General features: G+C 43.3%; 52 protein-coding genes, 1 pseudogene and 2 riboswitches (1 of these 55 running past the window's edge). Of the genes and pseudogenes, 7 read left to right on the top strand and 46 right to left on the bottom strand.

Annotation, left to right across the window (positions count from 1 at the left end; genetic code table 11):
- Both RTR76_RS16895 and RTR76_RS16890 read right to left on the bottom strand, forming a co-directional pair.
- A protein-coding gene (locus tag RTR76_RS16895) for an MFS transporter (protein ID WP_312522917.1) crosses the window boundary here: on the bottom strand, positions 1-983 show its 5' portion. It extends 220 nt beyond the left edge of the window; only the first 983 of its 1,203 coding nucleotides appear in the window; the start codon lies at positions 981-983; its stop codon lies off the left edge, out of view.
- 90 nt (positions 984-1,073) lie between these two features.
- Entirely contained in the window at positions 1,074-1,400 is a 327-nt protein-coding gene (locus RTR76_RS16890; RefSeq protein ID WP_312522915.1) for an antibiotic biosynthesis monooxygenase, read from the bottom strand.
- Between the two features lie 209 nt (positions 1,401-1,609).
- Here RTR76_RS16890 and RTR76_RS16885 point away from each other — a divergent pair, with 209 nt between their 5' ends.
- Complete coding sequence (locus RTR76_RS16885) at positions 1,610-2,674, top strand: HD-GYP domain-containing protein (RefSeq protein WP_312522913.1); 1,065 nt, start codon at positions 1,610-1,612, stop codon at positions 2,672-2,674.
- 126 nt (positions 2,675-2,800) lie between these two features.
- Here the strand turns inward: RTR76_RS16885 and RTR76_RS16880 are convergent, their stop codons facing one another.
- The 6 genes from RTR76_RS16880 to RTR76_RS16855 form a co-directional block, all read right to left on the bottom strand.
- Positions 2,801-3,658: a YitT family protein gene (locus RTR76_RS16880; RefSeq protein ID WP_312522908.1), complete on the bottom strand. Its 858-nt coding sequence runs from the start codon at positions 3,656-3,658 to the stop codon at positions 2,801-2,803.
- 226 nt (positions 3,659-3,884) lie between these two features.
- The gene (locus tag RTR76_RS16875; RefSeq protein WP_312522904.1) at positions 3,885-5,162 is read right to left on the bottom strand and encodes an ATP-binding protein; all 1,278 of its coding nucleotides are present in this window, start codon (positions 5,160-5,162) and stop codon (positions 3,885-3,887) included.
- A 317-nt stretch (positions 5,163-5,479) separates the two neighbouring features.
- Positions 5,480-6,646: an iron-containing alcohol dehydrogenase gene (locus RTR76_RS16870; RefSeq protein WP_312522895.1), complete on the bottom strand. Its 1,167-nt coding sequence runs from the start codon at positions 6,644-6,646 to the stop codon at positions 5,480-5,482.
- A 51-nt stretch (positions 6,647-6,697) separates the two neighbouring features.
- The gene (locus tag RTR76_RS16865) at positions 6,698-9,637 is read right to left on the bottom strand and encodes an ABC transporter substrate binding protein (RefSeq protein ID WP_312522894.1); all 2,940 of its coding nucleotides are present in this window, start codon (positions 9,635-9,637) and stop codon (positions 6,698-6,700) included.
- A gap of 164 nt (positions 9,638-9,801) precedes the next feature.
- Positions 9,802-10,272, bottom strand: a complete 471-nt coding sequence (locus RTR76_RS16860) for an HD domain-containing protein (RefSeq protein WP_312522892.1) — start codon at positions 10,270-10,272, stop codon at positions 9,802-9,804.
- A gap of 20 nt (positions 10,273-10,292) precedes the next feature.
- A complete protein-coding gene (locus tag RTR76_RS16855) occupies positions 10,293-11,195 on the bottom strand; it encodes an EamA family transporter (RefSeq protein WP_312522890.1) in 903 nt (300 codons plus the stop codon).
- 210 nt (positions 11,196-11,405) lie between these two features.
- Here RTR76_RS16855 and RTR76_RS16850 point away from each other — a divergent pair, with 210 nt between their 5' ends.
- Positions 11,406-11,903 carry an N-acetyltransferase family protein gene (locus RTR76_RS16850; protein WP_312522888.1) on the top strand — a complete coding sequence of 166 codons (498 nt, stop codon included), beginning with the start codon at positions 11,406-11,408 and terminating at the stop codon, positions 11,901-11,903.
- Positions 11,904-11,987: 84 nt separating this feature from the next.
- Here RTR76_RS16850 and RTR76_RS16845 read toward each other — a convergent pair whose 3' ends face one another.
- From RTR76_RS16845 to RTR76_RS16790, 12 genes are all read right to left on the bottom strand, one after another.
- On the bottom strand, positions 11,988-12,467 hold the full coding sequence (locus RTR76_RS16845) for an acyl-CoA thioesterase (protein ID WP_312522887.1): 480 nt from the start codon (positions 12,465-12,467) through the stop codon (positions 11,988-11,990).
- 42 nt (positions 12,468-12,509) lie between these two features.
- Positions 12,510-13,835, bottom strand: a complete 1,326-nt coding sequence (locus RTR76_RS16840; RefSeq protein WP_312522885.1) for a hemolysin family protein — start codon at positions 13,833-13,835, stop codon at positions 12,510-12,512.
- 212 nt (positions 13,836-14,047) lie between these two features.
- Positions 14,048-14,848, bottom strand: a complete 801-nt coding sequence (locus RTR76_RS16835) for a D-alanyl-D-alanine carboxypeptidase family protein (protein WP_312522883.1) — start codon at positions 14,846-14,848, stop codon at positions 14,048-14,050.
- A 33-nt stretch (positions 14,849-14,881) separates the two neighbouring features.
- Positions 14,882-15,340, bottom strand: a complete 459-nt coding sequence (locus RTR76_RS16830) for a DUF441 domain-containing protein (RefSeq protein ID WP_312522881.1) — start codon at positions 15,338-15,340, stop codon at positions 14,882-14,884.
- A gap of 207 nt (positions 15,341-15,547) precedes the next feature.
- Positions 15,548-17,176, bottom strand: a complete 1,629-nt coding sequence (pruA, locus tag RTR76_RS16825) for an L-glutamate gamma-semialdehyde dehydrogenase (RefSeq protein WP_312522880.1) — start codon at positions 17,174-17,176, stop codon at positions 15,548-15,550.
- Between the two features lie 40 nt (positions 17,177-17,216).
- On the bottom strand, positions 17,217-18,365 hold the full coding sequence (locus RTR76_RS16820) for an FAD-binding oxidoreductase (protein ID WP_312522876.1): 1,149 nt from the start codon (positions 18,363-18,365) through the stop codon (positions 17,217-17,219).
- Entirely contained in the window at positions 18,358-18,633 is a 276-nt protein-coding gene (locus RTR76_RS16815; protein ID WP_312522870.1) for a (2Fe-2S)-binding protein, read from the bottom strand. The genes RTR76_RS16820 and RTR76_RS16815 overlap by 8 nt, the downstream gene beginning before the upstream one ends.
- Before the next feature lie 2 nt (positions 18,634-18,635).
- The gene (locus RTR76_RS16810) at positions 18,636-19,082 is read right to left on the bottom strand and encodes a 4Fe-4S binding protein (RefSeq protein ID WP_312522868.1); all 447 of its coding nucleotides are present in this window, start codon (positions 19,080-19,082) and stop codon (positions 18,636-18,638) included.
- Positions 19,083-20,165 carry an FAD-dependent oxidoreductase gene (locus RTR76_RS16805; protein ID WP_312522866.1) on the bottom strand — a complete coding sequence of 361 codons (1,083 nt, stop codon included), beginning with the start codon at positions 20,163-20,165 and terminating at the stop codon, positions 19,083-19,085.
- Positions 20,162-20,476 carry a (2Fe-2S)-binding protein gene (locus RTR76_RS16800; protein WP_312522865.1) on the bottom strand — a complete coding sequence of 105 codons (315 nt, stop codon included), beginning with the start codon at positions 20,474-20,476 and terminating at the stop codon, positions 20,162-20,164. The genes RTR76_RS16805 and RTR76_RS16800 overlap by 4 nt, the downstream gene beginning before the upstream one ends.
- A gap of 193 nt (positions 20,477-20,669) precedes the next feature.
- Positions 20,670-22,142, bottom strand: a complete 1,473-nt coding sequence (locus RTR76_RS16795; protein WP_312522864.1) for a sigma 54-interacting transcriptional regulator — start codon at positions 22,140-22,142, stop codon at positions 20,670-20,672.
- Between the two features lie 190 nt (positions 22,143-22,332).
- Positions 22,333-22,587 (bottom strand): hypothetical protein, encoded by a 255-nt coding sequence (locus tag RTR76_RS16790; protein WP_312522861.1) that lies wholly within the window; start codon positions 22,585-22,587, stop codon positions 22,333-22,335.
- A gap of 195 nt (positions 22,588-22,782) precedes the next feature.
- On the opposite strand from RTR76_RS16790, the gene RTR76_RS16785 reads away from it, so the two are divergent.
- A complete protein-coding gene (locus RTR76_RS16785; RefSeq protein ID WP_312522860.1) occupies positions 22,783-24,363 on the top strand; it encodes an oleate hydratase in 1,581 nt (526 codons plus the stop codon).
- A 90-nt stretch (positions 24,364-24,453) separates the two neighbouring features.
- On the opposite strand, the gene RTR76_RS16780 is transcribed toward RTR76_RS16785, so the two are convergent.
- Together RTR76_RS16780 and RTR76_RS16775 are read right to left on the bottom strand one after the other, a co-directional pair.
- A complete protein-coding gene (locus tag RTR76_RS16780) occupies positions 24,454-25,620 on the bottom strand; it encodes an ABC transporter substrate-binding protein (protein ID WP_312522859.1) in 1,167 nt (388 codons plus the stop codon).
- A gap of 161 nt (positions 25,621-25,781) precedes the next feature.
- Positions 25,782-25,884, bottom strand: a riboswitch (glycine riboswitch).
- A 154-nt stretch (positions 25,885-26,038) separates the two neighbouring features.
- Positions 26,039-26,671, bottom strand: a complete 633-nt coding sequence (locus RTR76_RS16775) for a trimeric intracellular cation channel family protein (RefSeq protein WP_312522855.1) — start codon at positions 26,669-26,671, stop codon at positions 26,039-26,041.
- A 147-nt stretch (positions 26,672-26,818) separates the two neighbouring features.
- Here RTR76_RS16775 and RTR76_RS16770 point away from each other — a divergent pair, with 147 nt between their 5' ends.
- Positions 26,819-27,214, top strand: a complete 396-nt coding sequence (locus RTR76_RS16770; protein WP_312522853.1) for a hypothetical protein — start codon at positions 26,819-26,821, stop codon at positions 27,212-27,214.
- Positions 27,215-27,223: 9 nt separating this feature from the next.
- On the opposite strand, the gene RTR76_RS16765 is transcribed toward RTR76_RS16770, so the two are convergent.
- From RTR76_RS16765 to RTR76_RS16685, 17 genes are all read right to left on the bottom strand, one after another.
- Positions 27,224-27,967: an AIR synthase related protein gene (locus tag RTR76_RS16765; RefSeq protein WP_312522851.1), complete on the bottom strand. Its 744-nt coding sequence runs from the start codon at positions 27,965-27,967 to the stop codon at positions 27,224-27,226.
- Positions 27,968-28,134: 167 nt separating this feature from the next.
- Positions 28,135-28,740: an indolepyruvate oxidoreductase subunit beta gene (locus RTR76_RS16760; protein WP_312522848.1), complete on the bottom strand. Its 606-nt coding sequence runs from the start codon at positions 28,738-28,740 to the stop codon at positions 28,135-28,137.
- Positions 28,737-30,554 carry a thiamine pyrophosphate-dependent enzyme gene (locus RTR76_RS16755; protein WP_312522843.1) on the bottom strand — a complete coding sequence of 606 codons (1,818 nt, stop codon included), beginning with the start codon at positions 30,552-30,554 and terminating at the stop codon, positions 28,737-28,739. Before RTR76_RS16755 ends, RTR76_RS16760 begins: the two co-directional genes overlap by 4 nt.
- A gap of 14 nt (positions 30,555-30,568) precedes the next feature.
- Entirely contained in the window at positions 30,569-32,293 is a 1,725-nt protein-coding gene (ilvD, locus tag RTR76_RS16750; protein WP_312522841.1) for a dihydroxy-acid dehydratase, read from the bottom strand.
- 26 nt (positions 32,294-32,319) lie between these two features.
- On the bottom strand, positions 32,320-33,591 hold the full coding sequence (locus RTR76_RS16745; protein ID WP_312522839.1) for a lactate racemase domain-containing protein: 1,272 nt from the start codon (positions 33,589-33,591) through the stop codon (positions 32,320-32,322).
- Positions 33,592-33,621: 30 nt separating this feature from the next.
- On the bottom strand, positions 33,622-34,377 hold the full coding sequence (locus RTR76_RS16740; protein WP_312522837.1) for an aldolase/citrate lyase family protein: 756 nt from the start codon (positions 34,375-34,377) through the stop codon (positions 33,622-33,624).
- Between the two features lie 40 nt (positions 34,378-34,417).
- Complete coding sequence (locus RTR76_RS16735) at positions 34,418-35,572, bottom strand: UxaA family hydrolase (protein ID WP_312522928.1); 1,155 nt, start codon at positions 35,570-35,572, stop codon at positions 34,418-34,420.
- Between the two features lie 39 nt (positions 35,573-35,611).
- Entirely contained in the window at positions 35,612-35,908 is a 297-nt protein-coding gene (locus RTR76_RS16730) for a UxaA family hydrolase (protein ID WP_312522835.1), read from the bottom strand.
- Positions 35,871-36,848, bottom strand: coding sequence for a dihydrodipicolinate synthase family protein (locus tag RTR76_RS16725; RefSeq protein WP_312522833.1), 978 nt, complete (start codon positions 36,846-36,848; stop codon positions 35,871-35,873). Before RTR76_RS16725 ends, RTR76_RS16730 begins: the two co-directional genes overlap by 38 nt.
- 175 nt (positions 36,849-37,023) lie before the next feature.
- Positions 37,024-38,367, bottom strand: coding sequence for an MFS transporter (locus RTR76_RS16720; RefSeq protein WP_312522830.1), 1,344 nt, complete (start codon positions 38,365-38,367; stop codon positions 37,024-37,026).
- 192 nt (positions 38,368-38,559) lie between these two features.
- On the bottom strand, positions 38,560-39,327 hold the full coding sequence (locus RTR76_RS16715) for an IclR family transcriptional regulator (protein WP_312522828.1): 768 nt from the start codon (positions 39,325-39,327) through the stop codon (positions 38,560-38,562).
- A 168-nt stretch (positions 39,328-39,495) separates the two neighbouring features.
- Complete coding sequence (locus RTR76_RS16710; RefSeq protein WP_312522826.1) at positions 39,496-40,959, bottom strand: Nramp family divalent metal transporter; 1,464 nt, start codon at positions 40,957-40,959, stop codon at positions 39,496-39,498.
- A gap of 28 nt (positions 40,960-40,987) precedes the next feature.
- Positions 40,988-41,464, bottom strand: a complete 477-nt coding sequence (locus RTR76_RS16705; protein WP_312522824.1) for a hypothetical protein — start codon at positions 41,462-41,464, stop codon at positions 40,988-40,990.
- Positions 41,465-41,478: 14 nt separating this feature from the next.
- Positions 41,479-42,882 (bottom strand): FAD-binding oxidoreductase, encoded by a 1,404-nt coding sequence (locus RTR76_RS16700; RefSeq protein ID WP_312522823.1) that lies wholly within the window; start codon positions 42,880-42,882, stop codon positions 41,479-41,481.
- A 236-nt stretch (positions 42,883-43,118) separates the two neighbouring features.
- Positions 43,119-43,658 carry a rubrerythrin gene (rbr, locus tag RTR76_RS16695; protein ID WP_312522819.1) on the bottom strand — a complete coding sequence of 180 codons (540 nt, stop codon included), beginning with the start codon at positions 43,656-43,658 and terminating at the stop codon, positions 43,119-43,121.
- A gap of 148 nt (positions 43,659-43,806) precedes the next feature.
- Positions 43,807-44,685 carry a 4-hydroxy-tetrahydrodipicolinate synthase gene (gene dapA / locus RTR76_RS16690; RefSeq protein WP_312522811.1) on the bottom strand — a complete coding sequence of 293 codons (879 nt, stop codon included), beginning with the start codon at positions 44,683-44,685 and terminating at the stop codon, positions 43,807-43,809.
- Between the two features lie 109 nt (positions 44,686-44,794).
- On the bottom strand, positions 44,795-46,498 hold the full coding sequence (locus tag RTR76_RS16685) for a methyl-accepting chemotaxis protein (RefSeq protein ID WP_312522809.1): 1,704 nt from the start codon (positions 46,496-46,498) through the stop codon (positions 44,795-44,797).
- 299 nt (positions 46,499-46,797) lie between these two features.
- Between RTR76_RS16685 and RTR76_RS16680 the strand changes: the two genes are divergently transcribed.
- A complete protein-coding gene (locus RTR76_RS16680) occupies positions 46,798-47,055 on the top strand; it encodes a TfoX/Sxy family protein (protein WP_312522807.1) in 258 nt (85 codons plus the stop codon).
- A gap of 83 nt (positions 47,056-47,138) precedes the next feature.
- Positions 47,139-47,807, top strand: a complete 669-nt coding sequence (locus tag RTR76_RS16675) for a DUF1836 domain-containing protein (RefSeq protein ID WP_312522805.1) — start codon at positions 47,139-47,141, stop codon at positions 47,805-47,807.
- A 5-nt stretch (positions 47,808-47,812) separates the two neighbouring features.
- On the opposite strand, the gene RTR76_RS16670 is transcribed toward RTR76_RS16675, so the two are convergent.
- The 7 genes from RTR76_RS16670 to hcp form a co-directional block, all read right to left on the bottom strand.
- Positions 47,813-48,940, bottom strand: a complete 1,128-nt coding sequence (locus RTR76_RS16670) for a sodium ion-translocating decarboxylase subunit beta (RefSeq protein ID WP_312522803.1) — start codon at positions 48,938-48,940, stop codon at positions 47,813-47,815.
- A 30-nt stretch (positions 48,941-48,970) separates the two neighbouring features.
- The gene (locus RTR76_RS16665; RefSeq protein ID WP_312522801.1) at positions 48,971-49,132 is read right to left on the bottom strand and encodes a hypothetical protein; all 162 of its coding nucleotides are present in this window, start codon (positions 49,130-49,132) and stop codon (positions 48,971-48,973) included.
- A gap of 497 nt (positions 49,133-49,629) precedes the next feature.
- Complete coding sequence (locus RTR76_RS16660; protein ID WP_312522799.1) at positions 49,630-51,318, bottom strand: methyl-accepting chemotaxis protein; 1,689 nt, start codon at positions 51,316-51,318, stop codon at positions 49,630-49,632.
- 99 nt (positions 51,319-51,417) lie between these two features.
- Positions 51,418-51,503: riboswitch (cyclic di-GMP riboswitch) on the bottom strand.
- Positions 51,504-51,590: 87 nt separating this feature from the next.
- Entirely contained in the window at positions 51,591-52,814 is a 1,224-nt protein-coding gene (locus RTR76_RS16655; RefSeq protein ID WP_312522796.1) for a hypothetical protein, read from the bottom strand.
- Positions 52,815-52,965: 151 nt separating this feature from the next.
- Positions 52,966-54,417 (bottom strand): catalase, encoded by a 1,452-nt coding sequence (locus RTR76_RS16650; RefSeq protein ID WP_312522794.1) that lies wholly within the window; start codon positions 54,415-54,417, stop codon positions 52,966-52,968.
- A gap of 157 nt (positions 54,418-54,574) precedes the next feature.
- On the bottom strand, positions 54,575-55,156 hold the full coding sequence (locus RTR76_RS16645; protein ID WP_312522791.1) for a hypothetical protein: 582 nt from the start codon (positions 55,154-55,156) through the stop codon (positions 54,575-54,577).
- 166 nt (positions 55,157-55,322) lie between these two features.
- Positions 55,323-56,975, bottom strand: a complete 1,653-nt coding sequence (gene hcp / locus RTR76_RS16640) for a hydroxylamine reductase (RefSeq protein ID WP_312522785.1) — start codon at positions 56,973-56,975, stop codon at positions 55,323-55,325.
- 169 nt (positions 56,976-57,144) lie between these two features.
- On the opposite strand from hcp, the pseudogene RTR76_RS16635 reads away from it, so the two are divergent.
- Positions 57,145-57,671 (top strand): annotated as a pseudogene (locus RTR76_RS16635) (hypothetical protein); the annotation flags it as partial.

Here is a 57,671-nt window from a genome sequence, read left to right as displayed (position 1 = left end):
AATGTATTGAGCACCGGGCCAAAAACAAAAGCTCCTGCCCCCAGCAAAGGCGCCAATACAACCAAATATTGCACATCCTGATTTCTACCGAACAGCCACAGTAATACAGCAAAAAAAGCTAAAATTATCATGCCAGTCTGACGGCGGCGCTGCCGGAAGCGATCAGACAGCCAGCCAACTACAGGCTGACCAATTAAGGCTCCTAGACCAAAAAGCGCCATGGTCTGACCAGACTGCTGTAATGACAGTCCCAAACCATGATGCATATAAGCGTTAGCCCAGGTCAAAGTTCCCCAGGTACCCCACATGGCAAAAAAACCCGCTGCTGCTGTCAGCATTAGATCTCGATTAGTTAACATATCTTTTAATTCAAACTTTAACCCCTTTTTTCCTGCAGCAGATACAATTCTAAGCTCAGATCGACGTGGTAATATCATCCATGCTAAGGCAAAAGCAGCTAATGTAATACTTCCAGCTAATAAAAAAGACGAGCGCCAGCCATATTGTGACGCAATTAGTGGTGATAGTATATTAGCCAGGAGCAGCCCTAAGGGAGCCGATGTCATAAACAATCCCATCGCCATTGCCCGGTGCTCGGCGCTGACATGATCGTAAACTCCTTTTACTGCAGCAGCCAACACAGCACCGGAGCCAAAACCGGCTAGAAAGCGTAAAGTAATCCCCTGCAAAAAGCCGGTCGTCAGCGCAAGTCCGATTGTAAATATCCCCATCAGAAAGAGAGAGTACAGCAGCACTTTACGGCTGCCCCACCGGTCTGCCAGCATCCCGCCCGGAAGCTGCGTAAGTAAATATCCTAAGAAGAAAGCACTCATAAACCCACCGGCCTCAGCAGCTGTCAAGCCCAATTCACCAGCAGCCATTGGGATGATCGGCGGCCAGGAAAGACGGTCAATAAAAGAACAAAGAAAAGCCAGCCAACCGCAGGAAATTACGCGTAAGGCAGTCATCCATTTTTGTTTCATCCACTACACTCCAATAATCAGTATTCACTAGCGATCTACATAAATGACCTACAAGCAAAATGTGCCTGTAGGTCATTTATTTTAAACGAGCTAACCTATAAAAAAGGTGTCTCGTTCAACTTTGCAGACCCTCAATCCAAACTCACTATACCAACAGGTCTTCCCCTCACGTTGGGCTTCAACATGGAGCGATTGGTTCTTAAACTGCTCGACAGCCTCGATCGAACACCAATAGGAAACCGTAATCCCCATGCCGCCAGCATCTCTAACACTTTCAGCACCAATAAATCCCTCTTGCCGGGCTGCAAGCTTCATCATCTTTTCCGCCATGTTACCATACCCCTGATCTCCTTCAGACCGCTGAGAGGTAAAAATAACAGCATAATAAGGAGGCTGCGGTGTTGTAGTTATACACATACTTCTTCTCCTGTATTTATTTTCATTTTATCATAAAAATCAATTTACTCCAGTTATCTTTTGACAAACCACATTGATAAATTGGGGATGGTCCTGCTAAATTAGGTCAAAAGCAGGACATTCATCCGATTGTTTCTTAATCCGGTTTACAGTACCATATAGAGTAATTGATATAAGAGACAGTATTGCGGGAAGGAGCTGTTAACATAATGACATCAGTAACACAGCTTTATAACGTTAACCAACTTACACCTGGAATGGAACTTGGTCAACCGGTTTTAAACCAGAAAGGTACCGTACTGTTGGCTGAGGGAACCGTCTTAAATAAAGCACTTTTAGACCATCTTTCCAGGCTTGGTGTCGAATCGGTAGGCATCAAGGAAACAATACTCCAACAAAGCACCGAAATTACCTTAGATTCAAAAAGCCTGGAGCTGCTAAATCAAGCCGTTGAACAAATCAAGTCCAGCTTTCACACCATTGAAAAATACGGCAAAGTTCCTATGCAGATTTTTGAGAATATAGCAGCCAATCATCTTAGCCCTTTAGTTAATACCCATTCTGCTGCCAACTTCTTGAATATTGACCGCCCCAAAAGTGATTATCTATATAACCATTCCATTAATGTGGGGCTATTAAGTGGTCTTATTGGAAAATGGATGGGCAGTAGTGAGGAAGAAATTTCTGCGTTAATATTAACCGGCTTGCTCCATGACATTGGTAAAACACAGATTCCTCAAGACGTTATTAATAAAACAGGCAAATTAACTCCCAAAGAAATGGAACTTGTTAAATTACACGCCACTTACAGTTATCGTTTGCTGAACGATCTTCCTAATATCCCTCCGACCGTAAAATTTGGTATTCTTCAACATCATGAGCGCTTAGACGGAAGCGGTTATCCTGGCCGCTTCAGAGATGACAAAGTCCATCGGTTTGCCCGGATTGTAGCTATCGCTGATATTTATTGCGCGATGACCGCAGATCGGGAGCACTCAGAAAAGTTCAATCCTTTTGCAGCTGCAGAAGAACTGGCAAAAGATATGTATTCTAAGCTAGATACCGAAATATGCACCACATTTCTTACTAACTTCTGCACCTTCATAATAGGAAATAAACTGCAATTAGAAGATGGCCGGGAAGTTGAAATTGTCTATACTGGTCATTTCTTAAACCTCAATCCGCTCGTGCGAACAGCCGAGGGAGAAATATTAACGATTACTAACTGGCGTTCTATTCGAAAAATGACACCCTTTAGTGCAAAACTTACCTAGTTGCTTCATTACCATCGGCTGCCTGTTAGGCAGCTTTTCTTTTATAGCTGAAAAGCCTGCATACCGGTTTAATTCGGCATGCAGGCTTTTATATTCACTGATGAAATAGCACTCTACACTATGAAGCTAATGGATTGCTTTCTTTTTAAACTTGCCACCCATGACTTCGTGTACATCATTAATTGTCAAAAATGCATTTTCGTCTATCTCATCCACAATAGATTTCAATTTAGCCATTTCAAGTCGAGTAATTACTGCATAGAGCACATTTTTTCGCTCTTTTGTATAACCGCCCTCGCCATGAAGAATCGTTACGCCCCGTCCTAATCGAGCTAACAAGGCATCAGCAATTTCATCCGGTTTGTCTGATACAATCATAGCTGCTTTTGATTCATCAAGACCCTCTATGACAATATCCATTACCTTAAAGATAATAAAATAAGCAACAAGGGAATACATTGCTTTATCTAAGGTAAATACAAGGCCGGCACTTGATAAAATAAAGAGATTAAGGAACATTACAATTTCACCGACAGAAAAACTCGTCCATCTGTCAAAGATAATTGCTACAATTTCAGTACCATCGAGTGAACCACCAAAGCGGATAATCATTCCAACTCCCAGGCCAACAATGATTCCGCCAAAAACGGCTGCTAAAAATAAATCGTTTGTTACTCCAGGAATAGGATGAAAAACATGGGTCCAGTACGACAGTGACGCAATCGAAAACAAGGTTGACAGGGCAAAAGTTTTGCCAATCTGCTTATATCCCAAATAAATAAACGGTATATTTAATACAACTAAAAATAAACTTAAAGGCATGCCAGTAAGATAGCTTGCCATAATAGAAATACCAACAATACCGCCGTCAATGATGTTGTTAGGCACCAAGAAAATTTCCAGCCCAACTGCGGTAATAATTGAGCCAATAAAAAGCATTACGTATCTTTTGATTTCCTGTATTGTTCGATTTTTTTTCGCCATTAGCAACCTCCCAATATTGGTTATGCAATAACATACATACCAACATCTTCAATTATTTTTTTCTGGTTCGTGTGCTGCAATCGCTGAAGCAGTGACTCCCGCAGCTTTACGAAACTATCCTCCTCCACTAGAACTTACTGCTATTGATTATTTTCTCCATAATAACGCTTAATTCCTGTATTTTATTACATTATTACAATATAGCTGTTGTTAGCTCTATTTTGATCTAACTTACTGTTCTTTCTAGTACTTCTTTGATTGAAAACTTAACCTGAAAAGTTGTTCCCGCTTCATTTGTCTTAATATCAATGGCAGCATTATGCCGAAAGGCAATCCCGTAGCAGACCGGCAATCCAAGGCCTGTCCCACTCTCTTTTGTAGTAAAAAAGGGAGTCCCCAGTTGATTCAACACATGTTTCGGGATACCAACGCCGTTATCGGCAACTTCCAATATAACAGACTGGTTGCAAAAATAAGTTCGGATTTTAACGACACCCTTTTTAGGCATCGCTTCCATTGCATTTTTTACTAAATTTAAAAACAGCTGCCGAATTTCACTTTCATCTAACAGCAATAACGGTATGTTGCACAATTCATAGAAAATAAGCTGATCATTTTTAATTGCTTCTGCATTCAGCAAAGGATACATCGCTTCCAGTATCCCGTTTAATGACTTAACCATTCGCTTTTCGGGTTTGTCTTTAGCTAAAGATAAAAATTCGCTAATGATGCAATTGGCTCTATCCAACTCATCTATCATAATATGAAAAAATTCCTTATTGGAGGCGGTCGCTTCCTTTGCTAGCAGCACTTGCAGGAAGCCACGTACGGTAGTCATGGGATTACGGACCTCATGTCCTACTGATGCTGCCATTTGTCCAATCAAGTCCAGCCGAGCCAGCCTCTCAAATTCTTTGGAGTTTGGAGAAATAGCCTGACATCGTAAAGACAGCAATGCATGTCCAAGATTATCAGCAAGGCTGACTAACATATTTCCTGCCTCCTGATCAAAAGCCTCCGGCTGAGCTGCATACACGACAAGAATGGCAGACGGCACCTCTTCAATACATATCGGTAAAGCAATCGCCGATTGAAATCCTCGCTTAATTGCCCCGCTGCGCCATGGTTCATAGGAACACTCCTGCTTTATGTTCCGTACAATTACAGCCTGACGCCTGCGCAGAGCAACGCCAATCGGTCCATATCCGTTAGGAGTATCATCCGCCCACGTCACCATCATTGAAGCTAAGTAGCCCTCTTCTTCCCCCCAGGAAGCAATGGGGCAGACGGTTTTCTTTCTATCGGTCTCGACATTTCCCACCCAGGCTAATTTGTAGCCGCCTGTCTCAACTATAATGCGGCAGATCTCTTGAAGCAGCGCCGCCTTATCTCTTTTTTGCACCGAAGCCTGCAACGCCTGTACTAACATTTTTAAATCACAGTTTGACCGTTTAACCGCATCTTCAATAGGAGTTCTTTTGTTTAGCATCATCACGTTATTCATTATAACCCCTCACTACCTAGTAATAAGTTGAATATAATACTATATAATCATTTATATAATTTGTATACTTTCTACCTTACAGTTAATCTATTTGTTAATAATCCATTCGCTATTTTCCATAATTCTCCTTTTTACTTTACATAGCAAGTTTTATCAAGTATTGTAACTTACTGTCAATATCGCTCATTCAAATGATAATACATCGATTTCAACTGATTATGTCTCCTTCAAGAGCATGGATATTTATACGTTAAAAAATAAAGACCGCTTATCATCTCGCTCTGTTGTACGTTCAGATGATAAGCGGTCTTTATTTTTTAATGGTTCCCAAATGCATTTGCAACAATGATTCGTAAATCGTCTATTGCCAACTGGCGAGGGCTATTTGCCAAAAGTCTGTATGTTGCAGCATCAGCACAAATGCATTCTAAGGCATCCGCAGGAATTTGCACATCTGCAAGTGTAGCTGGTATAGCAAGATCTTTTTTCAGCGTATTAACTGCTACTATAGCACGCCTTTGCGCTTCTTTATCGGGCAGCTGATAAATATCTTCTCCTAGTGCCACCGCAATATCCCGAAGCTTTTCATTGCCTGCCTGCCAATAATAATCCAAAACATATGGTAACATAATCCCATTAGCTACACCATGAGATATACCGAATTGGGCACCTATGGGATGTGCGATGCCATGAACGGCTCCCAAACCAGCATTCGTAAAAGCTGCTCCAGCCATTAGACTCGCTAAGGCCATATTACTGCGTGCTTCTAAATCATCTCCATGTGAATAAGCAGTTAGTAAATTACTGCCGATAAGCTTCACCGCCTGTATGGCAAGACCATCGGTTATGGGATTCGCTCTTACGGCAACATAGGCCTCTACCGCATGAGTCAGGGCATCAATACCAGTTGCTGCCGTCACACCAGAGGGCATACTAGTATGTATCACCGGATCAACAATTGCTAAAAGCGGCATCATTAATTCATGTGATACACCGATCTTTTGCTGTTTTTGCTTATCTGTAGTAACAGCTGCAGCCGTCACCTCGCTGCCGGTACCGGCTGTAGTAGGTATACAGATTAAAGGAATTCCACTTTTTGTAATTGTCCGTCTGCCGTAGAGGTAGTCCCGAATTGAGCCGCCATTGGCATTGACCATATTGATTGACTTAGCAGCATCCATTGGACTCCCCCCGCCAAAGGCTATCATTGCATCAGCCTGAAACTCCTGCAGTATACAAACTCCTTGTTCTACAGTTTCTACACTGGGATCAGCCTCAACTTCTGAAAATAACTGAACCTGAATTCCTGTCTGCTCCAATTGCTCCAGCAGCGCCTGCAAATGAGGTGAATTTTTGGTAGATGTCCGCCCTGTTATCACGAGAATTTTTGTAAAGCCCTTGTCTTTACAGATTGGAGCAAGATTTTTTACAACATCACGGCCAAAAACTACTTTAGTAGAAATTCCAAAACTAAAAGCGTTCAAAACAACTCCCCCTTAGCATATATTCGCAAATCTTCTACATCCTGTGACACCCTATTGCAATTCCCTGAGCAGTTTCTCATTAGTATGTAATAAATCACGAACTTCACGTTCAGGTACAGGCTTGCTGAATAAGTAGCCCTGTACGACATCACAGTGATACTGAGTGAGCTGTTCCAATTGCGCCTGGGTTTCTACGCCCTCAGCCACTGTTTTGATGCCGAGCTGGTGCGCTAGCCGTATAATGACTTCTGTCAATTGTTTTTCGCTCTCTTTGCTTATCAGATCATCAATAAAAGACTTATCAATTTTCACAACATCTATTGGCAATTTTTTCAGGTAGTTCAGGGAAGAATATCCTGTTCCGAAATCATCGAGATAAATACCCATTCCTATGTCTTTAATTAATCTAAGCTTATCGATATTCGCCTCAATTGATTCCATCAGAATACCTTCGGTTATCTCCAGACCTATCCACTCGGGAGCAGCACCCGTTTCCTCCATAATGTTGCGGACTGACTGAACAAAATCACTTTGCATTAATTGCACAATTGAAAGGTTTACCGTCACTTTAAGGTTCTCATACCCTTCCTGCCGTAAAGCAACAATAAAACGGCAGGCATTGCGCAGTATATGTTGTCCGATCGGTATAATTAAACCGGTTTCCTCCGCTAGGTCAATAAATTGTGTCGGCATAACAAGGCCCTTTTCCGGGTTATACCATCTGATCAGAGCCTCAAAGCCAATAATTTTTCCTGTAGATACTTCAACAAAAGGCTGATACCATAGCCGCAGCTCATCATTGACAATAGCCTCCCGCAAGCTCCGTTCCAGCAGCACTTTCTCCAATACAGCCTTCTCCATCATTCTATCAAAGAATATACATTTATTTTTTCCCTGAACTTTGGCTTGGTACATTGCCAAATCAGCATTCTTCAACAATTCTTCTTTTGAAGACCCATCTTGTGGAAAGATTGTTACCCCAATACTTAACGTAACATCAAAATTCTTTTCATTAATCTGGAGCGGAACGCTAAGCACATCCTGTATTGTTTGAGCAAGGCGCGCAGGACACTGTTGATCTTCCACGGACTTTAGTAAAAGAACGAACTCATCGCCGCCCATTCGGAAAACAGAACCTACTCCCTTACTGCTGTCAGCAAGCAGGTTTCCCATTACAACAAGCATTTTATCACCGTATGAATGACCAAATGTATCATTGATGACCTTAAAGTTATCGATATCAATAAAGAGCAATGCCCCTGACTGGCTTGCAGGGTAGTGATCCAGTAAATCTTCTAATTCTTTCTCTAAGGCCGCCCTGTTGGCTAAGCCGGTAAGAGAATCATGATAGGCCAAATAATTTATTTTTGCCTCATGTGACTTCCTGTCCGTAATATCGGTGAGCGACCCAGCCATTCTGAGAGGCCGACCACTGGAGTCAATCAGTGCCTTTCCCCTCAGCAACAGCCATGTATGACCGTGGGCAGTATTCATTTTCTCCTCTAATACAAAATATGCCGATTCTCCTGAAAGATGTTCATCCAGCTGCGCTAGTACCAGAGACAATTCTCCTTGCGGGATTTTCTCCTGTAAGAATTGTCTGAATCCCTGGAGCTGGTTGGAACTAATCGCCAAAAGTTCACAGCAGCGATCAGAAAAATATACTTCATCCCTGATGATATCCCAGTCCCATAGACCATCATTAGCTCCCTCAACGGATAATTTGTATCGTTCTTCGCTCTTACCCAAAGCATCACGGACATTAGCAGTCTGTTGGTATTGGTGCTGCAGTTCATCCTGAGAGGCCAGCACTTCTTCGTAAAGCGCTGTTATTTCCTCATTATTTCGTTTCAAATTTACTTCTGCCGTTTTTCGTCGCTTAATGTTGCCAATAAGCACAACAATATAGAAGATTAATACCCAAAATGCACATATTACTGACCAGATTATTTCTTTATTTGTTTCATAGAACGTCAGGGGATTATTAATGATGACACTGTTAGGCGGTATTTTGCTGACCGGCAGTTTCAGCCTCTCAAGCTGCTGATAATCCACTGTCACGACGCCATTAGCCGGACTAACCGGCGCAATATCAGACGGCTGCTCACCCTGGAAAATTCGCATACCAAGCTCAGCAGCATGTTTTCCTTGCTGAAGGCCGCTCACGACACTTCCGCCAACAGTGCCTACACCTACATTAAAATCATATAATATATATATGGGAATGCGGCTATTTTGGCTGAACATCTGTGCATAACGGGTTAAATCCATATTTGTTCCTGCAGCGTCCCGACTGTAGGTTGCGATAAGAACCGCGCTATTGTCAGGAGCACTTAATAGCTGCCTGTTAATCTCCTGATAGCTGAAATCATTCATATGTACTACCGACAAGGGGAGTTTTTGCTTATGAACCGCCGATTCAAGCAATTCTCGCGCGGCCAACCCACTTTCCGTATTATCATAAATCAAATAAAGCTGCTCTAAATCCGGAGTTAAACCATTCATAAGCTTGAGCGTGCCTTCAACGTCCATAATTTCATATACACCGGTAACATTGCTCCGCCCTGCAGCCATTTTCTCTGCTGATGCAGGATAAACTCCACAAAAAACAATTGGCGCATTATGAAAAAGCTCAGTCTGGTAGTTCAAAGCAAATTCCAGCGCCTTATCATCTGTAGTCATAACAATATCAATTGGCCGCTGTGCATATTTACTTTTAAAAATCTGATAGAAAAGCGATATATTATCCGGATTGGGACTATTCTTCCAATCGAGATATTCAATATAAAATGCAGGTTCAATACCAGCCTGATTATACGTATTGATTATTCCTATAGTCTCATTGTCAGTCCATGGCATATTACGATCATACGAATTAATTATAAGAATGTTCGGATTTTTATTGATTGCAAAAACAGTACAGGGAAACGTCGACACCATAAGCTGGATAATGGTTACGCATACTGTCACAATCCATCCTTTTTGCCACATTTGCCATCCCACACTTTGTTGTCCCTATAACGGGTATTTTAATTTGCAACAACACCTATTTAATTTTTATAAATACTTATTATTTTTTAGCTATTTTCGCTAATTTTCTTGCGATTTCCTGCTGTATTTTGTAAAAAAATAGCATATTAGGCAATGTTTTTCACTTACCCAACCAGTTCTTTAACAATAAAACTTAACCGCTTGCGCTGCTCTTCCCGTTCTAAGGGCAGGCCATACTGATAGCAATCAAGCACATCTGCATCTTTAACAATTTCCTCCAGCCATGTACCAACTTTTTCTTTGCTGCTATGATTTCTTACTGCTTGAGACAGCATTTCTGTTTCTTCTTCATTGAAATAGCCGGTCTCTGCAAGAAATTCTTTTGCTGGTCCGTAGCCCTCTTCAGCATGATTATTTTGTTTTCCACTTAAAATACGGCCATAATCATGAATTGAACAAGCGATCGCTGCAAGCTCCGCATTTTCGCCCCTTTTCAGAGCAAGCAATTCACCGACCTTTGCACAGCTGACCAGGTGAATTCGTTCCCAATCTAAAGAGTGATCTCTGGAACTGTTATCTTCGCATGTATTGATTTTATTTAATAGTTTCACTTGAATTTCAAAAAGCCGATTCACAAGTAAGACCTCCCTTTTCTTCATGGATTATTCGTTTTCTGCGGCCTGCGGCCGAGCCAGCGGTCACCGATAACATGGATCAATAAACCGACCATAATTAATACAGCACCTGCAGTCTGCCAAAGAGAGATCTGTTCTCCCAATACTAACGAGGAACTACTCATACCAACAATGGGTACAAGCAGCGCTAAAGGCGCTACTACGGCAGCAGGATAACGGGAAAGCAATTTCGCCCACAAACCATAGCCAATGAGTGTGGCAAAAAAAGCTAAGTAAATAACGGCTCCGAAACTCTTCCATGAAGGAGCACGCAAGACGGCCGCCCACACAGCCTGACCCTCTATAAACCAGGACAGCAATGCCAGCGGTATAATAGCAACGGCTCCTGCCCATACAACTAAAGACAACATGGAAAATGGCGGAACGCCAATTGTGGCCCGGCGCATAATTACATTGCCGGTCCCCCAGCAGGCCGCAGCGGCCAGCGTCAGGCCAAAGCCAATGACGGTCATATTGCCCCCCTGTTCAGAACCAATGATCGCCATACCACAGACTGATAAAATTAGTCCGATAACATGATTGAACTGCCACTTTTCACCAAGCCAGACAACTGCCACAAGCAATGTAAAAAAAGCCTGTGACTGCATGACTAACGAGGCCAGGCCAGCAGGCATGCCTGCTTGCATTCCCCAAAACAGAAAAGAAAACTGCCCCACATTGATTGTTAAGCCTAGAATAATTAGCCAGGACCAGGCAACCGGCGGGCGAGGCAGAAAAAACAAAGCAGGAAATGTAGCAAATAAAAAACGCATCGTCCCTAGCATGAGGGGAGGCATATCTTGCAAACCCACTTTAATGGCAATAAAATTGAGACCCCATACAATAATCACGATTAGGCTGATGACCAGATCCTGTCGTTGCATCGTAACTTACTCCTATTTATTATCTTTATATATTTTTTAACCTACAGTTAAAATCCTGCCAGATACCGTCACAGCCGATTCGGGCAAAGCAGAGAAGTTACACAACTCCCTGCTTAATAAGCATATTCGATTATAACATTACACTAATAAGCGTACAAGGAGTTTACACGGTTTTGTCGAAAACACGATTTGTTAGGAGGAATGATCGTCATGAACAACTACTACTTTACTGAAATGACGGAAGATTATCTTGAGGATGTACTGCAAATTTATACACACTACGTACTGTATACAACTGCTACTTTTCATACGCAGCCATTGACCCGTAGCGAAATGAAAGAAATGGTCTGCTCACCTGATCCCAAGTATAAGACCTTTGTGTTATTAGATAAAAACAGGGTTAGCGGCTATGTGCTGCTAACCCGGCACAAGCCCAGAGAAGCTTACGATGAGACGGCCGAAGTAACCATTTATTTGGATCCTTCCTGCAAGACAAAAGGACTTGGCAGCTTAGCACTTTCTCATATTGAGGAATATGCAAGAACCCAGCCGCTGCATACGCTTGTAGCGACTATATGTGGGCAAAACGAGGCCAGTATCCGCTTATTTGAAAAGAACGGGTACACAAAATGTGCTCATTACAAAGAAGTGGGAAAAAAGTTTGGTCAGCGTTTGGATATTCTCGGCTACCAAAAAATCATTCCTTGATCTTCACAGAATAAGAAGGCCTGAATATTTACGAAAGTAAACATTCAGGCCTTTGTTTATAAACAGATGTTAATGCAGCAATTATCAACTTTTGCTCTTTTGCGCTTTTTTTGCTTTATATAATTCATATCTCTTTTTGCCCTCTTCGAAGGCCAGTTTCTCTTCAGGCGTATCAAGCAGAAGCTCCGGCACCATATTGGGGCGGCCTTTTTTATCTAGCGAAACCATTGTAAAGAAGGCTGACAGTGCCTTTTTACGACCTTCGTATTCTAAATCCTCTACTTCAACAGTAACAGCTACTTCCATAGAAGATTTGCCAGCATACACAACCTGCGCTGAGCAGATAACCAAATCACCAATAAAAATGGGAAGATGAAATTCCAGTTCATCAACTCTTGCTGTGACAACGTTAGAGCGGGCATATCTGCGGGCAGCGGCATACGCCGTCGAATCCATCAGCTTAATAATTTCTCCGCCGTGTATGTTCCCTGCCACATTAGCCTGACTAGGCATCATAACTTCACTAATTACTAGTTTAGACTCTGTTGAAGATCTTTGCATCATTCTTACCCCCATCTAACGTTTTCCTCAGGAAATGGTACCGCCCTATTCAAGCTGATACGCCTCTTCATCATTTTCTATTTTACGTATCAAAATACGGTTAATCCGCATATGATTAATTTCTTCAATTACAAATTGATAATCTTCGTAAAAGATCTTCTGCCCAACGTGTGGTTCAATTCCTACTCTGGAATAAACCCAACCTCCAATTGTGTCGAAATCCTCAGAATCAAGTTTAAGGCCTACTATATCACTTACTTCTGCAATCAGCATTTTGCCGTCCACAGAATAGGCATTGCCTTCACGTATTTCCACTAATGGCCGTTCTTCATCAAACTCGTCTTGAATTTCACCAACAATTTCTTCTAAAATATCTTCAATTGTGACTAGTCCGGCTGTTCCACCGTACTCGTCAACCACAAGGGCCACCTGAGAACGTTCCTTTTGCAGGATCTTCAGCAAATCACTAATTTGCATAGATTCAGGAATAGCAATTACGTCTCTTACCATATTGCGAATATCAGGGTTTTTCTCCTGCACTACGGCTTTTAAAAGATCTTTTATATGTATGAAACCAATAATGTTATCTTTATCGGGGTCACATACAGGATAGCGGGTCAATTCTTCTTCAATTGCTTTATTTAAATTGTCAGCAAAAGTGTCTTCTGCATATAAGCAGACCATGTCAGTCCGTGGTATCATTACTTCCCGCGCATTGCGCTCAGCGAATTCAAAAATATTGTCAACAAAAGTGAGCTCTGTTTTATTGATAAACCCTTGCTTGTGGCTTTCTTCCATGAGAATGCGAATTTCCTGCTCCGTATGTGCGGCCTCGTGCTCATTGGCCGTTTGTATACCAGCTAAACGGAGAATCCAATTGGCAATCGTATTTAGCAACCATATCGCCGGATACATAAGTTTATAAAAAGCAATTAAGGGAACTGATGTCCATAGTGTAACACTGTCTGCTTTTTGTATTGCCAATGATTTAGGTGCTAATTCACCCAAAATAATATGCAAGGCCGTAATCACTGAAAAGGCAATTGCAAATGAAACGGTATGCACTACCTGAGCGGAAAAACCTAAGTCCGTCATAATTGGTTCAATCAAATCAGCAATCGCCGGTTCACCAATCCAGCCCAACCCTAATGATGCAAGGGTTATGCCTAACTGGCATGCTGACAAATACGCATCTAGATGATCTACGAGCTTTTTTGCATATTTCGCTCTGGTATTTCCCTCGCTCACCAAGGTATCAATACGGGTACCTCTGACCTTAACCATCGCAAATTCAGCTGCCACAAAGAAACCATTCAATAACACCAGCACAATTACAAACAATAAATTAAACAAGGTAGACGCAGGATCCAATAAATTCCTATCTCCCTTTAAGCAGAGAGAATAGGGTTCACCTCCTCAAATTATAACTATTGCTTTATCGGTAATCCGACAAAGTATTGATATCCATTATAGTAATAGATTGGTAATATCACAATGGGCAGGTTGATTCATATTAAACCGGACTAGGGCTTATCTATAGCAAAAACCGGCTCTAGGTTCTTCACTGGCAGTCGGACTGCGCCTTACAAGCCTAGCTGTTGAAATCCGTAGTTTAAAAGTCTTGCAGCATCATCCCAGCGTTCATCACTGTTCAGCACAACAGCAATCAGTTCCACCCCTTTACGATTGGCTGCCGCAACTAAGCAATCGCCCGCCGCTTCCGTATAGCCAGTTTTCACACCATTGGCACCGGTAAATGTGGCCAGAAGTTTATTGGTATTCCTGACATGCGTGCTAGACCGGTTCAAAAAATGCACATCATAATCACGAGTGGAAACAATACGGGAAAATGTTGGATTTTGCATGCCATAGGCCGTAATGAGTGCAAGATCATACGCAGTTGTGTAGTGATTAAAAGGGTCCGGTAAGCCATGGGGATTGCTGAAGTTCGTGCGGAATGCTCCAATTTTCTCTGCTCTTTCATTCATCATTTTCACAAATTCCGGTATCGAACCTGCTACATTTTCAGCGACAGCCTCTGCGGCGTCATTACCGGAAACAAGCATCATGCCATATAAGGCTTCCTGCAGCGTCAGCCTATCTCCACCTCTTAGCTCCAGGCTTGATCCATCGCAGGCGGCTGCCTGTGAACTGACAACGACAGTACTGCCTAAATCACCTTTTTCCAATGCTGTTATTAACGTTGTAATTTTAGTTGTACTAGCCGGATACATGATAGCATCAGCCTGTTTCGCAAACAATACCTGTCTGCCGGCAACTGCCATAACGACGGCTGCTTCAGCTTCTATTTGCGGAGCGGCTGCGAAAGCACTGCTCATCGATACGATACTAATGCATATTCCCACTAAAATTCGTTTAAACATGGTTTTCTCCTATGTAGTAAGGCTGCTTGCATGTCAAGAGCCGATTTTATTATAAAGTCCCAGCACTAGCGACAGCATCCCCGCCGCTATTAAGGGCCCTACAGCAATTCCCTGAAAAAAAGATACTCCTACGATTGTTCCGATAATCAGAGAAGTAATTGCATCCGGTGACAGTTGAAAAAAGCTTACTCCTCTCCCTCCCAGCCAGGCTGCAAAAATTCCGATAGCCACAGCTAGTACACCCGCCGGTGTCACTAAAGAATCCGTCATATTCTTGAGACTAATGCGGCCTGATGCTATTGGTGCCAAAATGGCCAGGGTAAGGATGATTATCCCAATATTTATCCCTTTATTCTCCAGTACAGGAAACCAATTATCAAACCCAAGTAATTTAATGATCAGCAATATTGACGCCGCAATGGAAACAGACTGGTTCTGCCCGATTACAGATAAGACCAGGATAATCAGGATCGGCAAATTCTCCAAAGACATATACTCACTCCTAACATCGCAGTACACTATTCAGTTACAACATAACCATTTATCCTATAGTGTAATACTATTTATACAAATTTGCCATATCCATGTGGAGTATACACATAGGTATAGTGTACCCCAACAATAAACCGATTAGCCTAGCGCAACCTTGTCGCATTAGGCTAATCGGTCTGTCATTCAGGTATTATCGATTACGTAGCATTACTTGATCATGTACGGATAATTGACAACCGTACGCGGAACAAGTGTCTCTTTAATTGCGCGCTGGCTCATCCAGCGATATAAGTTAATCGCACTGCCGGCTTTATCGTTGGTTCCTGATCCGCGGCTGCCGCCAAACGGCTGCTGCCCGACTACTGCACCTGTCGGTTTATCGTTAATATAAAAGTTGCCTGCCGCATGATCCAATGCCTTTGCCAGCTTGATAATCGCAGCTCTATCCTGCGCGAATACCGCCCCTGTCAATCCATAACTTGTAGCTGTATCGCACTGAATCAGCGCTTCCTCCAGTTTGTCGTCAGGGTATACGTATACAGTTAGTACCGGTCCAAATATTTCTTCAACCATTGTCTTATATGTCGGTGTTTTTGCCAGTATGACGGTAGGCTCTACAAAATAACCTACACTGTCATCACATTTGCCACCTATGATGATTTGCGCGTCATTGGAGCTATTGGTATAGTCCAGATAGCCTTTGATGTTAGTAAAGGATGCTTGATCAATAACCGCATTCATTAGATTGGTAAAGTCACGGGCATCACCCATTTTTACATTCCCAATTTCTTTTTCAAGGCCGGATCTTACTTTGCCCCAAAGGCTTTCCGGAATATAAGCACGGGATGCTGCCGAACATTTTTGTCCCTGATATTCAAAAGCACCCAAGACCATAGCACATACAAGAGCGTCAACATCTGCCGATTCATGAGCAAAAATGAAGTCTTTGCCGCCAGTTTCACCTACAAGGCGAGGATAGGACGCATATTGACTCATATTGTCTGCAACCTGTTTCCAAATATCGTTAAATACTGCAGTAGAGCCGGTAAAATGTACACCAGCCATATTAGGATGGCCTATGACAAGCTTGCCAAAGTCAACGCCTCTAGAAGGAACAAAATTAATAACGCCCGCCGGTAATCCGGCTTCCAGCAGGATTTGCATGAAATAATAGTTAGATAATACCGCTGTGGAAGAAGGCTTCCACAAGACAGTGTTGCCGACCATTGCAGGCGCAGTGCAAAGATTACCCCCAATGGAAGTAAAGTTAAAAGGAGTAATTGCCGCTACAAAACCGTCTAGCGGACGGTATTCGACACGGTTCCATACACCGTCTGTATTGGCAGGCTGCTGCTTATAAATTTCCTGTACATAATAGGGATTAAAACGAAGGAAATCAGCCAATTCGCAAATAACGTCAATTTCTGCCTGATAGGCATTCTTACTTTGTACAAGCATGCAGGAAGCAGCTACTTTTGCCCTGTATTTTCCGGTTAATAAGTCGGCTGCTTTTAAGAAAATGGTAGCCCGATGCTCCCACGGCATATTCTCCCATTCTTTCTTAGCCGCCTCTGCCGCTTCAATAGCCATAAGCAGTTCTTTTTCGCCCGCAATATAATACTCGCCAAGTATTTTATTATGATCATGAGGACAAATCATTTTGGCTTTCTTCCCTGATTTAACTTCCTTCCCACCAATGATCATCGGTATTTCAATAGGATTTTCTAACTGCCTTTGTAGTTCAGCTTCTAATGCAATTCTTTCAGATGATCCCGGCATATAGGATTTCACCGGCTCATTTTTAGGTTGTGTAATTTGAAAATAAGCATTGTTCATCTCTTAAATCCTCCTCAAACGCATTCAAATTTAAAATTTATTACACTACGGAAGGTTCTACAAATAACTCTCCCCGCTCAAAGCGGCTGACATCAAACATATCGACCGGAAAAAGAGTGGGTTTCCCCAGAACCATTTCAGCCATCAGTTGACCGGTAACCGGTGAAATCATAAAGCCATGGCCACTAAAACCGGCAGCAGTAAAAAATCTGCTTACTTGAGGGCTGCTGCCTAGTATCGGTGTCCGGTCAGGACACATATCATAAAGACCAGCCCACTGGCGAATCACGTTCAATTCTCCCAGCTGTGGCATAATAGATACCAGCTTTGTCGCCATTTCCTCAAGAAACTGCCAGCTTGATTTAATATTGTAACCCTCAGGTTCATCAGGATGACCAACACCCATAATAAAGCTGCCATGTGGACTTTGCTGGCAATAGAGATTGTGATAAAAACTCATTACCATTGGACCAACGGTAGGTTCAACCGGCTCAGTAACCAAAATTTCATGCCTTTCCGGATAAATCGGCAATTCAATTCCGGCCATACGGCCAATAGCTTTTGCATACCCTCCGGCAGCATTTACAATTGTATCTGTGTGTATTGCACCCCTGCCGGTATGTACTGCTGTTATTCTGCTGCCCTCTGTGGAAATGTCATGTACTTCTGTATCCGTATAAAATTCTACTCCTAAGTTCTTGGCAGCTTTCGCATACGCCTCAGTAACTTTAAAAGGATTGCAGTGTCCATCCTGGGCACAGTAAGTTGCGCCAAGCAAGCCTTCCGTATTGAGAATTGGAACAATATCAAGGCACTGCTCTGGCGTCACCCAGCGGGAGGGAATGGAGAGAGAGTTTTGCAACTCTAGATTTTTCTTGAACTGTTCCACCATTTTGGGTGTGTACGCAAGCAGCAAGTAGCCATTTTGTGTAAATTCAATGTCAACATCAACATCCAGCATTTGCGGCAGCTGAGATAGCATGTTAACGCTTTCACGGGCAAGAAGGCAATTCGTCTCTGTTCCCCACTGCATTCTCATACCTGCTCCACAGCGGCCCGTTGCCCCGCTTGCCAGATAGCCCTTCTCTAAAACTGCTACCTTTCCTGCTCCCGCTTTGGCAAGGTTATAGGCAGTAGCACAGCCGATAACTCCCCCGCCAATTACAACGACATCTGCCGTATTAATCATGCCGTGCCCCTCCTGCCAACGTGCCCAGTTTAATAGGTGCAACCAATGGCCGGAAAGTCGGCAGTCCAATTTCACTGACAGGAATCCCAGTTGCCAGTGAAATCTCTTTTGCAATCAACGGAGTGCAGGATCTCCCCTGACAAGGTCCCATCCCGCAGCGGCAAGCACGTTTTATTTCCTCCAGATTATATTCTCCTCTGGCAATACGCGCACGCACTTCTTCCAGCGTTACATCTTCACAGCGGCAAACAATCGTTGTTTCTTTCATGGTTATTGCTCCTCCTGCAGGCGAATGGCCCGTACTTCCATAACCAGTTCGTCCGGCACGGCCAGCCAAAGTACATTCGTCTTATTTGGTGATTTTTGCACACGTATTACTTGAGCCATACCTACACACTCTCCCCTGCGGTTTAAAGCACTGATACTGACTCCAACCTGAGGCAGGGGAAAGAACTCATATGGAATTCTCACTATGGACTGATCCTGACTATAGGTATAATCGACAACAAATATTGCTAAGCCAGGACAATGAGTCATACACAATCCGCAGCCATTACAGTTATCTTCATCAATAACAGGACAATCATTGATTTCGCGCACGGTTATCGCCCGGCGCGGACAGGCATCGGCACAAGGATTACAGGGTATCGACTGCAGACATTCGCATATGGCTACTGGCCCTTTCTGCAATCGCTCCACACTAGGAATAGTTTGCATTTAGCCGGCCTCCCCAATCACAATTTGATTTATTCCCGCCCGAATTTTGGCACTAGCCGGACCAGCTCGCAATGCGGCAAGCTGTTTTTTCGCCTTTTCTAATTCATTCATAACGCCTAAGCACCCTAATTCTTCCGCTACGGACAATCCTGCAATTTTACCCGCTACCATTGCAGCTGACGCTTCTTCTACTCCAGCCACATCACCTGCCAAAAACAGACCAGACTTAGTTGTTCTCATATTGGCATCCCGCAATGGTACATATCCGCCCAATTCGGCAACATAGCGCATCTCACATCCAGCCTGCCAGCATAGCTCAGTTAGCGGAGTAAGCCCTACCGCCAGACAAAGACCATCAACAGCGATATATCGATCTGTTCCCACAATAGGCTGCCAGCATTCATCCAGTCTGGCAATTGTCACTCCTGTGAGACACTCTTCTCCATGAGCAGCCTTGATAGTATGTGATGTATAAATAGGCACTCCATAGCGGGCTAACTTTGCAGCATGCACTGCATAACCACCCACCTGGGGTGCAGCCTCGACTACTCCAGCCACCTCAACGCCTGCTTGCAAAAGCTGATAAGCAACAATGACACCGATATTACCGGCACCAACCATTAAAATACGCTTTCCCGGCATAATTCCATAGACATTCATCAGCGTTTGAAGAGCACCGGCTCCATAAATTCCTGGTAAGTCATTATTGGGAAAAAGCATCGTTTTTTCAGCTGCCCCGGTGGCAACAATTATCTTTTGGGGCAGAACGGTATAAAACGAATCTTTACAAGCAATAACCACCACTCCATCAGGATATATACCAGCAACCGTAGCATTTTTCCACGTGGTGATTGCAGCTTGCGCTTCGGTTTCTTTAATCAATCTAGCGGCAATATCAATGCCTCTTTCACCGGCGTACTCTTCCCGGGAGCCAAAAAACTTATGAGTCTGTTTAATCAGCTGCCCGCCAAGACGTTCTGAGCGTTCGACAAGCAGCACTTCCGCTCCGGAACCGGCAGCACTGGTAGCCGCCATCAAACCGGCAGGACCGCCCCCGATTACCAACACATCGGTCTTAATCATACTATCGTCCCCTTTCCCTGCTGTACTTGTACAGCCATACCGGCTTGAAGAGGTTCGACACATACGCGCACATTAGGCACGCCATTGACTGTCATCAGACAGGACGAGCAGTTGCCAATCGCACAGAAGAGACCCCGTGGCCGATGATGCCGGGAGCTATGGCGCAGCATTTTTATCCCTGCAGCATGAAGTGCTGCGGCAATAGATTCTCCTGCAATCCCTTGCACAGGGGTACCATTGTAAGTAAATGAAACCATTTCTTGCTGGGGAAATTCTAGAATTGGATGATTGACAATTCTCAAGTTAAACACCTCAGCCTACTTTAATGCAATTACCGTGCCAACTCAAAATCAATCCTCTGTTTTTTTTGCTCGGGGCAGTTAGTAACCCGCTTTTTAAGCAAAGCTAAGGCCACATCACGATCGCATGATGTGGCCTGCTGATTTCTCTTTTTCGTTTTTAGAGATTTTTTCCTGATTATTCGTCAGTTTTCTGACGCAACTGTCAGTTTGTTGACACTATGCCCAGTTTTTGCATTTTGTAGTAAAGCGTACTGCGGGGAATGCCCAATTTTTGAGCAGCCAGCGCTTTATTATAACTCTGCTCTTCCAGCACTCGAGTAATAATTTCTCTTTCCAGCTCAGCAGTAGCTACCGGCAAACGATCAGCAACCTGGCTAATTTCTGGCGATTTTAACCCTTCTGCTGAAAACAAGGCCTGAGGCAAATCTTCAATTCCCAGCGTATCGCCATCCGTCAGTATAACCAGTCTCTCTAAGGCATTCAGAAGTTCCCTGATATTGCCTGGCCACTGATACTGCACAAGCGCAGCCATAACCGACGGATCAACTTTACTAATATTTTTGTTGTAAAGAGCACTGTAATACTGTAAACCTCGACGCAGGAGTTCAGGCAGATCATCCAGGCGGTCCCGTAAAGGCGGCAGGGCTATAGATACAACATTCAGCCGGTAATACAAATCTTCCCGAAATTCACCGGTTCGAATCATATCTTCCAAATTCCGGTGTGTCGCAGCAATGACTCTAAAATCAACAGGAATCGGTTTATTGCCACCTACCCGGTATAAACATTTTTCCTGTAATGTCCTCAGCAGTTTTACCTGCATTTCGCGGGGCATATCGCCTACCTCATCAAGCAAGAGAGTCCCACCGTTGGCTTTTTCCAGCAGACCCTCTTTCCCTTTACGGTCAGCACCTGTGAAAGCACCAGGCTGATAGCCGAACAATTCACTTTCAAACAGATTTGCAGGAATAGCACCGCAGTTAATCGCAATAAATGCCCCAGCCACCTGGCTGGCCTCGTGAATAGCCCGGGCAAACAGTTCTTTGCCTGTCCCGCTTTCTCCTCGCAGTAAAACGGGAACATTTGTTACCGAAACGCGCTTAGCCATACTGACGGCAGCACCAATTGCTTTACCACGGCCATAGATAGCCGAAAATGGGTCATTCTGCGAATGAATGGTATGAATCGTCTTTTTCAAAGACTGCACTTCACGGTTTGTTTGTGATAACTTTTGATTTAACTGTACTAGATCGGTAATATCCCTTTCAGCCGAAATACCGCCAACCGCCGTGCCATTCAGTATAATAGGCCTTGTGTTAATTAAAACATGCGTTTCCGGACAAGGAGTATGATATTCTTCTATAATTTGCTGATGCTGTTTCATTGCCGTGCTGATTTTTAAATTCGAAAAAAAGTGGTCAATGGGCTGTTGTATAATGTCCTGCGCCTTAATACCATATAGGGCTTCAGCCTGCTTATTCCAAACGAGCACTTTGTCTTTTTCATCAATCATGCAGATTGCTTCATTTACTGTATCCAGTAAGGTCTCTAACCTGGCTTGCTGCAATTGATACGCTGTATCCATCTGTCTAAAAAGTTCTATCACCTTATCAAACTGGCCTGTTTGCAAGTATTGCTCCAGCTGAGTTATCGGCAGGGCAGCTGTTTTATTCATGCTCTTCCTCCTTTGTCGCCGCAGACAGAAACAAAAAATTAAAATAGATAAAAAAAATGCCCGTATCATCCATAAAGCCGGGGGATGTTACAAGCATCTTTGCTTATGTCAGTTTCCTGACACCTTATATAAATTCGTTAAAGCAAACTTCGTTGTTGCTTTCATAAATCCTGCTTTTTCTGAAAAAATACTAATAAGCAATAATATCCAGCCCCATTGAATTCTCTTCCCATTGCGCACAGGAAAGAGCAAATGTATCTCTCTTTAATTTACTGCAGAAAGCACGTTCATGATATAGACAGTTCTCACATAAAGGCCTTGCTGCACTTGTTTTTATCGTCTGCAGCATACCTTTCAGTATTTCTAATTGCCTGCCTTCCTCTAGCTCCTTCGCCTTTACTTCCAAGAACTTTTCAATACATTCAATTAATTCTTTTGCTTCCATGTTTATCTCCGCCTTTTTGTATTTATCTCAATCAGCATTACTTCTTCAACCATCAACAACTTAATCAAATGCAAGAAACATACCAAAAAGCAAAGGATAAACGACTACAAGCCGGTAAGTTAATTTATTAAATTGTATACACGCTTTATTGTCAGCTCATAATAATGATACGTTTTAGAACAGGAGGATTTTTCCATGGGACAAACAGAAACTTGTAAAGCCTATTTTGTCGGAGCTGGCGTTGGTTCTCTGGCCGCTGCAGTATATTTGATCAGGGACGCCCATATTCCAGGCAAAAACATAACAATTTTTGAGGAAATGAATATAACCGGTGGAAGCTGCGACGGTACGGGGTCACCGGAAAAGGGCTATATGATTCGTGGCGGCAGGATGCTTAATGACGAAGCCTATGAATGCACCTGGGAACTGTTGAAATTCATTCCTTCCATCAGCAATCCTCAAAAGTCAGTCCGTGATGAAATTATTGAGTTTGATAGGAATGTCCGCACTCATGCAAAAGCACGACTAATCGACGGGGACGGAAAGATCATCGATGTATCTTCTATGGGTTTCAGCAATAAAGACCGGATTGACATGTTGAAGCTTACCGTTACGCCAGAAGAAGCCTTGGGAACAATAACGATTGAACAGTTTTTTTCGCCATCATTTTTTAAAACGAACTTCTGGTACATGTGGGCTACTACCTTTGCCTTCCAGCCTTGGCACAGCGCTGTTGAATTGAAACGCTATATGCTTCGCTTCATGCATGAATTCCCCCGTATTCAAACATTAGAGGGTGTAACCCGCACTCCCTACAATCAATACGACTCCATTATTTTACCCCTGATAAAATGGTTAAAGGAGCAAGGTGTTGTCTTCTCAATGAATTGCCGGGTAACTGACCTTGATTTTAAACCGGCAGCTGCTGAAAAAACCGTAGAATGTATCCACTATACAGCTAACGGCACACAGCAAAAAATACAATTGCAAGCTAATGATCTGGTCTTTGTCACTAATGGTTCAATGACCGAAGGCTATACGATTGGCTCAATGACCACCGCTCCCCGCTTAGGTTCAAAGGGTGCCTCCTTCAAACTATGGGAATCAATTGTAAAAAAACACCCTGATTTAGGTAATCCCGCCCCTTTTGTCGATCATATTGAAAAATCGTTGTGGGAGTCCTTTACTGTTACTTGTAAGGATCCGATATTTTTTGACTTAATGGAAAAGCTTTCGGGAAATACTGCCGGAACTGGAGCTCTTGTAACTTTTAGAGATTCTAATTGGTTTATGTCTATTGTCTTGGCCTATCAACCACATTTCATTAATCAGCCGGAGAATATTAATGTCTTCTGGGGCTATGGTCTCTTTCCAGACAAACAAGGAAACTTTGTACCGAAAAAGATGTCCGAATGTACTGGTGAAGAAATATTGACTGAACTATGCTCTCATCTTCGCTTTACCGACGAGCTTCCGTTCATTCTTAAAACCTCCAATTGCCTTCCTTGCCTGATGCCTTTCATTACCAGCCAGTTTATGCCTCGAGCAAAAGGTGACCGGCCCCTTGTAGTGCCACCAGGGTCAACAAATCTCGCCTTTCTCGGACAATTTGCAGAAATACCGGATGATGTGGTATTCACAGTAGAGTACTCTGTCCGTTCTGCACAAATTGCAGTATATTCTCTTCTTAACTTGAGCAAAGAAGTTGTTCCCATGCATCAGTATCAGTACGATACACGTGTTCTGTTTGACTCTTTTATCACCTCCTTTAGGTAGACAGCTTGGATAACTAAAACACCCGGAAAACAGCTTAAAGCTCTTTCCCGGGTGTTTTAGTTATCCGATCTAGACCGGTATCATTTATTGCTACGGTTTTACAGTTGCCTTAAATACTTGTTTTCCTTCTTTCATCTCAATTATAACAGCACTCTTTACTGCATCATGAGTCGTGTTTAAAGTAGTTGCACCTGTAATGGCAGGATAGTCTTTAGTCTGAGCCAATGCTTCCCGGATTTTACCTGGTTCTGCACTATTAGCTCGTTTAATAGCATCAATCAGCACATTCGCAGCATCATACCCCAGAACAGCCATCGCATCCGGCGCCTGTCCGTATTCTTTCTTGTAGGCCTCGACGAATGCCTGCGAAACCGGACTGGTATCATCAACAGAATAATGATTGGTGAAATAGGTATTGTTTAAAGCGGCAGCACCGGCAACTTCCGCCAGCTTAGGAGAATCCCAGCCATCACCACCAACTACCGGCACGGTAATCCCAAGCTCGCGAGTTTGCTTGACAATCTTGCCTACTTCCTCATAGTACCCGGGAACATAAAGCACATCCGGATTGGCAGCTTTTACTTTTGTTAAAATCGCTTTAAAATCCTGATCTTTTTGTAAGTAAGCTTCTTCAGTGACGATTGACCCGCCCCCTTTAACAAAAGCTTCTTTAAAGAAAGCAAGCAGTCCTTTGCTGTAATCACTGCTATTATCAACCAAAATAGCAGCTTTTTTGAGGTTTAATGTATTGAGAACAAAATTAGCCCCCACTGTTCCCTGAAATGGATCAATAAAGCATACACGAAAAGTATACTCTTTCACTTTGCCTGTTTTGTCATCCACCGTTACTTTTGGATTAGTTGCACCCACGGCCAGAAAAGGGACTTTACTGCCTTCGGCTACGCTGGAAGCAGCAATAGCATTGGAACTAGCGAAAACACCAGTTACTGCAGCAACTCGGTCCTGGGCGGTAAGCTTTGTCATCGCATTAGCCGACTCAGAGGGCTCACTTTTATTGTCACCAATCACTGCCTGGATTTGTTTGCCCAGAACCCCACCTTTAGCATTTGCTTCTTTGATTGCCATTTTTGCGCCATTTGCTGCCGAGGTCCCCATCGTGGCATTAGCGCCGGTCATTTCGTTTAAAAGACCAATTTTAATATCATTTGAAGCCAATCCGCCACATCCGGACGCAATACCGGTCAGCAGCAGCACCGCCACAATTAACGCACTCAGTCTGAAGTTCCTTTTACTCATTACAAACTCTCCCTTTTTCTGTAGATTCTCTTTGAGCCGTTTTCCGAAGACTTCACCGAAGGAAGACCATTCTCTGCATGCAAAAAATAAAAAGAGTCAAATCATAAGATTTGACTCTGAAGAACAACAAATAAGTATCCCTGCAAAAAAATGCAGTGAAACAAACGTGCTCTGTCCTTTTGCCTGAGAGTTTCATCGGTAAGTATACCTACCGACTTGCACCTTCGGCGCCCTGCTAAACAGGGGCTCTCCAGAGTTCCATCCGTTTACGGTTGTCGCAAAAAACATTACATCAACTGTAAGTTATACGAGTTTCCGTGTACTTCATATGGACACAAATATTAAGTTTTCATCACTTTTGTCTATAATAATAGTAAAATCAGCTTTTGTCAAGTAATTTCAACATCGTATCAGTCTATTACTCTTTAGCAGCCTGGTTATTTGAGTTAATTCCAATAACCGGAAAATTCCATTGGTACTTCATGCAGCAGAGCCGCAGGCCTGTCGTTATACAAAAACAGAGATACATTTGTGCAGTCCCGGTAAGATAAAACTGTGAATAATAAAAGCTTATTGCACCGACAATTGTTGCTATCGCATATACTTCCTGACGAAAAACATATGGAATTTCCTTAACAAACACATCGCGCATAATACTTCCGCCAATACCTGTAATAACAGCAACCGTTGTTACAATAAACAAGGTATTGAAATTATGCTGTATCGCTAAATTAGCACTGGTGGCAGTAAAGGCCCCCAAGCCGATTGCATCAAATACCTGAATCATATTTTTGTATTTTTCTAACCAACGATAGCTAAAACACACGCCAACTGTTGCAACTGCACTGATCATAAAGAAAGTTGGGTCACGAAAGGTAAGCGGCGGCGTATTGCCGATAATCACATCACGCAATATCCCGCCGCCTACAGCTGTCGTCACAGCCAATACCAATACGCCGAAAATATCCAGCCGCTTTTGTATCCCGGTCAGCGCTCCCGATACTGCGAAGGCAATTACGCCAGTAAATTCTACTATGTTCCAGGTTGTCATTTCATACTCTCCCTTTACTATGGTCACCAGTGACTCTATCGGTCCATTTTATCATATGCCGCGTAAATTTAGAAGGGACTAAAGTAACCTCTCTTCAGGTAGAGTAATAGAATACTCCAGATGTATTTGGGGGAGGTTTTAACTAAAATGAGACCAAAGCTCTGCATGGGGCTGATCATTATTTTCATCTGTATGGCTGCGACAACAGCTACCGTACTTGCCGCACCGCATTTGTCCTGGTATACACAAGCATTAGACTATGATGAGACAAATGCTTTGATTATTCAAGGTTATTTAGAAAATGATGGAACAGTAGTAATTGACAGGGTTAACCTGCTGACACTAAATATTTATTTTAAACAAAAAAATACTGATTGGTGGTTTGCCAATCAGGGAAATTGGGAGAACATTCCCGTCTATTTACAACCAGGTGACACTCACAAGCTAAAATTGAGAATCGTCAACCCTAGATATTATCAATTTGATGATTGGAAAATTACCGGAAACGTGAATTATCATATTATACGAACTGCCGACTTATAATCAGTTCAATTATTCCCGACAAACTTCACCTACTACTTCCATATTGACATCAACATTCATCTGATGAAAGTACTCTTTGCCAATCGCTGCAATAACAGAAGTGCTAGGTCCTCCCGATTTAGCAATATCTAATTTTGCAGCTGGATTAATCGTAAGTTTCATGTGATTATTTCTTGCTAATTCCTGCATCTCATAGCCGATTCCTCTGGAACCGACCGGGATAATCTCATATACTTCGCTTTCCTTAAGCAACCGCTTGATTAGATTGTAGTTAATACGATCTTGGGGCTTGCTTTCTAGGACCTCCCGGCCAACCTTCGGCTGCCCCAGAACTACTAATAAGGCTTGGTTTTTTATATTGTTAACTTTTAGCTGTTCATTTTCAATAATGCCGACTGCAGTAATCCCCAGTGCGGTTACCTCTGTAGGGAAATTTTCTTCCGTACTGCCGGTCAGCACCACATTACTGATTCCAGCCGTCTTAAGCTCTTCTTTAATACCTTCAATCATATCTTTACCGGTCACATTCATTTCGTTACAAATTGTACTAGTCAGGCATATCACTTCCGCACCTGTGCATAGCACTTCCAGGAGAGCTACTCTTGCCGTATATTTCCCGGTAATGAAGGGTGAAGCCTGCAGTACATCATGTGCTTTCATCCCCACACCTCCGCAGCTGTCACAGGCAATCACCATCGTTCTCCCCAACCCGATATCTACCAGGGTTAAATCTCTTATTTTTTTCACATTCATATCTTGTACTTTTTCACACCTTTACCATAACATCGACCATTGTAACCAGATAAGAATTGCTGCTATTTATAGTTTTCCGTCCGCTTATAATAACATATACGGACTACTAAATTCAAATCAACTTACGGCACAACAAAAAAACCGGGATACCCGGTCTTTTTTGTTGCTTATTTTGCTTGCAGTACTTGAATCAGTTCACGACCTCTGTTGAAGGCTTTCACATCGTCAGTATGATAGCTTTCCTTGATTTGAGATAACAGTTTACTCAGCACTGTTTCAGGCTTAAGCAAAGCATTGATCTCCGTAAAAGCGCCAAGCATCACAACATTAGTAAGTAATACATCGCCAAGCTCACTTGCCGCCTGCGTAGCATCAATGAAATAACCTTTACCATCCAGTAGACCGATGGTATTTATCATTTCCTCCTGTGTGGGATAGCGGTCTATATTAAGCTTAGCAAGAATGGTGGGCACGGGAGCTGTATTAATGATATATTTTCCCTGCCTGCTTAGCAAATTGATATAACGCATTGCTTCAAGCGGCTCAAATCCCAGCAGAACGTCAGCCTGGCCTTTAGGTACCAGCGGTGAATAGATTTGCCGATCACTGCTGATGCGCAGATGAGAAAGCACCGACCCTCCCCGCTGTGCAGCACCTTTCGTTTCGGTATTTACTACAGTAAAGCCTTCATCCATTGCACACTTCGCAAGGGTTTGGGATGCAAGAATATTTCCCTGTCCACCCACACCGGCAATTACTAAATCCAGCTTCATTCAATCGCCCCCCTCTTGCATACCCAGCTGCAGACGCCGCAGCCATTGCAGCTGCTTTGATCAATAAGAGCCTTTCCGTCGCTGATCGTAAGCGCAGGGCAGCCAAAAGTACGAACACACAGACTGCAGCCATTACATATATCCTGATTTACATGAATCTCCCGGGAAACATACGATATTTTTCCTTCTCGCCCAAACTTTAGATAACACAAGGCTTCGGCAATAACAACTTTTACGTCCTTTTCCCTAGCAGCTTCAGCCAGCACTTTAGCCGTCTCTTCCACCTGATAAGGATTACAGCGGTATACCTTAGCCCCCATAGCTGACGCTACTGTTCCTGGATCAATCGCATTACCATGATCTAGAGTCAGACTCCTTCCACTTCCGGGATGGGGCTGAAAGCCAGTCATCGCTGTCGTCGAATTATAAGCAATAACAACCGTCATATCTGCCCCGTTAGCGATAGCACTGGCTAGACCGGTTAAACCATTATGGAAAAATGTTGAATCACCGATAAGTGCATAAACAGGCTTGTCAAAGCCTGCAGCTTTGATGCCATAAGCCATGGGAATGGAAGAACCCATACAATAAATGGTAGCCTGAAGCTTCATTGGTTCAAAAGTACCGGCATCATGGCAGCCGATGTCTCCTGTCACGACGCCGCCGTTTTTCCGCACCACTTCTTTGAGAGCTGCTAATAATCCCCGGTGACTGCAGCCCGGGCACTGAGTACGAGTTCGCGCCGGAATATAATTACCCTGGACAGGCTCCGGGAAAGGCCGCCCGGCTATTGAACTTTCAATGGCATTAAGCACAAGATTGACTGATAATTCCCCTTCAGCCGGCAGATACTCCTCTCTGCCCAAAATCTCAAGCATAACTTTGTTACCAAAACACAATTGTTTAATCAATCTTTCGACAACCGGTTCAATTTCCTCCAGTACCACTATTCGCTTAACCTGTTTTACAAATTGCAGCACCTTTTGCTCTGGCAGAGGCAGCGTTGACAATTTGAGAATCGGTAGCTTTTTGCCATAAATTTGTTCAGCTTCTTTTAAAAAAGCATACCCAATACCGCAGGCAATAAAGCCGATTTCACCCTCCCCTTCTTCAGCCCAGTTAAAAGGAGATGCTTCCATTATTTTCTTTAATTCAACTTGCTTATTATTTAACCAGCGATGACGCATTTTAGGACGCAATTCACCGCCATATTCTTTTTCCACCACTGCCGACATGACAAAACGACTGCGGTCAGGTACAAATTCTGCTTTGCGCTCTATCCCACTTTTTTCACCATATTCGATCATGCCGCCAGCATGATTAATGCGCATAACAGGACGCAACGCAAAGAGAACTTCTGTCTGCTCTGATAACGCAAAAGCCGCTTTCGTCATTTCGTAGGCCTCCTGGATAGTAGCAGGATCAAAAACTGGCAAATGGGCGTAATTATGAATTAAGATACGCGTATCTTCTTCACATTGAGACGACAAGCCTCCGGGATCATCGGCAGAGACTAACACCATCCCGGCTTTTATACCGGTAAAATTAATATGCATAAGAAAGTCGGCTGCCGCATTGGTACCGTTGTGTTTCATCACAGCAAGGGAACGCTGGTTGGTCAGCGACGCACCGGCAGCTACCTCAAAAGCGTGCTTTTCATTTGTTGACCATTCGGCATATACTCCGGGATAGGCTGCACAATGGTCCACAATCTCCGTTGCAGGCGTACCGGGATATCCGGCAACCACCTTGACCCCTGCTTCAAAAGCTCCCCGGGCGATTGCTTCATTGCCCAGCATAAATTGCTTTCCCATTTCTTCCGCCCCCCTTATTTCATGTATGCTCCAGCCATAGCCGATACGGCATTTCTTGTATACCTCCCCAGAATGCCACGCTTCACTTTTTGTTCAGGCAGCTGCCATGCCGAGCGGCGCTCCTCCATTATTTCATTCACTTCAGCTGCAGGCAGGAGAGTCCCCTTAACACCAGTAATATTAAGGCCCCTGCCTGGTATATCAATTTCGATCAAATCCCCATTTTCCAGCAGGGCAATAGGACCTCCTTCCACTGCCTCTGGTGAAATATGACCGATACAGGGGCCGCGGCTGGCACCGGAGAAACGGCCATCGGTGATCAGCGCAACTGTACCATTGAGTTTTTCATCATAAACAATTGCATCTGTTGTCATAAACATTTCCGGCATACCAGAGCCCTTCGGCCCCTCATAACGAATAACCACTACAGCGCCCGCTTCAATTTCCCCCTCAATAATAGCCTTCTGAGCTGCTTCCTCACTATCGAAGACAGCTGCCGCCCCGGTATGCTTATGCATAGTTTCAATGATAGCCGAGTATTTTACCACTGCTCCTTCAGGAGCGATATTGCCGTATAGGATAGCAATCGAACCGTATTTACCAGACTGCTCCGGCTCCTTGATAATCTCTTGCGGTAAAATACTGTACGTTTTAAGATGGTTTTTCCCCCGGTCAAAGAATCCGTCCTGCCACATTCTTTCGAGATTATCACCCAATGCTCTGCCTGTAACCGTCATAACGGTCAGATCCAGCTGCTCTTTAAGCAGCCATTGAATCATCGGTATTCCGCCGGCAAACCAAAACAATTCGGTTACGTATTTCCCACTTGGTTGTATGTTGGTCAAATATTTTATTTTTTGCCCAATTTGGTCGAATTTTTTCGGATCGAGTTCAATATTCAGTTCATGAGCAATAGCTGGAAGATGCAGAAGGGCATTAGTGCTGCCGCCAATAGCGGCATGGACTTTAATAGCGTTCTCAAAAGCTTGCGGAGTAAGAATCTTATCGGTAGTAATTCCGTTTTTGGCCAGATTAATAACCGCTTTTCCTGCCGCCCTGGCCATCCGCCGGATGTCCATGAAAGTTGCCGGCATGACGGCAGTTCCCGGCAGGGACATGCCAAGCGCTTCGGCCATACATTGCATCGTACTTGCTGTACCCATGAATTGACATGCTCCACAGGAGGGACAGCCAGTTAATTGATAATCTCTTATTTCTTTTTCTGCTGCCAGCCCTTTCTTCGCTCTTGCCGTAATCGGCCCGGCTAATCCGGAAGTGGAAATATCTGGACCCGAACGCATAGAGCCGCTGGGAATATGGATAGCCGGCATATTCATCCGGGCAGCAGCCATCAGATGAGCGGGTGCCGATTTATCACAGCCTGACAATAAAATCATTCCATCCCAGGGAACAACCGATGCGTGAATTTCTACCATGTCAGCAATAGCCTCACGGGAGGGTAATATATAATTCATGCCGTCATGCCCCTGAGCCCAGCCGTCACAAATATCGGTTACATGAAACTTAGCTGGTTTGCCGCCAGCCTCATAAACACCGATGCAAGCTTCTTCGTTCAGTACATCCAGATGAAAACTCCCTGGATGACTGTCTCCCTGAACATCATCAACAAGAATGTGCATTTTATTGGTATCTTCCTCGGACCAATTCATCCCCAGCCGCAGGGCATCAGACTGGAGCCACAGATTGCGTACATCACGGAAACGCTGATTCATCATCATGCTGAATACCCACCTTCTTTTTTTCATCAGCTTACTAAATTACCGCTTTCGTCAAACTTCATAAGCTGCGGTTCACTGCAAACTTTAAGCTGCTCATGCTGCTCAGCCTCGGAAAGCATCGCTTCAGAAATATATATCTCACCAAGCTGCAGCGTATTTTTGATACGAACAACCCGCACCTTGCTCAGTTCCCGGGCATTACAGGTTTTAATCGCAGCTGCAATAGCCTGCTGATCTGATTCTAAAATCATTGGAATACGGATAGGCTCGCAAACAGTGGAAGTAAGAGCATTAGCATATGTACTCTCGTAGTCAATTTTGTTAAAAAGCTTACGCGTAGTAAAATCGGCCGGTCCCATCCCGTTTGCATTGCCATGCGTGCGCTCAGTCAGATCCAAAACCACCAGCTTACTGATTTCAGGTCCGCCTCGGGCATAAGGAGTTGGATAGCGTCCGGTAATATTCGGGTCCATACCGTCACCGGAAATGTCTTTTCCTATTTTGTCAACAATCAGCACATCTATCGGATTAAGAATAAGCTTAGCCATCGATATCCGGGCAAGGGGGAGAAGCTCCTGATCCCGCTTGATAAAATCTTCTGCTGGAACAGCTTCAACGATGCGAATCTGGTCATATGCATTTTCCACTGTAGCAACGCCAAAAAGGAACTTGCATTGTTCAAGCTTAATTTTTGCCATATCAACAACAAATTTAGCCATATATTTAAAGCTGTAGGCATGGCATGAGTCAGCTCCCTTTTGTTTGCCAAGCCCAATTGTCAGCATTTTTGCTAAACCGCTTTCTGAAGCTCCCCGAAAGGCAGTATGCGGTTTAATGCGGGCAATAACAACAATGCCATCGGCCTCATGTGCTTGCTTGTCAATCAATACTGCCAGCCCATTTGCTAATCGGCCTACCTCAATAACCTCCATAGAAGAAATAATGGAGCAACCGGCTGTTTTCTCAGTGATTCCTAAGTTCGCCAGTACTTCTTGCTGTCCGGCAGCAGTTGCTCCTCCGTGACTGCCCATTGCAGGTACAATAAACGGATGGGCACCACGCTTTTTTAGTTCTTCTACCGTCACCCGTACAAGAACCGGCAAATCAGCCAGCCCCCGGCTGCCGACGGCAACGGCAATGCGCATGCCTGGCTGAATTTTTTTGGCAACTGCCTCTTTGGCAATTTCATTGCGTAGAGTCTGCTCTACGTTATCATCGGCAGGAGCATCAAATTTCTGCCTGACTTTAACCATACGTGGCAAAGGAATGCCTTGCAATAAACTCTGGATAATTGCCATCGTTTTTCTCCTCTCCACTACAATAAATATCTACTCTTCCCGGAAAATGCCGACATTCTGTCGGAAGGCATCATACAAAAGCCCAACATCAGCAGCAAACGATAGATACTGCACACCGGCTTTCTTCCATTTCACCGCACTACGTGCATCATCAACAAAAAAACCAATAGCAACTCCTGCCTTCTGTGCCAGATCCATCGTCTTATTCATTGCTGCCATAATCAGGGGATGCTCCACCTGCCCGGGAATGCCCAGTGAAGCTGATAAGTCATAAGGACCGATAAAAAGCACATCAATTCCCGGTACAGTAATAATCTCAGCTAAATTATCCATCCCGGCTTTGCCCTCAACCTGAATAATGACGGCTGTCTCCTGGTTCGCTTTCGCAAAATAGGCTGCTTTGTCGGCAGCGGAATACCGGGCTGCCCGTACATAGCGATTAGCTCCGCGGCAGCCCTCCGGCGAAAACTTTGCCGCATAAACAGCCGCCTGTGCCTCACTTCTGCTGCTTATCTGGGGAATCTGAACCGCTTCAGCACCAATATCAAGTGCTTTGGAAATAAGCTCAGGCTGATTGCCGTACACCCTGACAACCGGACTGATTCCCGCCAGCTTAGCTGCTCTTATCATATCAACTGCTCTGTCAGCTGATATTTCCCCATGTTCCGTATCAATTATTGCAAAGTCAAAGCCGGCAATCCCAGCAATTTCCATAACCGCCGGATGACATAAGTTAAGGAAAGGACCAAATAAACAATCTCCATTTTGCAATTTGTCTTTAAGCATAATAACCTCCCGCCTGCATGTTCACAGCAGATCGCTTCGACTACATAGTTGGACCGATGCGCCATATACCGAAATCGTTATGTCCTAATATCTCTGCTTTCGTGAGCTTCCCTGATGCTACTGCAAGCACTTCGGATAAAATGCGCTGCCCTACTTGCTCAATTGTCTCATCACCGGTAACCACCGTTCCGGCATTCATATCCATATTGTCCTGCAGCTTGTAAAACATGGCCGTATTGCTGGCAATTTTAACAGTTGGTGCAATCGGCGAACCGGTGGGCGTTCCCCTGCCTGTGGTAAAAACAGCAATTTGGCAGCCGCCTGCCACCATACCGGTGAGTTGCTCAATGTCATTTCCGGGAGTATTCATATAGACCAGACCCTTTTTTGTTATGGGTTCAGCCCAGTCAATTACATCCTGTAGAGGCCTTGATCCGCCTTTATAGACACAGCCCAGTGACTTTTCTTCGATTGACGAGAGGCCTCCCTCAATATTTCCAGGAGTGGGATTACCGCCTCTCATATCAACACCCATGGCAATCGCTGAATCCTCAAAAGTCTTGATCGTTTCATAACACTTTTGCCGTACCGCTTCATTGATGGCCCTGTCGGCAATAATGTGCTCAGCACCAATTAATTCAGGTGTCTCTGCGAGAATAGCCGTTCCTCCAAGATCAATCAGGAGGTCGCTGGCAGCGCCAAGCGAAGGATTTGCAGCAATTCCGGAGCAGGCATCAGAACCGCCGCACTCGGTACCTAGAATGAGTTGACTTGCTGCAAGAGGCTCACGCCTAAGCATAGATGCTGCCAGCACCATATGATGAGCAGCTGCAGCGCCACTCTGGATCGCTTTGTAGGAACCGCCTTCCTCCTGAATGATTACGACCTCTACCTGCTTATAGGGACAGCGCTTTTTTATTTCAGCAGCTACCCCTTGTGCTCTTACCACCTCGCAGCCCAGTCCCACCACAATCACTCCATAAACATTCGGATGTGCACCGTGACCAATCAGCGCTCGTGCTGTCTGTGCCGCGTCAGGTGCCAGCTGCGAACAGCCATGCTGATGCTCAAACCAGGTTGTTCCTTTAACATTCTGGGAAATTGCCCGCGCTACCTGATTGGCACAGACAACAGTGGGCATAACAAGCACATGATTTCTTATTCCTGCCGTACCGTCCGGCCGGCGGTAGCCCATGAACTCCACATCTTTCACCTCCAGCTTACCTTCTGTTTTTTACATTTTGAGATCACCGCGGCCTCGCAGGCCAACCATATTATGGATGTGAACATGTTCGCCTTCCTCAATACCCCTACTGGCTGCACCGATAGACTCACCGTATTTCATTACCCGAGCAGCCAGCGCAATGTTGTTCAGTGCAAATTTATGTCCAAAGGGAATGTTATCTTTCAAGAGAACGGCCTTCTCTTCTCCATTGAGAATCAAGCACACCTCAGACCCGGCCGTTAAATCCACAACTGCTGTGGCAACATTGTCAGCTGGGTGCATTACGACTGCCTTGTTCTGTCCCATACCGGCCCCTCCACTCACTAGTTATCTGCTCTTCCCGTTCAACAAGCCTGAGCAGCTCATCAATCGCTGTTTGAAGACTTGCTTTTACAGTTGCCAAACGTGCCTCTTCGGCCGTTGACAGTGGCTGCAGCAAAGGTCCCATAGAAAATCCCCGGCAACTCATTGCCGCCTTAAAGCCAGCAGGAAAGGGTACCGAGAACATAGCCCGGATCACAGGCAGCAACGCAAATTGTAAACGCTTTGCTTTCTCCCATTCACCTGCGTAAAAGGCGTTCCATATTCCAGTCAGCACTTCTGGAACGATGCCGGCACATGCCGTCATGCAGCCCTGTATCCCTACCGCCAGTGCTGGAGCCAGCATGTCTTCCCTGCCGGTCAGCAGGCTCATACTTGACCCCGCTTGTCTGATCCGGTCCATGTGATGCATGAGTTCAACCATACTGCCGCTTGAGTCTTTTAACCCCACCACGTTAGCCTTGCTGGCCAGCTTTACCACAACCTCTGCAGAAATTGGAGTAGTAAAGAGAGGAATATTATACAGAATGACCGGTATATCCACACTGTCGATAACCGTTTCAAAATGCTTCAGTAAGGTATCCTGATCCAGCGAATAGTAGTAAGGAGGACATAGGACTACAGCTTCACAGCCAAGTTCCTTTGCTCTTTGGGCAAGCCTGATAGAATTCTTAACACAACTGGAGCTGACTCCCGGCGTCACTGCGAGCCTTCCGGCTGCCTGATGGACAACAATGTCCATTAATTCTAAGGACTGTTCAAGTGATAAATGAACAAATTCACCTACCGAGCTGACTGGAAATAAACCATCCAATCCCTTGCCAGCCAAAAAGTCTACCATTTGCCGGACAACCTGATCATTAACATTTCCATCGTCTGTAAAAGGGGTCAGCATTGCTGCGTAAATACCCTGCGGCTTAAACACATCATTCCCTCCCGAGTTTTAAGTTCATATACAAGAACTGTGTTCAGTAAAATAAATATGCTTTGTATCCTAATTTAATTACCATATTCTGCAAAACATGACGTACCCCTTTTACATATCTTAATATTCTGTCTATTTATTACAGTATCTTCTCATATTGCGCATCCGAATATAGTTAAGCCGATGGCCCTTGCCTGTCTACCGGCAATATTGTTTCGCCAGCTTTGCCGGTATTACTACCAATACCTAAGGGAATTGATAATAAAAAGAGCAGTGCGCAAATAAAAGAAGCTGAACCTAGAGCATATAGGCCTGCCGCAGAGCTATGAAAGGTCTGCTCGGCCCATACACGTAGATTGGGTGCAATAAAACCGCCTAAATTGCCAATTGAGTTAATAAGCGCAATGGCACTGGCTGCCCCCACACCGCTTAGAAACCGGGTAGGCATCGTCCAAAATATTGGCTGACAGGAAAAATAGCCGGCTGAAGCTATACAAAGTGCCAGAACCCCGACGACCGGATAATTGGTTGCTGAACCATAGACGCCTATACCCGCACAGGTCATAAGAAGTGCTGCCAAAATACCGCGCTTGCCTGAACGGTCCGAGTATCTAGGAATAGTAGCATTAGCCAATAAAGCACATATCCAGGGAATTGCGCTGACCAGCCCCACCATAAATCCAACTTTTTTCCCCAGGAAACCGGCAACCTGTGTTGGCAGATAGAAGGTTACACCATATACACTAATTTGTATCATAAAGTAAATGGCACAAAGATACCAAACCTTGGAGTTGCCGAGAACGCTAAGAGCGCTGGCATGCTCTTTCTTCTTACTAGCGTTTTCTTCTTCTAACTCGGCAATAAGAGCCCTTTTTTCATCTGCCGGAATCCATTCAGCCTGCTGCGGCCTGTCAACAAGATAGCGCAATGCCCAAATACCTACGATTGATGCTAAAATTCCTTCAACTGCAAACATCCACTGCCAACCATGAAATCCCAGCATACCGTCCATATCCAGCAATAAACCCGATAACGGAGATCCTAAAATAAAAGACAGCGGCGCGCCAAAATAAAACAGACCCATAACAGAACTGCGTCTCCTCGCACTAAACCAAAAGGTTAAATAATAAATAATACCGGGAAAGAAGCCTGCTTCCGCAATCCCTAGCAAGACTCGTAAAACCAGGAAAGAAGTTTCGGTAGTTGCATAGGCAAAACCAGCTGCAATGATCCCCCAGCTGATCATAATTCGCGCCAGCCACACTCTGGCCCCCACATAGTGCATAATAATATTGCTGGGTACTTCAAATGCGGCATATCCCAGAAAAAATATTCCTGCTCCCAGTGCAAAGGCAGTATCGGAAAGCCCTGTATCTAATTGCAGTGCCTGCTTGGCAAAACCAATATTGGCACGATCTAAAAATGCGAGGACATACATGAGCAAAATAAACGGTACTAGCTTTCTTTGGGCCTTATCCATTGCCTGATCGGCAAGGTTTCTGTTACTAACGGCTTGCATACTCATACCCTCCCGTATTTTACTATTTGTTCTCATACACCACCGGCTTGATATTTCCTACCGTTTCATTCCTTATCGCACTCTTAAGCACTGTTCTCATATGAGAACAGTGTTCATAAATAAAGAGACGTATATTCTTGTAAAAAATTCGTGCAGTATTATCGCCTTCTGCACGAATTTCTCGCTAAACACTTAGATTCTCCCAAGCCTGCCCGAGGCAGTTTTGGCTGCCGCCTGTACTTTCTCAATAACAGTATTCATCGTTTCCTTTGCGATCCGTATCGCCGGAATAGTAACACTTAAGGCCGCGATTGTCCGATGCTCCTTGTCGTGAATGGGAGCAGCTACACATATCCCCCCAGGAATTATTTCCTGGTCATCAATTGCAAATCCCTGATCAGCAACCTTTCTCAATTCATTTAACAACGATGCTTCAGAGACAATGGTATTTTGTGTATAGCGCTCCAGCTCAACTCCTGCCAGGCGTTTCTTCACTTCAGATTCCGGTAACGCTGCCAGCAGCACTTTCCCGACACCTGTTGCGTGAGCAGGAATTTTGAAGCCGATAGTTCGAACAGCGCTTAACTCCTTTTCACCATGGCATTTCGCAATATAGACCACAAAACGGCCTTCCAGAATGCCTGCATGCGTCGTTTCCCCCAGTTCATCACTAAGCTGCTTTGTGACCAGGCCGATTTCTTTGGTTATATCCGTATTATTAATGCAGGCAGCACCTACTTGAATCAACTTTAAGCCAGGATAATACACTTTTGTATCAATGTCACAATAAATGTATTCCCGCGTAATAAGATCCTGCAGCAAGTAAGACAGCGAGCTTTTGGGAATATCCAGTGACTCCTGAATAGCTTTAAAAGTTGGCGGCTTTGCGCTATTGACAATATACTCAATAATATCCAGCACCCTGGAAGCAGACTTAACCAGCGTCTTTTTTCCACTCATAAATGGCCTCTTTCTCTTACTGATTTTCAAAAACACTACCGCATTTATTTCTCTATGAAAAACTTTTTTCCTTGTTGCTAATGGGCACCTTGCAGCAAAGCGGTACTACCCCTGTAGCAGCACCGCCTTACAGCAGTAAAGCTGGTACCTGTCAGGCTTTAAAAGCTACTAAATTAATTTAAACTGATCGAGAACAGAGAAAACAGCCATGGCAATTAAGAATACTCCTGATACCGCCACACAGCAAACTACCCAGGGAGCCATTCGATATTCGGGCGGCAGCACCTTTCTCTCGGCATAGATCTGCGCAAGACACCACAACCCACAGGACAGTGCCCCCCCGAGAATGGAACCAACCATTACGATTGTCACTACATTAAATCCTGCCCAATTATATGCCAATCCGCCAAGGCACATGTATATCCATACATATTTTGCTATACCACTTTTTCCATTTTCGCGGACCCAGCGGGAAGTAGTCTGAAAAGCCTCGAAACAGGTAGAAGGATAAAGCTCGAATATACTGGATAAAACGCCCCATAAAGCACACCATACTGCCAGCCAATATAAATACACCAGACCAGGATGCACAACAGTTAAAAAAGCGCTTTGATACTCGAGCAGCTTTATTCCCGAAGGAATGAGCTGCCCCGTATGCAGTACCGCCGCTCCCAGAGCGGTAAAAACAACTGTAATCAGCAATAATGTTCCAAAGCTGACGATTGTATCAATTTGAGCGGCTCTCAGCCAGGTATTGGCCTTGGCAAGTTCGGCCTTACTGGCAGGCAAAGCAAACTGCCCTTCGGTAACCCGCAGCTTCTCTTCAATCTCTTTATGATTGGGAAGGCCCATTGCCCCCCAGCCTTTGTTGCGATAGAGGCCGACATAACCGATATAGTCATATGTCCCTCCCCCGATGGCACCTACATATGCAACCATTTCCATACCAATACTCCTGCTGGCAACTGCAGGATACTTCACCGCTACCCAGGATTCATAACTGGGAAAACTGGGTATAAGTCCAGCGAGCAATTGACCCCAGTCTGGATTTACAGCAAATAATGCAATAAAAGAAGTTAGAACCTTAGTAATAACAATGTAGGTCTGGGTTGTTTCTACATGCTGATATGTACCAGATGCTACAACTGCCAGTGTGCCAAGGATATAAATAGTAGCCCAGAGTGGAATAGACAAAGAACCTCCTGTTAAATACATCGTCATATTAGCAAGCAAATTTGCCACTCCGCCTACCCACGACGGCATACTAAGAACCGCTAAAATCCCAAGCAGGACAGGAAACCAATTCTTGGGTCCCGGAAAAATATGTCCCCAACGGGTAATTGGATGCTCACCTGTCAATACGATATAGCGGGTTCCCGTATAAGACATGAACCCTTTTGATAAGGCCCCTAGGACGAGACACCAGAGAATACCATACCCAAAAATTGCGGCGCCGCGGGGTGCAAAAAATACTTCCCCAGAGCCTACTGTAGCCGACGCTAAAATAACACCGGGACCTAAGAAGCCCAGCAGCCCTTTCCAGCCAAGCAAAAGCTTGCGATCAGGTTCGGGATAGCTGAATAATGCCTCCTGGCGAGGCTGCCTGCCCTGCACAGTTTTACTCTCAGACATAACTTCACCTCCATTTACTTACCACTCATCAGTCAGCAGCACTGCTTGGCAATCCTCCTTTCCCGCTAAAGGCCGGTGAATTTTCAATTCTTCTGACTGCCTGACGGCAGCGGATAAAAGCGTACGTAGAATAGGCAGCCAAAGCAGCCGTAACGGTAACGATCAGACTGGGGAAGTATACTACCAATGCAATTGAGAGTATCCAGCCAAATAGCGCAATCCATTGCCAGCTTTTCAACAGTCTTCGGTAATATTCCAGCATTTGCAGCAGCTCACTCTTAATTGCTTCCGGGTTATCTCCGGGACAGCTTTTTACATCCTCTTTTTCTACACGGGGAGATTTCATCATTTTCCGTAAGTAGAACAAACTTAACAAAAAGAATAGCGGACCAAAAGCTACATTCTCATTTAAAACTGCCAGGACTCCCAAAAACGCAAATCCAAAAACCGCAGCCCCCTGAGCAATCAGTTGTCCCCTCTTTTTTTCCCTCATAGCTGCCAACACAGCAGATCCCTCCTTTATTCCAGTTCAAAGATGGTACCCGGATTAAGAATCCCCACAGGATCTAGCGCCTGCTTAATGGCCTGCATCATTCGTAATTGAACAGGATCGGCAAATTTATGCATCCATTTTTTTCGTTTTGAGCCTACCCCATGTTCTCCCGACATACGCCCGCCAATGCTATAGGTAAAGGTAAGTAAATCATTCACTATCTCGTCAATCTTAGCCGCCCAGTTTTCAGCGCAAATTTGGCCCTGCATAATAGTCAGGTGGACATTACCATCTCCGGCATGGGCTACAACCCTGCCTAAAGCCTGATGCTCCCGGCAAATTTGCATAAACTGCTTCATGGCATACGGCAATTGTTTGACAGGTACCACCATATCCTCAGGACTGTGAATGTAACATTCCTCGCGGTTGGCATCCCCAAATGCCCGGCGGGCAGTCCAAATTTTTTTTGAATCCGGTACAAGCATTGCAATTGCGCCATTACAATTACATATTTCATCAATCCGAACCGCCTTGGCATCCAGTTCATCTTCCGTATCCGACTCCACGGTGATAATCAGATAATTTCCCTCTTGCTGAAATGGATAAGATTCTTTCAAATATCTGGCACAGACGTTAATTGCTTCGTTATCCATATACTCGAGGGATGTTGGGTCAACACCTGCTTTCATTAGCTTATATACCGATCCAATCGCAGTTTCAGCATCTGGGAAAACAGCAAGAAAGTCCATTTTATATATTTTGAGAGGCATAAGTTTTATGGTCGCCTGTGTAATTACTCCCAACGTTCCTTCTGAGCCAATGATCAGTTGCTCCAGGCAATACCCGGACGTACTTTTATTCAACAAGCCTCCTAACTCTGTAATCTCCCCTGTAGGAGTAACAACTTCAACCGAATAGACCTGATGCCGGGTTGTACCGTATTTAACCGCCTTATTGCCGCCTGCATTTGTTGCAATATTACCGCCAATCAGGCAATTTTCACCGCTTGAGGGATCTCCCGCATACAGAAGTCCGGCATCACTCGCTGCTTTCTGAATGTCCTGGGTACGCACTCCCGGCTCAACCACCATATATAGGTGCTCGCTGTTGACTTCCACAATGCGATTCATTTTCTCCAGTGAAAGGACAATGCCGCCATACATCGGAGCAGCACCGGCTGCTAATCCGGTACCGGCACCGCGCGGCGTAACCGGAATAACCTCCCTATTAGCCAGTCTGATGATTTGAGCTACCTGCTCCCGGTTCTCCGGAAAAACTACCGCCTCAGGCAAGTGATGAAACCGCTCATCCGTTACTTCGTCCTGACTATAGGGAGCTAAACGCGCTATATCGGTTATTACATTCTTTTCACCGACGATTGTTATTAAGTCTTTAATAATGCCCTCGCTGCACTTGTTATACTGCTTCATTATGTTCCCTCCACCATTATTACGATTTACCCTCATCTTTACATTCACATATACGAACTGCGTTCTTATATGTTTGTTTGATATAATAAATAACTTTTTATTCATGTATATGAATATCGTTCTGCATTTAGAATATTCATATTTGTTTTTTTATTGATAGGATAGCGATATCCAAAACAAAAGCTCCTGCAAAATCCGCTTGGATTTTGCAGGAGCTTTTGTTTTATAGCCTGTTATTAAAAGTTTTGATAAACAATTTCAAAAAAGGCCTGTGGATGCTTGCAAGTCGGGCAGCCCAGTGGTGCAGTCAGTCCTTCATGACGATGACCGCACACTCTACAGCGCCAGGTTTGCTTTTCTTCTTTGCGGAAAACCGTTCCATTTTCAACATTGGCGAGCAGTTCTTTATAACGTTCTTCGTGTTCTTTTTCAATCTGGCCTACGCGTTTAAAAAGTGCTGCTATATCAGAGAAGCCCTCAGCTTGAGCAGTTTCAGCAAATTCTTTGTACATGCTGGTCCATTCTTCATTCTCACCTTCGGCAGCCTTTTTTAAATTAGCTTTAGTATCGCCAATCCCGCCTAGTAAATTAAACCAGATTTTAGCATGAGCTGCTTCATTATCAGCTGTTTCCATAAAATTTGCTGCAATTGTTTCATACCCTTCTTTTTTTGCCACACCGGCAAAATAGGTATATTTATTTCTAGCCATGGACTCACCGGCAAAAGCCGCTTTTAAGTTTTCTTCTGTTTTTGAACCTTTTAATTCTTTACTCATTATAAAATCCCTCCACTAATACTTTCCATACCGATATTTATTTCGATAAAATAATAAATATTTCCTGCCAATTGCTCCTAAATTTAAATATAAAAAACGGGCTTCGATTTCTGCTTTGCAAAAATTTGAAACCCGTTCTTTATTTAAATCACAGTAATCCGTATGCCTTCATCTCAGCACGTAAAACTTCGAGGTTTTGTTCGCTGATTTCGGTTAACGGCATGCGGCATATGCCGGCTTTAAAACCTAGCAAGTTTACAGCTGCTTTAATCGGGATTGGGTTAACTTCGCTAAATATTGCTTTGATCAAATTCAAGGTTTGCAGTTGCAATTTGATTGATCCATTAATATCCCCTTGGAAAAACTTTGCAACCATATCATGCGTATCCTGGGGAATAATATTTGCCATCACAGAAATAACACCTTTACCGCCCAAGGACAATACCGGTAATACCATATTGTCATCACCGGAATAAACAGTAAAATCACTCCGGCAGCTATTCACTATATCCCCAACTTGTCCAAGATTACATTCCTTAACGGCAACTATATTGTCAATTTCGGACAAAGCTTTAATTGTATCGGCATTTATATTTAAATTTGTCCGGCTTGGTACATTGTAGAGAACAATAGGTACTTTGACATTATTGGCAATAACCTTAAAGTGTTCATACAGTCCTTTTTGCATTGCTTTATTGTAATAGGGAGTAACTGACAGTAATGCATCCGCCCCCACTGCTTCTGCTGCCTGGGACAACTCAATCGCATGACGTGTATCATTACTGCCCGTACCGGCAATAACAGGTACACGTTTATTGATTTGCTCTACAGCGAACTTAATAACGTCGATATGCTCTTCATCCGGCATAGTTGAAGCTTCGCCCGTAGTACCGCAAACAACAATCGCATCCGATCCACCTTTAATTTGAAATTCAATAAGCTCTGCCAACGCCTGATAATCAACTCCACTGTTGGTAAAGGGCGTTACAATAGCTACCGCGGAACCAATAAATAATGGTTTTCTCATAAATTAACCGCCTTTTATTTCTATTTACTGCATCATTTACTTTAGGTAAGTTATGGGTATCTTCTCTTCAGAGAAGAATAATTCCTGCTGCTCTGCTGTCACTTCCAGCTTAGTTTACTTTAAACTTTTGGATAATGGAATTTAATTCTGCAGCCATTACAGCGAGGGCATTCGTGCTATCTCCAATATCCTCAAGAATTTTAGCCTGCTGCTCTGTGGCAGTCAGAACCGTAGCGGAATGGCCCGAAGCAGCTTGTGCTACGCTACTGATATTTTCAATTTCACGTGCCATAAGCTGAGTACCTTCAGCCGATTCGGTAACAGCTGCAGCAATCTGTTCAACGCCACTTTTTTGTTCAATAAGCTTATTCACAATCAAATCAAATCCCTGCTTCGTAGTAGTGGTATATTGCTGTCCCTGAAGAGCAATCTCATTTCCCTTCGTCACCATTATAACAGACTGGTTGATTTCCACATCCATTTTATCAATAATAAGCACGATGCTTTGCGTAGCAGAACTGCATTGCTCTGCCAGTTTTCTTACTTCTTCTGCTACTACTGAGAAGCCGCGCCCTGCTTCACCAGCACGGGCAGCCTCAATCGCAGCATTTAAAGCAAGCAAATTGGTTTGACTGGCAATACTGCTGATCATATCAATAATCCCTTTTATATTCCCCGAACTACTGAGCAGCCGTTTAGCAATGTCAGTAATTTCTGTCATACTTTGCGTAATAAGAACATTTTGCTCTACTACCTGGTCCAGCAGCCGCATACCGTTGTTGGCTTCTTCAACTGTACTATATGTATTTCTGTTCAGTTGAAAAGCACTGGCGCTAATTTCCTCGGCACTTGCCGATAGTTGTTCAACACCTGAGGACATACGGTTTATATTATCAAAGTTTTCTCTTGATCCTGCTGCAATTTGTGTAATTGAGGCAGTAACATTGGTTAAAGCCTGCTTGTTCTCCGCAAAAACCGCATTTAATTCCTGACTATGAGCAGATAACTTTTCCGTTTCCTCCTGAATTCTAGTGACAAAATCCTTTAGTGTTAAACGCATGCTGATGATAATTTGTGCCATATCGCCAATCTCATCATTTCGAGTCTTAGCTACCGCTTCACCAGTTAAGTTAAGCTCACCAACCTCTTTTAACTCCCGGCTGACATTGCCAATCCTGGTTGTTATGTTCCGGGCATACCAATAGGCCAACCCAAGTGCCAATAGAGTGATCATACCACCGCCAATAGCGCAGTTCACTATTGCGGAACGTATTTCTGTAATCAGAGTTTCTGATCGCTTATCGGTTGTCTTTTGCTGAAATCCGTCTATCTTGCCAAAATACTCAATCGCCTTGTGATTTGCATCGCGAACCGCCACAGTATATTCCTGAGCTAAAGGGTCATTATTCTGTTTTGCGAGCATCGCCTTGTCACTCACCGCAGTAAACTGCAATATGAGCCGGATTAACTCTGCTGTATTATCCTTGCTCTCCTGCGACGTTGATGTCTTATTAATTTCTTCTACCATGGTAAGCGATCCCTGCAAATTAGCTTTAGACTCATTAATAAACCGTTTCTCGCCCGACGCCAGATAGGCAAGCGTAGCAATATTTCCTTTATCAAACATGATTTGAGCATTCTTGATATTTAACGAACGCTTAACTGTATAGTTAATTATATTCTCAGCATAATCACCATTTTTTTGCATGGTATACACTGTATAGGAGAGTACTGAAATCATCAACAGTACGATAATACCAAACATACCAAGTAATTGTGCCAGCATGGGAAATCTCATTGTTTTTTCCGACATAGATAACCACTCTCTTTTCTGCGATTCTTATAAATTTTCTGCTGCGTTCCTTACTAACGGCTCTACTCCTCCCGTTTTTTCTTTTTATTCTATTCTCTGGATTTGCGGCAAATCCCTTGTAATTAGTTACTATACGCCACGAATCAAAAGGCCTGAAGCCAAGTAAAATGGCTTCAGGCCTCTGACCAAAGGCTTACCATCAAAAAGTACTATTCCAGATATGGCGTAAAGGGCTTTCAACATAAAAGACGAAATGCAACTATATGTTATCTGTCATAGAAAAGGAGAAGTGAAGTGAAATGAAAAGATTATCGGAAATGCCTAATATCGGTATAACACTGGAAAGATTATTAGTATCTGCAGGTATTGAAACACCGGAAGTATTAGTAAAGCTAGGCAGTAAAACTGCATTTCTACAACTCAAAAAGATTGATCCTACAGCCTGCTTGAATAAGTTATATGCGTTGGAAGGTGCTGTCCAAGGGCAGCGTTGGCATTCTCTATCAAAAGACATAAAGCAGGATCTTACTTGTTTTTTTAAAGCAGTAAAAGAGTAACGCTCAGGCTTTCTCCTTTGCATATGATAGAATACTAGAGTAAGCAAATTTATCATTAACAACTTGATGATGAGGTGCATTTAATGGAAAAAGCCGCTCTTTCAGAATTGGTAAAACGAATTCGTGAATCTCATGAAATCAGAATAGAGACAATTCCTGATATTGAGTTATATATGGATCAGATGCTGACATTTCTTAATCAAAAACTTGATTCTTCCAGTAAAACACAAGACGCACCTATTTTTACAAAAACGATGATCAATAACTATACCAAAGATCGGTTGCTTATCCCTCCCAAAAACAAAAAATATTCAAAGCAGCATATGATGCTATTAATTCTAATTTATCATTTAAAAGGCATTTTATCGATTAGTGACATTAAGCAGTTATTTGCTCCCATATTACAGGATATTAACACCCCTGAAGACGATCTGCTCCCTCTTGAAGATATTTATACAACTTATTTGGACCTCACGGAGAATTATTTAGCAGAGTTTGGCGAGAATTTTTCTAATAAGCTTTCTTTCATCACCAACCTGACTTCTCATTTGGAGGGTGAATCCAATCATGTAGCCCGACTCTTTTTGACTGTTCTTGTACTTATCGCGCAGGCCGATCTTTCTAAGAAAGTAGCCGAGCTTATCATTGAAGGTTATTTCAATGCCCCGGAAACAACAGCGGATTTTAACCGTCGGGCTTACAATATTGATCTTGACAGTTTTTTTGGACAAAATCCCCCTAGACAGAAATAAACAGGTTATTTGACGCCAAGCAGCGCTAGCATAATTCCCCCACTTATGGCTGTGCCAAAAACCCCTGCCAGATTAGGTCCCATGGCATGCATAATGAGAAAATTAGAGCGGTTTTCCCGCAAAGCAACGACATGAGAAACCCGTGCGGCAATAGGTACTGAAGCAATGCCTGCCGAGCCGATTAACGGATTAATCTTACCGCCGCTGCATCTATTCATAATTTTTGCTGCAATAATTCCCGAAGCAGTGCCTCCCATAAAAGCAATCAGCCCTAGCAGAATGATTTGAAGTGTCTCTATGGTCAAAAATCGGTCTGCTGCCATCGTTGACCCTACCGCAACCGTTAAAATGATGGTAATGACATTCATTAAATCATTAGCGGCAGTACCGGCAAGACGCTCAACGATAAGTACCTCTCTCAACATATTTCCTAACATCAGCATGGTAATTAATGGCGCTACCGGAGGCAGCAGGAAATTGACCAGTATTGCGATCACGAAGGGAAATGCGATTTTCTCCAGCCGGCTCACTTCACGGGCTTGAGTCATCATGATCTGCCTTTCTTCAGGGGTTGTCAGCAACTTCATAATGGGCGGCTGGATAAGTGGCATTAATGCCATATAGGAATATGCGGCCACTGTAATTTGCGGCAGCAGGTGAGGTGCCAGTTTCATTGTAACAAAAATTGCCATCGGACCATCTGCACCGCCAATAATACCGATTGCCCCTGCTTCTGCCAGAGTAAAGCCGAGTGCTTTTGCCCCAATTACAGCAATGAATATTCCTAAGTGAGCTGCTGCGCCAAGAATCATCAGACTTGGATTTGCAATCATCGGGCCAAAGTCAGTCATTGCACCTACGCCCAGGAAAATCAAGGGCGGAATAATAACAAGCTCTACGCCGCGAAACGCATAGTAGAATAAGCCCCCAGGCTGAGTAAGGTCTGAACCGGGAACATTAGCGACAATACAGGAAAAGCCAATCCCCAGCAGGAGAAAAGGCTCGTATTTTTTAGCGAGAGCTAAATAGATCATTCCTGCACCTACAAAAATCATAACAATATTGCCCCACCAAAGCTGAGCAAGCCCCGTCTGCTCAGCCAACGACACTGTTAACGAAACTATTTGTTCCATTATGCACCTCCACCTTTCACCGGTATTTAATTAATGCCCGCCAGTTAATTTGTCTTCATCAATTTTTCCTAGTTTATTTAATTGAGGAAAAAAACGAAGAATTAAACTAATGCCCCAGATAATAACAATACTTAAGAAAAAATCTATAGTACTCAAAATGATTGCACCTTCCATTGTATCTGTAACTGTCATGATCATTTCCTCCCCTTAATTGATTATCAAACAGACAAATGCCGAACAGCTCGACATACTCATGTATACAATGTATTGTATACATGAACTCTAGGCCTTATTGTTTGTTAGACTCCCTGCTCACCTCTCTATGACGATATTTCCTTTTTATAAAAACCGTATCTAGTAGTATTGCATACTACCAGACGTGGTTTATAGGAACTAAAAATAAGAACACCTGGTTTGTTTTGATAATCAAAACAAACCAGGTGTAGAATACTTGCATCTACTGCCGCTTAAAACAGCAGACTGTAACTGCACGGCTTGTAACTTGGCTTCTCAATAGGGTTATAGATACCTAACCGATCCGCCATATATACATTTGCCGCCACAATATTAAATTGTTGGCGTAAAAATTCATTACTTTACTCTGATCATAGCATAAACGCGGCCGGCTTACAATATAACGCCTGGATTTAATTCAAAATTAGGCACTGCCCCTGCGCAGTCCGCCACTACTAGAGTCGGAACTTACTGATAATCGTATTAAGTTCTTCTGCCATCTTTGCTAAAGACTCAGCATTGCTATTGATTTCGTGCATGCTGGCACTTTGTTCCTCGGAAGCAGCCGCTACGGTTTGGGCACTCGCTACTGTTTGTTCGGCAACTGCACTAATGTTTTGGATATTTCCTACCATTGCCTGCGTCCCTGTTGCCGTCCCTTCAATTGCAACAGTTATTTGACCAACTACCGTCTTCACTTGATTCAGTTTTTCAATAATAATAGCAAACCCTTTTTGCGTATTGAAAGCTACCTGCTTACCTGCTTCTACCTCATCGTTTCCTTTACTTACATGCAATACGGCATAATCAATATCGGATGTCATTTTCTTGATGATGTCACCAATATGGCGAGTAGCCTCCGCACTTTGCTCAGCAAGCTTGCGTACCTCCTCAGCAACAACGGCAAACCCTCTTCCGGCTTCACCTGCACGGGCTGCCTCTATAGCAGCATTTAAAGCTAGCAGATTTGTCTGACCGGCAAGATTTTGAATAACGGTAACAATTTCACAGATGTTTTCAGATCCTTGTGCTAAGGAGTTCGCCGCCTTTGTAATACTCTTCATTGAATCGGCAACTGTCTCATTTTGCGTCACGATCTGCGTTAGCAAATACATTCCCTGCCCTGCTTCATCTACAGCATTTTGTGTATTCCCATTCACCTCGAAAGCATTTGCATTCATTTCCTCTGTACTTGCAGAAAGTTCTTGAATAGTATGAGACATATCCGTAAGATTAGTGGTATTTAGAGAAGAGCCGCTGGCAACCTCAGCAATAGAGTTAGAAATAACTTCTGCTGCCCGCAGCTGTTCCTCTACGGTAGCGCTTAATTCCTGGCTGGCTGCTGCCAGCGACTCTGAGTTTTGACGAATATGAATGACAAGAGCTCGAAGAGCATTTTTCATCTCCGTCATGGCACTAGTCATATCTCCTATTTCGTCATTAACTGATGCCAGCCCGTTAGTAGCGGTAAGGTCAAAACGGCTGATTGCATCCATTTCATTCCGAACGCTATGTAAACGGTTCGCCATGTATTTGCTATACCAGAAGGCTAAGCCACTAACAAGTAAAATGATGAATACACTTAGAAGTACTACAATCTGTTTCGTGTTTTTTTGTTCCTGTAACAATTCATTTATTGATATCTTGAGAAACTTTTCTTCCAAATCGAGTGTCTTCTCAAATTGCTGATCAATCTGCTGAGATAAATTTCTACCATCAACTAATAAAGTATTGAAAGCAGGATCATTTGCTTTTTTAGCATCCAGCAGTTGTCCCATTTTCAAACTATATTCATTCATCATCTTTTCTAATTTGACCGCTTCAGTCTTTACTTCGGGATTTTTAACACCCGACACAAACACTTTTAACTCCTGGGTACTATCGGCAAACTCTTTTCTTGCCTGTTGATCATAACTGCTAATCGAGTAAGCCATAAAACCGCGCAACTCAGCAATCCCCGTATGCATATCGTCTTGAGCCTTTGTGAGCAAAAGCATATTTGCAGAAGTATGGGTGATTAAATTTTCGTATGTATCACTTGCAGTTGTGTATTGATAAGCAACGTATCCAAGCAAGAGCAACATAAAAGAAATAGCAACAAAAAACATCCCGCCTAGTTGAGCAACTATCGGTGTTCTACGCATATACTATCTTCCTCACTTTTTTTTATTTAACCCATTTCATTACTTGATCTGCACTTCACCCTCCCATGAAAAAAACCAGCTTGTATATGAGCTTACTCATATAGCAACCTGGCAGACATTGATATAAAATCATTAGTCCCATAGCTTTGCGTCCTTAACTTTCGCTAAGTTTGCTGATCTAAGAAACACTATTTAATTCTGTAGTATTAGTTCTCTGGCAATCATCAAATTCCTCTCGACAAACTAAATTTTTAATCTATAAATAATGGTTATTATAGTAATTTTCTGATCTTTTGAGCAACACTTGCAAAATGTATTTCATTAGGCTGGCGCCACGACCCTTCTGCTAAATATTGATAGCGCAAATAGTACAAGAACTTATCAATTAATTGATGATCCGGCTCAGCCAAAACAAATGGAATCTCATCTGCTAATTGATCCACTTGCGTAACACAACGAACCAGGCCATCGATATTGTAAAAAGAATTGCCCAGAGTGATGACAGGCTTATGCTGAAGTAATGCTTCAATCCCCACGGTTGAATTCAAAGTAATTATTCCTTGTGAACTGGCAATCAACTCAGGAGTCGGATAGTAGCGTAAAAATATTATTTTATCGTTCTTATATTCTTCCTTCAGAGTAGAATAATCCACCCGGCCAAAATCTGAAGGATGTTCTTTGACAACGATCCACATATCATCCTGATAATTCAAATTGTACCGTTTTACTCCCTTTACTGCACACTCGACAAACGCACCCATTGTCTGTATGCGTGGGGAGTATAGCAACACCTGCGTATCATCTTGAACCTGAAAAGGGAGAAAGATAAACTTATCCGGCAAGATAATATCTTCGGGCGTATTACTCGGCGGCGTACTTATCAAGCTCTGATACCATTTTGCTTTTAATCCTCTGATTGCCGGCACCGCATTATATATCGCAGCAAGAAACTCTTCCTCAAAAATAACTGCATCATAAAACGATCGGGGTTTATTCACTAAACTGTTTTGATAATTGACCCCCTTTGGGTCTACCGTAGTAGTATTGTGCAAATATCCATTTTCAAAGAAAAGCGTCTTCTTTTCCAATTTTGTCGCTACTCGAGCTGCACAAGCCAAGGGAAGATTAATTCCGTTCCAAACACCTACCAGATCAACCGGATGATGACATATATAGTGATAAAAATATCGCGTGGCAAAATACGCCCTGCTCTTGAGTACGGCTTGAGAATGCAACCAGGCACGAATACCGGTAAACTTCCGGGACTTTCCCTTTATTAATAAAAAACGAATGATATCTGCCAATTCCTGCTCAGTAAAATCAACCACTTCGGGCAATTCCGGTTGGATTAAGGCACCCGAGAAGTCTGATAATCCATAGTAAATATGATGAACGTTGTATAACGTATTAAGGGCAGTTCCTAACTGATGGAAATACTGCCTTTGGTGCCGATTTAAAGCTACAAATAGAATAGATGGTTTTTCCGAATTCTCCAAGTGATCATCTCCTAAGCGACGGCCTTATTTACGCTGCCGTCATATCCTAAAGCACATTCTTAGAATAACTCCTCACTGGTAATTTATGCAGCAAGGCCTGACACAATGTAAAGTTAGCGGCCTCAACTAACTGTAGTTGAGGCCGCTAACTTTACTTTGTCATATTTAGGCTTTGTGCGATTCTGCTGCCCAATTCTTTATCAGTACGCATGAAATGCTCCAGCATTCTCCGCTTAATCGGCTCATATACCTGACTTAACGCTTCCGTAAAATTTGCAATTAAATGGTCTTTTTCCTTGGGCGACATATTCCGATATCTGTACCTTGCCTGATAATAATCATCACCAGACGGTTCTTTTCTATCTATGATCCCTGAAACAAAATTACAAACAGGCTTTCCTGTCTCCGGTGCCTCAGCTGGCATCCCGCCTCCAATTGTATTTGGTAAATAGTTTGCTACGCCTTCACTGTATATTGTTTGCATCGCTCCATCCTGCATCTTATTATCAATTGACCTTCTCGGCATATTTGTGGGAAGCTGCAGATAATTGACGCCTATGCGATATCTTTGCGTATCACCATAGGGGAAGATGCGACCTTGCAAAATTCGATCATTAGAGAAACCTATTCCTGGCACAACTGCTGCCGGGGCAAAAGCGGACTGCTCTACATCAACAAAGAAATTCCCGGGATTTTTATTCAGCACCATTCTTCCTACCGGCAGAAGCGGAAACATGTCTTCCGGCCAAATATGGGTAGAATCGAGTGGATCAAAAGGAAGCTTACATTCATCTTCCACTTTCAGTATTTGCACACACATTTCGTATTCTACCGTATGCCCTTCAGCAATCGAATCAAATAAATCCCGCTGCGCTATGTCAGGGTCCGAACCGGCAAGCCGAACTGCTGTCTTGCTGTCTATGTATTCAACCCCTGCACATGGCTGCCAATGATATTTAATATATACTTCTTCACCACACAAATTGATCCACTTATATGTATTGACTCCAAACCCCTGCATTGTTCGATAGCTTTTTACAGTACCAACGTCAGAAAATAAATAGGTAAGGAAATTCATGGACTCTGGCCTTAAAGACATAAAATCCCAAAAGCGGCTGGCCGCTATCGGTCCGCCACGCACATTAGTAACCGGGTCCGGTTTTAGCGCATGAACCAAATCAGGAAATTGCAACGGATCACGAATTGGAAAAACAGGAATGTGATTCCCCACAATATCATAATTGCCTTCATCGGTATAAAATTTTACCGAAAATCCGCGAATATCTCTGACAGTATCAGCTCCGCCCAAAGATCCGCCAGCTAAAGAAAATCTAACAAATACAGGTGTTTTTTTCTCTGGATTTTGTAGAAACTCCGCTTTTGTTAAAGCTGACATTGATTTGTAAGGTACAAAAAAGCCAAAAGCACCGGCCCCTTTGGCATGAAGTACTCTTTCGGGAATTCGTTCTCTGTCAAAATGGGCAATTTTCTCAAGGAAAACGGTATCCTCAAGTAAGATCGGCCCTCGTTCTCCAACAGTTAATGAATGTTGATCATCTGTAACAGGTGCTCCCTGATTACTAGTAAGATAGCGCTTGGCCATCGATCTTCCTCTCCTCTAAATCATGATTCTGCTATGATTATATTTGTAATGACATTTCCTTAGAAGCAGAATATGCCGAAGCCCCTATTAAGGTAAATAATTTCATAAAAAATGTCCGCTGCCAAAAGCAGCGGACATTAACTATCACTATTATAGCTTACAGTTTTTCAATTTTTATGAAAGCTTCATCCATTGCTTCCATAATACCACGTTTCATCGCAGTGCCGATTCCCGGAACTCCAATTGACGTAACCTTATTATTCCCCTTACCGGTTACCTGGAAAGCAATTGTCTTATTAGCTGCTTTTGAATACACTTTATAGCGAAGTTTCACTTCACTTTTCGCAGAAGTCGAGAAGAAACTGGCATGTCTTGAGTTCATAAAATGAACAATTTCCATTGCAATCACATAATCAACATCTGCTTCTCGTGCCAATTTCTCCATTACATTACTTTCCGGCAACTCCTTATTAGAGGGATCATATTGATTAGCAGTTAAAGCTGCTTGCATTTTTTCTGCTGAAATAGTTTGATATTTTTCATTAGCAAATTGTTGCATAAATTTCTCATTAACAGTTTCCCCTATATAATCCTTTGTTTCTTCTGTAGAGTTAATAAAAGGAATAATAAGTACTTGTTTTGATAAAGTATTAGTTTCTGGGCTGGCTGCTGCTCCGGCTATCCCCATTGTGAATAATAGGCAAAGAACCATAATTAGACTCATCGTAACTTTTTTCATTCACTCATCTCCCAAAATTATTTCATCCATATCATACCATTTTATGACAATAAATCAAGCGAATTTTAAGTAAATTCAAACAAAATTATATTGACATAAAATAAACCGAACGTAACACTCATAAAATGAGAGTTGCGTTCAGCTCTTTTAAGGACCCCGCTTATTATTAATTTGCCTGTTTTAGAGCACTTTTCAAATCATCTTCCGGAGTACTGATTGGTTTTATTGCAAAGGTTTCAACTAAATATTGGAGGACATTAGGTGATATAAACGCTGGCAGACTGGGCCCTAACCGTATCCCATTAATTCCAAGTGATAATAATGCTAACAAGTCCGCTACTGCCTTTTGCTCATACCAGGAAAGTATGATGGAAAGCGGCAGCGAATTTACATCTGTATCAAAAGCATCTGCCAATGCTGTAGCTATTCTGACTGCCGAATAGGCATCATTGCATTGTCCGATATCTAACAATCGCGGTAACCCAGCAACTGTCCCAAACTCCAATTTATTAAATCGGTATTTTCCGCATGCCAATGTAAGGATAATACAGTCTTCGGGAACCTGTTTAGCAAAGTCAGTATAATAGTTTCTCCCTGGACGTGCTCCATCGCAACCGCCAATTAAGAAGAAGTGTCTTACTTTTCCTTCTTTTACGGCATTTACTATTGCTTCAGCGTGTGACAAAGTTGCATGATGACCGAATCCGACCATGATTTCCTTTGCTTGATGATCTTCTTTAAAGCCGCCAAGCTCCAAGGCCTTATTTATTATTTGTGTAAAATCTTTCGTGCCATCTTCAGAAACTGCAATATTTTTTATACCTTCCCATCCGACAACATTCGTAGTAAAAATTCTGTCCTCATAGGTTTCTCTAGGCCTCATCAAACAGTTTGTTGTCATTAAAATACATCCCGGTATGCCATCAAATTCTTTTTGCTGGTTTTGCCAGGCAGATCCGTAATTACCTACCAAATGTTTATATTTTTTCAACCCGGGATAACCATGTGCGGGCAGCATTTCACCATGAGTATAAATATTAATTCCCTTATCCTCAGTTTGTTCGAGCAGCATTTCCAAATCGCGTAAATCATGGCCTGAAATGATAATGAACGGGCCTTTTTGGGGATTAGTATTCACACTATGAGGAGAAGGATTATGATAGGTCGTCGTATTTGCATCGTCCAAAACTTTCATAACTTCTACACTCATGTTGCCAACCCGCATCACTACACGAATTAACTCTTCAAGCGTTAACTCATCATTAGTAGTAGCTTCTAACCCTAAAAAATAGTATTGATCAACTTGGTCACTATTATAATTAAGGAATCTAGCCTGATGCCCATAAGCACTAATTCCTTTAAGTCCATATAAAATAGTTGAGCGCAGCGACCGGATATCTTCATTTAAATCTTGATCAAACATAATTCCCGCTTGCACTGCATCTTTTAACATATCTTCTTTAGTATGACTAGCGTTATATGTTGCGGCTTCGGGATACCGGCCATGAGGTGCCTGTCTTCTCAACTCTTCTTTTATCTTTTGTGATTCTTTGATTAATCGTACATGAACGTCCACGTCAAAGTTTACATTAGTTAAGGTTGTAAACAAGCCATTCTCTACAAATTCTACAATAGCTTTATCAATGATTTCTCCCTGATCAATGAGCGATTTTGCATAGCAGGATATTCCTTTCAACTGATAAATCAACAAGTCCTGCAAGTTTGCAATCTCAGGCGTTTTTCCACAAACACCGCTTTTCGTGCAGCCCTTACCGCCAAAAGTTTGTTCGCACTGATAACAAAACATTGAATGTTCCAATTTATTATCTCCTTAGTATTTGATTGACTATCGTTCACCTGTATACCTATCTATTATTTCCTTGTGCATGCCTTATTATGCTCACTATTTACCCAGGATTTACATATCATAGTATGTAAACCTTTTATTCTTGCGTCGGTTTAATCCACTATGCAAAGGAGGATTGAGAGTGGATACTTTAGGTCTTCAACTTGAAAGGCTTTTGGCCGGTACTGTCACGGCTAATAACAATGTAATATTTGAAAATATTATCAACAGCTATGGCACCATAAGTTATGATCCCTTAACGGGCGTTGTAACCATAAGTAAACCAGGCAGATACATGGTCAATTGGTGGGTCGCAACTCAAGCAGTTATAGGTTCAAATGGGATATCATTTTCTATCGTAACTTCACAGGGAGATGAACTACTAGGTGATACACCGATTAAAACAGATGAGGTCGTCGGCTTTGCTCTTGTACAAGTCGATAGTGCACCAATAACATTAAGTTTAGTCAACAGCACTCCAGCCACCGTATCTTATTCATCGCTAGTACCCGTTAAAGCAGCTTTAGTGTTAATCGAGGTACCCGAAGAAACAAGTGCTACTGGCGAAACAGGCTCTACTGGTACGACTGGGGCCACCGGCACTACTGGCGCCACCGGCGAAACAGGCTCTACTGGTACGACTGGGGCCACCGGCGAGACTGGCGCCAC

It is taken from the genome of Anaerospora sp., from assembly GCF_032013335.1.
Classification (GTDB): domain Bacteria; phylum Bacillota; class Negativicutes; order Sporomusales; family DSM-15969; genus Anaerospora.
This window is presented reverse-complemented; position numbering and strand designations above follow the sequence as displayed.

What these genes read in the sequence shown, in the direction of transcription:
- RTR76_RS16660 (WP_312522799.1), bottom strand. Translation starts at nt 51,318, where the DNA reads ATGCGTAGAACACCGATAGTTGCTCAACTAGGCGGGATGTTTTTTGTT.
- RTR76_RS16885 (WP_312522913.1), top strand. Translation starts at nt 1,610, where the DNA reads ATGACATCAGTAACACAGCTTTATAACGTTAACCAACTTACACCTGGA.
- RTR76_RS16770 (WP_312522853.1), top strand. Translation starts at nt 26,819, where the DNA reads ATGAGACCAAAGCTCTGCATGGGGCTGATCATTATTTTCATCTGTATG.
- RTR76_RS16715 (WP_312522828.1), bottom strand. Translation starts at nt 39,327, where the DNA reads ATGAGTGGAAAAAAGACGCTGGTTAAGTCTGCTTCCAGGGTGCTGGAT.
- RTR76_RS16890 (WP_312522915.1), bottom strand. Translation starts at nt 1,400, where the DNA reads ATGTGTATAACTACAACACCGCAGCCTCCTTATTATGCTGTTATTTTT.
- RTR76_RS16795 (WP_312522864.1), bottom strand. Translation starts at nt 22,142, where the DNA reads ATGAATAAAACAGCTGCCCTGCCGATAACTCAGCTGGAGCAATACTTG.
- RTR76_RS16720 (WP_312522830.1), bottom strand. Translation starts at nt 38,367, where the DNA reads ATGCAAGCCGTTAGTAACAGAAACCTTGCCGATCAGGCAATGGATAAG.
- RTR76_RS16755 (WP_312522843.1), bottom strand. Translation starts at nt 30,554, where the DNA reads ATGGGAAAGCAATTTATGCTGGGCAATGAAGCAATCGCCCGGGGAGCT.
- RTR76_RS16740 (WP_312522837.1), bottom strand. Translation starts at nt 34,377, where the DNA reads ATGCTTAAAGACAAATTGCAAAATGGAGATTGTTTATTTGGTCCTTTC.
- pruA (WP_312522880.1), bottom strand. Translation starts at nt 17,176, where the DNA reads ATGAACAATGCTTATTTTCAAATTACACAACCTAAAAATGAGCCGGTG.
- dapA (WP_312522811.1), bottom strand. Translation starts at nt 44,685, where the DNA reads ATGAGAAAACCATTATTTATTGGTTCCGCGGTAGCTATTGTAACGCCC.
- rbr (WP_312522819.1), bottom strand. Translation starts at nt 43,658, where the DNA reads ATGAGTAAAGAATTAAAAGGTTCAAAAACAGAAGAAAACTTAAAAGCG.
- RTR76_RS16815 (WP_312522870.1), bottom strand. Translation starts at nt 18,633, where the DNA reads ATGAAAGAAACAACGATTGTTTGCCGCTGTGAAGATGTAACGCTGGAA.
- RTR76_RS16820 (WP_312522876.1), bottom strand. Translation starts at nt 18,365, where the DNA reads ATGATTAATACGGCAGATGTCGTTGTAATTGGCGGGGGAGTTATCGGC.
- RTR76_RS16865 (WP_312522894.1), bottom strand. Translation starts at nt 9,637, where the DNA reads ATGTGGCAAAAAGGATGGATTGTGACAGTATGCGTAACCATTATCCAG.
- RTR76_RS16700 (WP_312522823.1), bottom strand. Translation starts at nt 42,882, where the DNA reads ATGAAGCAGTATAACAAGTGCAGCGAGGGCATTATTAAAGACTTAATA.
- RTR76_RS16675 (WP_312522805.1), top strand. Translation starts at nt 47,139, where the DNA reads ATGGAAAAAGCCGCTCTTTCAGAATTGGTAAAACGAATTCGTGAATCT.
- RTR76_RS16735 (WP_312522928.1), bottom strand. Translation starts at nt 35,572, where the DNA reads ATGGGCTACCGCCGGCCGGACGGTACGGCAGGAATAAGAAATCATGTG.
- RTR76_RS16785 (WP_312522860.1), top strand. Translation starts at nt 22,783, where the DNA reads ATGGGACAAACAGAAACTTGTAAAGCCTATTTTGTCGGAGCTGGCGTT.
- RTR76_RS16710 (WP_312522826.1), bottom strand. Translation starts at nt 40,959, where the DNA reads ATGTCTGAGAGTAAAACTGTGCAGGGCAGGCAGCCTCGCCAGGAGGCA.
- RTR76_RS16845 (WP_312522887.1), bottom strand. Translation starts at nt 12,467, where the DNA reads ATGATGCAAAGATCTTCAACAGAGTCTAAACTAGTAATTAGTGAAGTT.
- RTR76_RS16765 (WP_312522851.1), bottom strand. Translation starts at nt 27,967, where the DNA reads ATGAATGTGAAAAAAATAAGAGATTTAACCCTGGTAGATATCGGGTTG.
- RTR76_RS16850 (WP_312522888.1), top strand. Translation starts at nt 11,406, where the DNA reads ATGAACAACTACTACTTTACTGAAATGACGGAAGATTATCTTGAGGAT.
- RTR76_RS16665 (WP_312522801.1), bottom strand. Translation starts at nt 49,132, where the DNA reads ATGACAGTTACAGATACAATGGAAGGTGCAATCATTTTGAGTACTATA.
- RTR76_RS16780 (WP_312522859.1), bottom strand. Translation starts at nt 25,620, where the DNA reads ATGAGTAAAAGGAACTTCAGACTGAGTGCGTTAATTGTGGCGGTGCTG.
- RTR76_RS16855 (WP_312522890.1), bottom strand. Translation starts at nt 11,195, where the DNA reads ATGCAACGACAGGATCTGGTCATCAGCCTAATCGTGATTATTGTATGG.
- RTR76_RS16760 (WP_312522848.1), bottom strand. Translation starts at nt 28,740, where the DNA reads ATGAAGCTGGATTTAGTAATTGCCGGTGTGGGTGGACAGGGAAATATT.
- RTR76_RS16830 (WP_312522881.1), bottom strand. Translation starts at nt 15,340, where the DNA reads ATGTCTTTGGAGAATTTGCCGATCCTGATTATCCTGGTCTTATCTGTA.
- RTR76_RS16670 (WP_312522803.1), bottom strand. Translation starts at nt 48,940, where the DNA reads ATGGAACAAATAGTTTCGTTAACAGTGTCGTTGGCTGAGCAGACGGGG.
- RTR76_RS16685 (WP_312522809.1), bottom strand. Translation starts at nt 46,498, where the DNA reads ATGTCGGAAAAAACAATGAGATTTCCCATGCTGGCACAATTACTTGGT.
- RTR76_RS16680 (WP_312522807.1), top strand. Translation starts at nt 46,798, where the DNA reads ATGAAAAGATTATCGGAAATGCCTAATATCGGTATAACACTGGAAAGA.
- RTR76_RS16730 (WP_312522835.1), bottom strand. Translation starts at nt 35,908, where the DNA reads ATGGGACAGAACAAGGCAGTCGTAATGCACCCAGCTGACAATGTTGCC.
- RTR76_RS16805 (WP_312522866.1), bottom strand. Translation starts at nt 20,165, where the DNA reads ATGATTAAGACCGATGTGTTGGTAATCGGGGGCGGTCCTGCCGGTTTG.
- RTR76_RS16775 (WP_312522855.1), bottom strand. Translation starts at nt 26,671, where the DNA reads ATGACAACCTGGAACATAGTAGAATTTACTGGCGTAATTGCCTTCGCA.
- ilvD (WP_312522841.1), bottom strand. Translation starts at nt 32,293, where the DNA reads ATGATGATGAATCAGCGTTTCCGTGATGTACGCAATCTGTGGCTCCAG.
- RTR76_RS16745 (WP_312522839.1), bottom strand. Translation starts at nt 33,591, where the DNA reads ATGGCAATTATCCAGAGTTTATTGCAAGGCATTCCTTTGCCACGTATG.
- RTR76_RS16880 (WP_312522908.1), bottom strand. Translation starts at nt 3,658, where the DNA reads ATGGCGAAAAAAAATCGAACAATACAGGAAATCAAAAGATACGTAATG.
- RTR76_RS16835 (WP_312522883.1), bottom strand. Translation starts at nt 14,848, where the DNA reads ATGTTTAAACGAATTTTAGTGGGAATATGCATTAGTATCGTATCGATG.
- RTR76_RS16650 (WP_312522794.1), bottom strand. Translation starts at nt 54,417, where the DNA reads ATGGCCAAGCGCTATCTTACTAGTAATCAGGGAGCACCTGTTACAGAT.
- RTR76_RS16875 (WP_312522904.1), bottom strand. Translation starts at nt 5,162, where the DNA reads ATGAATAACGTGATGATGCTAAACAAAAGAACTCCTATTGAAGATGCG.
- RTR76_RS16645 (WP_312522791.1), bottom strand. Translation starts at nt 55,156, where the DNA reads ATGAAAAAAGTTACGATGAGTCTAATTATGGTTCTTTGCCTATTATTC.
- RTR76_RS16790 (WP_312522861.1), bottom strand. Translation starts at nt 22,587, where the DNA reads ATGGAAGCAAAAGAATTAATTGAATGTATTGAAAAGTTCTTGGAAGTA.
- RTR76_RS16810 (WP_312522868.1), bottom strand. Translation starts at nt 19,082, where the DNA reads ATGCAAACTATTCCTAGTGTGGAGCGATTGCAGAAAGGGCCAGTAGCC.